This is a genomic window from Ruegeria sp. CE6 (assembly GCF_056537485.1).
Genome location: NZ_JBQFRR010000002.1, coordinates 57,406 through 114,776 on the forward strand (window position 1 = coordinate 57,406; position 57,371 = coordinate 114,776).

General features: G+C 56.1%; 52 protein-coding genes, 2 tRNA genes and 1 pseudogene (2 of these 55 only partly in view). 32 read left to right on the top strand and 23 right to left on the bottom strand.

The genetic code is table 11. The features are described from left to right. The 5 genes and pseudogenes from xylF to ACR0DK_RS08750 form a co-directional block, all read left to right on the top strand. A protein-coding gene (xylF, locus tag ACR0DK_RS08730) for a D-xylose ABC transporter substrate-binding protein (RefSeq protein ID WP_170626596.1) crosses the window boundary here: on the top strand, positions 1-753 show its 3' portion. It extends 267 nt beyond the left edge of the window; only the last 753 of its 1,020 coding nucleotides appear in the window; the start codon falls outside the window, past its left edge; its stop codon occupies positions 751-753. Between the two features lie 60 nt (positions 754-813). Continuing rightward, the gene (locus tag ACR0DK_RS08735; protein ID WP_170396208.1) at positions 814-2,112 is read left to right on the top strand and encodes a sugar ABC transporter permease; all 1,299 of its coding nucleotides are present in this window, start codon (positions 814-816) and stop codon (positions 2,110-2,112) included. Further along, positions 2,112-2,915 carry an ATP-binding cassette domain-containing protein gene (locus ACR0DK_RS08740; protein WP_170403439.1) on the top strand — a complete coding sequence of 268 codons (804 nt, stop codon included), beginning with the start codon at positions 2,112-2,114 and terminating at the stop codon, positions 2,913-2,915. Before ACR0DK_RS08735 ends, ACR0DK_RS08740 begins: the two co-directional genes overlap by 1 nt. A gap of 9 nt (positions 2,916-2,924) precedes the next feature. Next, entirely contained in the window at positions 2,925-4,232 is a 1,308-nt protein-coding gene (xylA, locus tag ACR0DK_RS08745; protein ID WP_480735772.1) for a xylose isomerase, read from the top strand. Positions 4,233-4,333: 101 nt separating this feature from the next. Then, positions 4,334-4,674, top strand: a pseudogene (locus ACR0DK_RS08750) (DDE-type integrase/transposase/recombinase); the annotation flags it as partial. 123 nt (positions 4,675-4,797) lie between these two features. Here the strand turns inward: ACR0DK_RS08750 and ACR0DK_RS08755 are convergent. The 4 genes from ACR0DK_RS08755 to ACR0DK_RS08770 form a co-directional block, all read right to left on the bottom strand. After that, positions 4,798-5,820: an adenylate/guanylate cyclase domain-containing protein gene (locus ACR0DK_RS08755; RefSeq protein ID WP_170396212.1), complete on the bottom strand. Its 1,023-nt coding sequence runs from the start codon at positions 5,818-5,820 to the stop codon at positions 4,798-4,800. 3 nt (positions 5,821-5,823) lie between these two features. Beyond that, a complete protein-coding gene (locus tag ACR0DK_RS08760) occupies positions 5,824-6,183 on the bottom strand; it encodes a group I truncated hemoglobin (protein ID WP_170396214.1) in 360 nt (119 codons plus the stop codon). A 117-nt stretch (positions 6,184-6,300) separates the two neighbouring features. Then, complete coding sequence (locus ACR0DK_RS08765; RefSeq protein ID WP_480735775.1) at positions 6,301-7,131, bottom strand: class I SAM-dependent methyltransferase; 831 nt, start codon at positions 7,129-7,131, stop codon at positions 6,301-6,303. A gap of 64 nt (positions 7,132-7,195) precedes the next feature. After that, on the bottom strand, positions 7,196-8,008 hold the full coding sequence (locus tag ACR0DK_RS08770; protein WP_255612043.1) for an alpha/beta fold hydrolase: 813 nt from the start codon (positions 8,006-8,008) through the stop codon (positions 7,196-7,198). A 287-nt stretch (positions 8,009-8,295) separates the two neighbouring features. Here ACR0DK_RS08770 and ACR0DK_RS08775 point away from each other — a divergent pair, with 287 nt between their 5' ends. From ACR0DK_RS08775 to ACR0DK_RS08795, 5 genes are all read left to right on the top strand, one after another. Further along, a complete protein-coding gene (locus ACR0DK_RS08775) occupies positions 8,296-10,527 on the top strand; it encodes an ATP-binding protein (protein ID WP_255612044.1) in 2,232 nt (743 codons plus the stop codon). After that, entirely contained in the window at positions 10,520-11,233 is a 714-nt protein-coding gene (locus tag ACR0DK_RS08780; protein WP_170396223.1) for a response regulator, read from the top strand. The genes ACR0DK_RS08775 and ACR0DK_RS08780 overlap by 8 nt, the downstream gene beginning before the upstream one ends. A 38-nt stretch (positions 11,234-11,271) precedes the next feature. Further along, positions 11,272-12,162 carry an adenylate/guanylate cyclase domain-containing protein gene (locus tag ACR0DK_RS08785; protein WP_480613126.1) on the top strand — a complete coding sequence of 297 codons (891 nt, stop codon included), beginning with the start codon at positions 11,272-11,274 and terminating at the stop codon, positions 12,160-12,162. Between the two features lie 113 nt (positions 12,163-12,275). After that, positions 12,276-12,740 carry a hypothetical protein gene (locus tag ACR0DK_RS08790; protein ID WP_170396227.1) on the top strand — a complete coding sequence of 155 codons (465 nt, stop codon included), beginning with the start codon at positions 12,276-12,278 and terminating at the stop codon, positions 12,738-12,740. Between the two features lie 15 nt (positions 12,741-12,755). Then, complete coding sequence (locus tag ACR0DK_RS08795; protein WP_480735778.1) at positions 12,756-17,174, top strand: WD40 repeat domain-containing serine/threonine protein kinase; 4,419 nt, start codon at positions 12,756-12,758, stop codon at positions 17,172-17,174. Between the two features lie 71 nt (positions 17,175-17,245). Here ACR0DK_RS08795 and ACR0DK_RS08800 read toward each other — a convergent pair whose 3' ends face one another. The 6 genes from ACR0DK_RS08800 to ACR0DK_RS08825 are packed head-to-tail and all read right to left on the bottom strand — an operon-like array spanning position 17,246 to position 22,470. Then, positions 17,246-18,184 carry an HAD-IIA family hydrolase gene (locus ACR0DK_RS08800; RefSeq protein WP_480735780.1) on the bottom strand — a complete coding sequence of 313 codons (939 nt, stop codon included), beginning with the start codon at positions 18,182-18,184 and terminating at the stop codon, positions 17,246-17,248. Beyond that, on the bottom strand, positions 18,148-18,963 hold the full coding sequence (gene phnE / locus ACR0DK_RS08805; RefSeq protein WP_170396234.1) for a phosphonate ABC transporter, permease protein PhnE: 816 nt from the start codon (positions 18,961-18,963) through the stop codon (positions 18,148-18,150). The genes ACR0DK_RS08800 and phnE (ACR0DK_RS08805) overlap by 37 nt, the downstream gene beginning before the upstream one ends. Continuing rightward, positions 18,963-19,778, bottom strand: coding sequence for a phosphonate ABC transporter, permease protein PhnE (gene phnE / locus ACR0DK_RS08810; RefSeq protein WP_170403405.1), 816 nt, complete (start codon positions 19,776-19,778; stop codon positions 18,963-18,965). Before phnE (ACR0DK_RS08810) ends, phnE (ACR0DK_RS08805) begins: the two co-directional genes overlap by 1 nt. Beyond that, complete coding sequence (gene phnC / locus ACR0DK_RS08815) at positions 19,775-20,569, bottom strand: phosphonate ABC transporter ATP-binding protein (RefSeq protein ID WP_170403402.1); 795 nt, start codon at positions 20,567-20,569, stop codon at positions 19,775-19,777. The genes phnE (ACR0DK_RS08810) and phnC overlap by 4 nt, the downstream gene beginning before the upstream one ends. 58 nt (positions 20,570-20,627) lie before the next feature. Beyond that, a complete protein-coding gene (gene phnD / locus ACR0DK_RS08820; RefSeq protein ID WP_170396240.1) occupies positions 20,628-21,602 on the bottom strand; it encodes a phosphate/phosphite/phosphonate ABC transporter substrate-binding protein in 975 nt (324 codons plus the stop codon). A gap of 13 nt (positions 21,603-21,615) precedes the next feature. Further along, complete coding sequence (locus tag ACR0DK_RS08825) at positions 21,616-22,470, bottom strand: DeoR/GlpR family DNA-binding transcription regulator (RefSeq protein WP_480735783.1); 855 nt, start codon at positions 22,468-22,470, stop codon at positions 21,616-21,618. A 224-nt stretch (positions 22,471-22,694) separates the two neighbouring features. Between ACR0DK_RS08825 and ACR0DK_RS08830 the strand changes: the two genes are divergently transcribed. Genes ACR0DK_RS08830 through ACR0DK_RS08850 form a run of 5 tightly spaced genes read left to right on the top strand, consistent with a single transcriptional unit; the run spans position 22,695 to position 28,098 of the window. Further along, complete coding sequence (locus ACR0DK_RS08830) at positions 22,695-23,159, top strand: NUDIX hydrolase (RefSeq protein ID WP_170396245.1); 465 nt, start codon at positions 22,695-22,697, stop codon at positions 23,157-23,159. 59 nt (positions 23,160-23,218) lie between these two features. Continuing rightward, positions 23,219-24,244 (top strand): ABC transporter substrate-binding protein, encoded by a 1,026-nt coding sequence (locus tag ACR0DK_RS08835; protein ID WP_170565762.1) that lies wholly within the window; start codon positions 23,219-23,221, stop codon positions 24,242-24,244. Beyond that, complete coding sequence (locus ACR0DK_RS08840) at positions 24,245-26,458, top strand: ABC transporter permease (RefSeq protein ID WP_480735786.1); 2,214 nt, start codon at positions 24,245-24,247, stop codon at positions 26,456-26,458. Between the two features lie 11 nt (positions 26,459-26,469). After that, entirely contained in the window at positions 26,470-27,531 is a 1,062-nt protein-coding gene (locus ACR0DK_RS08845; protein ID WP_480735787.1) for an ABC transporter ATP-binding protein, read from the top strand. After that, positions 27,532-28,098: a histidine phosphatase family protein gene (locus ACR0DK_RS08850; protein ID WP_480735789.1), complete on the top strand. Its 567-nt coding sequence runs from the start codon at positions 27,532-27,534 to the stop codon at positions 28,096-28,098. A gap of 4 nt (positions 28,099-28,102) precedes the next feature. On the opposite strand, the gene ACR0DK_RS08855 is transcribed toward ACR0DK_RS08850, so the two are convergent. The 7 genes from ACR0DK_RS08855 to ACR0DK_RS08885 form a co-directional block, all read right to left on the bottom strand. Beyond that, positions 28,103-28,894, bottom strand: a complete 792-nt coding sequence (locus tag ACR0DK_RS08855; protein WP_480735791.1) for an inositol monophosphatase family protein — start codon at positions 28,892-28,894, stop codon at positions 28,103-28,105. Positions 28,895-29,108: 214 nt separating this feature from the next. Then, a tRNA-Glu gene (locus ACR0DK_RS08860) sits at positions 29,109-29,183 on the bottom strand. Between the two features lie 22 nt (positions 29,184-29,205). Further along, positions 29,206-29,280: transfer RNA gene (locus ACR0DK_RS08865), tRNA-Glu, on the bottom strand. 109 nt (positions 29,281-29,389) lie between these two features. Next, positions 29,390-31,132: a single-stranded-DNA-specific exonuclease RecJ gene (recJ, locus tag ACR0DK_RS08870; protein WP_480735793.1), complete on the bottom strand. Its 1,743-nt coding sequence runs from the start codon at positions 31,130-31,132 to the stop codon at positions 29,390-29,392. 90 nt (positions 31,133-31,222) lie between these two features. After that, positions 31,223-32,206 (bottom strand): class II fructose-bisphosphatase, encoded by a 984-nt coding sequence (gene glpX / locus ACR0DK_RS08875; RefSeq protein WP_480570383.1) that lies wholly within the window; start codon positions 32,204-32,206, stop codon positions 31,223-31,225. Between the two features lie 71 nt (positions 32,207-32,277). Continuing rightward, positions 32,278-33,564 (bottom strand): homoserine dehydrogenase, encoded by a 1,287-nt coding sequence (locus ACR0DK_RS08880; RefSeq protein WP_170403375.1) that lies wholly within the window; start codon positions 33,562-33,564, stop codon positions 32,278-32,280. A gap of 128 nt (positions 33,565-33,692) precedes the next feature. Continuing rightward, complete coding sequence (locus ACR0DK_RS08885; RefSeq protein WP_170396262.1) at positions 33,693-33,941, bottom strand: hypothetical protein; 249 nt, start codon at positions 33,939-33,941, stop codon at positions 33,693-33,695. A gap of 100 nt (positions 33,942-34,041) precedes the next feature. On the opposite strand from ACR0DK_RS08885, the gene ACR0DK_RS08890 reads away from it, so the two are divergent. Continuing rightward, positions 34,042-34,629: a TetR/AcrR family transcriptional regulator gene (locus ACR0DK_RS08890; RefSeq protein ID WP_480735795.1), complete on the top strand. Its 588-nt coding sequence runs from the start codon at positions 34,042-34,044 to the stop codon at positions 34,627-34,629. A 7-nt stretch (positions 34,630-34,636) separates the two neighbouring features. Here ACR0DK_RS08890 and ACR0DK_RS08895 read toward each other — a convergent pair whose 3' ends face one another. Then, complete coding sequence (locus ACR0DK_RS08895; RefSeq protein WP_223117849.1) at positions 34,637-35,548, bottom strand: pirin family protein; 912 nt, start codon at positions 35,546-35,548, stop codon at positions 34,637-34,639. A 159-nt stretch (positions 35,549-35,707) separates the two neighbouring features. On the opposite strand from ACR0DK_RS08895, the gene ACR0DK_RS08900 reads away from it, so the two are divergent. Beyond that, entirely contained in the window at positions 35,708-36,178 is a 471-nt protein-coding gene (locus tag ACR0DK_RS08900) for a hypothetical protein (protein ID WP_170565779.1), read from the top strand. Here ACR0DK_RS08900 and ACR0DK_RS08905 read toward each other — a convergent pair. The 3 genes from ACR0DK_RS08905 to ACR0DK_RS08915 are packed head-to-tail and all read right to left on the bottom strand — an operon-like array spanning position 36,175 to position 39,099. Further along, positions 36,175-36,771 (bottom strand): TadE/TadG family type IV pilus assembly protein, encoded by a 597-nt coding sequence (locus tag ACR0DK_RS08905; protein WP_170422339.1) that lies wholly within the window; start codon positions 36,769-36,771, stop codon positions 36,175-36,177. The genes ACR0DK_RS08900 and ACR0DK_RS08905 overlap by 4 nt on opposite strands. Beyond that, positions 36,758-37,375: a TadE/TadG family type IV pilus assembly protein gene (locus ACR0DK_RS08910; RefSeq protein WP_170396272.1), complete on the bottom strand. Its 618-nt coding sequence runs from the start codon at positions 37,373-37,375 to the stop codon at positions 36,758-36,760. The genes ACR0DK_RS08905 and ACR0DK_RS08910 overlap by 14 nt, the downstream gene beginning before the upstream one ends. Then, positions 37,372-39,099, bottom strand: a complete 1,728-nt coding sequence (locus tag ACR0DK_RS08915) for a Tad domain-containing protein (RefSeq protein ID WP_480735799.1) — start codon at positions 39,097-39,099, stop codon at positions 37,372-37,374. Before ACR0DK_RS08915 ends, ACR0DK_RS08910 begins: the two co-directional genes overlap by 4 nt. A gap of 129 nt (positions 39,100-39,228) precedes the next feature. On the opposite strand from ACR0DK_RS08915, the gene ACR0DK_RS08920 reads away from it, so the two are divergent. From ACR0DK_RS08920 to rpoD, 9 genes are all read left to right on the top strand, one after another. Beyond that, on the top strand, positions 39,229-39,537 hold the full coding sequence (locus tag ACR0DK_RS08920) for a hypothetical protein (RefSeq protein WP_170396276.1): 309 nt from the start codon (positions 39,229-39,231) through the stop codon (positions 39,535-39,537). Beyond that, positions 39,524-40,954, top strand: a complete 1,431-nt coding sequence (locus tag ACR0DK_RS08925) for a Glu/Leu/Phe/Val family dehydrogenase (protein WP_170396277.1) — start codon at positions 39,524-39,526, stop codon at positions 40,952-40,954. Before ACR0DK_RS08920 ends, ACR0DK_RS08925 begins: the two co-directional genes overlap by 14 nt. Before the next feature lie 196 nt (positions 40,955-41,150). Then, complete coding sequence (locus tag ACR0DK_RS08930; RefSeq protein WP_223117850.1) at positions 41,151-42,404, top strand: sarcosine oxidase subunit beta family protein; 1,254 nt, start codon at positions 41,151-41,153, stop codon at positions 42,402-42,404. A 55-nt stretch (positions 42,405-42,459) separates the two neighbouring features. Next, positions 42,460-42,723, top strand: coding sequence for a sarcosine oxidase subunit delta (locus ACR0DK_RS08935; protein WP_170565781.1), 264 nt, complete (start codon positions 42,460-42,462; stop codon positions 42,721-42,723). After that, positions 42,720-45,653, top strand: coding sequence for a sarcosine oxidase subunit alpha family protein (locus ACR0DK_RS08940; RefSeq protein WP_480735801.1), 2,934 nt, complete (start codon positions 42,720-42,722; stop codon positions 45,651-45,653). The genes ACR0DK_RS08935 and ACR0DK_RS08940 overlap by 4 nt, the downstream gene beginning before the upstream one ends. Beyond that, entirely contained in the window at positions 45,646-46,191 is a 546-nt protein-coding gene (locus ACR0DK_RS08945; protein ID WP_223117852.1) for a sarcosine oxidase subunit gamma, read from the top strand. Before ACR0DK_RS08940 ends, ACR0DK_RS08945 begins: the two co-directional genes overlap by 8 nt. Before the next feature lie 35 nt (positions 46,192-46,226). Beyond that, positions 46,227-46,523: a hypothetical protein gene (locus tag ACR0DK_RS08950; RefSeq protein ID WP_170396287.1), complete on the top strand. Its 297-nt coding sequence runs from the start codon at positions 46,227-46,229 to the stop codon at positions 46,521-46,523. An 80-nt stretch (positions 46,524-46,603) separates the two neighbouring features. Then, entirely contained in the window at positions 46,604-48,553 is a 1,950-nt protein-coding gene (gene dnaG / locus ACR0DK_RS08955; protein ID WP_480735804.1) for a DNA primase, read from the top strand. A 114-nt stretch (positions 48,554-48,667) separates the two neighbouring features. Next, a complete protein-coding gene (rpoD, locus tag ACR0DK_RS08960) occupies positions 48,668-50,656 on the top strand; it encodes an RNA polymerase sigma factor RpoD (protein ID WP_170396291.1) in 1,989 nt (662 codons plus the stop codon). Between the two features lie 183 nt (positions 50,657-50,839). Here the strand turns inward: rpoD and ACR0DK_RS08965 are convergent, their stop codons facing one another. Further along, a complete protein-coding gene (locus tag ACR0DK_RS08965; RefSeq protein WP_170396293.1) occupies positions 50,840-51,853 on the bottom strand; it encodes a helix-turn-helix domain-containing protein in 1,014 nt (337 codons plus the stop codon). 339 nt (positions 51,854-52,192) lie between these two features. Between ACR0DK_RS08965 and ACR0DK_RS08970 the strand changes: the two genes are divergently transcribed. From ACR0DK_RS08970 to ribD, 6 genes are all read left to right on the top strand, one after another. Then, positions 52,193-52,618, top strand: a complete 426-nt coding sequence (locus tag ACR0DK_RS08970) for a thiol-disulfide oxidoreductase DCC family protein (protein ID WP_480735806.1) — start codon at positions 52,193-52,195, stop codon at positions 52,616-52,618. Beyond that, a complete protein-coding gene (locus tag ACR0DK_RS08975) occupies positions 52,608-53,162 on the top strand; it encodes a DUF4166 domain-containing protein (RefSeq protein ID WP_480735808.1) in 555 nt (184 codons plus the stop codon). Before ACR0DK_RS08970 ends, ACR0DK_RS08975 begins: the two co-directional genes overlap by 11 nt. A gap of 77 nt (positions 53,163-53,239) precedes the next feature. Beyond that, positions 53,240-53,641 carry a hypothetical protein gene (locus ACR0DK_RS08980; protein ID WP_480735810.1) on the top strand — a complete coding sequence of 134 codons (402 nt, stop codon included), beginning with the start codon at positions 53,240-53,242 and terminating at the stop codon, positions 53,639-53,641. A gap of 6 nt (positions 53,642-53,647) precedes the next feature. Beyond that, a complete protein-coding gene (locus ACR0DK_RS08985; RefSeq protein ID WP_480735812.1) occupies positions 53,648-54,058 on the top strand; it encodes a secondary thiamine-phosphate synthase enzyme YjbQ in 411 nt (136 codons plus the stop codon). A gap of 119 nt (positions 54,059-54,177) precedes the next feature. Beyond that, positions 54,178-54,648 carry a transcriptional regulator NrdR gene (nrdR, locus tag ACR0DK_RS08990; RefSeq protein ID WP_039534475.1) on the top strand — a complete coding sequence of 157 codons (471 nt, stop codon included), beginning with the start codon at positions 54,178-54,180 and terminating at the stop codon, positions 54,646-54,648. After that, positions 54,645-55,745, top strand: a complete 1,101-nt coding sequence (ribD, locus tag ACR0DK_RS08995) for a bifunctional diaminohydroxyphosphoribosylaminopyrimidine deaminase/5-amino-6-(5-phosphoribosylamino)uracil reductase RibD (protein ID WP_480735813.1) — start codon at positions 54,645-54,647, stop codon at positions 55,743-55,745. The genes nrdR and ribD overlap by 4 nt, the downstream gene beginning before the upstream one ends. Positions 55,746-55,748: 3 nt before the next feature. On the opposite strand, the gene ACR0DK_RS09000 is transcribed toward ribD, so the two are convergent. Further along, a protein-coding gene (locus ACR0DK_RS09000) for a capsular polysaccharide biosynthesis protein (RefSeq protein ID WP_480735815.1) crosses the window boundary here: on the bottom strand, positions 55,749-57,371 show its 3' portion. 375 nt of this gene lie beyond the right edge of the window; only the last 1,623 of its 1,998 coding nucleotides appear in the window; its start codon lies beyond the right edge, outside the window — the gene reads right to left on this strand; the stop codon is at positions 55,749-55,751.

The following is a 57,371-nucleotide window of genomic DNA, read 5'->3' on the forward strand; positions in this document are numbered from 1 at the left end:
GCCATTGGTCCCGCGGTTCAGGCCGCGGCGGACGAAGGTATTCCTGTGATTGCCTATGACCGTCTGATCGAGGACGACCGAGCATTTTATTTGACCTTCGACAACGTGGAAGTCGGCAGAATGCAGGCTCGGGCTGTCTTTGAGGCCATGCCCAAGGGCAACTACGTGATGATCAAAGGCTCTCCTACTGATCCGAACGCAGATTTCCTGCGGGGTGGTCAGCAAGAGATCATCGGAGCAGCCGTCGACAGCGGTGACATTGTAATTGTTGGTGAAGCCTACACGGATGGTTGGTTGCCCGCGAACGCGCAGCGGAACATGGAACAAATCCTGACCGCGAACGAGAACAACGTGGATGCAGTCGTTGCGTCGAATGACGGTACTGCAGGCGGTGTTGTTGCGGCCCTAACAGCACAGGGTATGGAAGGCATTCCGGTGTCAGGTCAGGATGGCGACCACGCAGCGTTGAACCGCGTTGCGCTGGGCACTCAAACCGTTTCGGTATGGAAGGACGCTCGTGAACTCGGAAAGGCCGCTGGCGAAATCGCAGTCGCACTGAGCGGAGGGACAAGCCCTGCTGATGTCGAAGGTGCAATTAGTTGGACATCACCGGGTGGCACCGAGATGAACTCGGTCTTCCTCGCACCCGTTCCGATCACCAAGGACAACCTATCCGTTGTTGTGGACGCTGGATGGATCCCATTGGAAGATCTGTGTCAGGGCGTTGAAAACGGACCTGCTCCCTGCAACTAAACTTCAAAGTCCCTGGCCCCGTCTGGGCCGGGGACTATTGCTGAATATGAAAGATCGGAAATGACCGAAACTTCGTCTCAGCCGGTACCTGAAAAAGCGAAACCCAGCCTGTTCCAGCAACTGGAACTGGATATGCGGCTTTTGGGAATGATCGGCGCGTTTGTCATCCTGTGCATCGGGTTCAACATCTTCACAGATGGAAGGTTCCTGACGCCGCGCAATCTATTCAACCTGTCCATCCAGACAGTTTCGGTCGCCATTATGGCATGTGGGATGGTGTTCATTATCGTCACGCGACACATCGACTTGTCGGTAGGAGCGCTGCTGGCAACTACCTCGGCTGTGATGGCAATGACGCAAACTGAGCTTTTGCCGCAAGTACTTGGTATGGGTTTGAACAATCCAGCAACCTGGGCGATCACCATTGTCGTCGGGCTGTTTGTCGGCACGCTGATTGGTGCGTTTCATGGCTGGATGGTCGGATACCTGACGATACCAGCCTTCATCGTCACGCTTGGTGGATTTCTGGTTTGGAGAAACGTGGCGTGGTATTTGACCAGCGGTCAGACGATTGGTCCTCTGGATAGTACATTCCTGATGTTTGGCGGGACCAACGGGACATTGGGAACGACGACAAGCTGGCTGTTCGGCTTGTTTGCTACCGCAATCGCGATCTGGGCTTTGTGGAGCAGTCGTCGCGCAAAGGCGGCACATGGATTCCCCGTCAAACCTGTCTGGGCCGAAGCCACTTTGGCCGGGATAATCGCAATCGCCATCCTTGGGTACGTTTACATCGTAAACAGCTACGCCATACCGACGCGCCGACTGCAACGTATGTTCGAAGCGCGCGGAGAGACAATGCCAGAGGGGCTGGTCGTCGGATACGGCATACCGATTTCTGTACTCATCCTAATCATCGTGGCTGTCACGCTGACAATTGTGGCGCGAAAAACCCGGTTTGGTCGGTACATCTTTGCCACTGGCGGCAACCCGGATGCGGCAGAGCTTTCGGGTATCAACACTCGGCTGCTGACCGTGAAAATCTTTGCTTTGATGGGTTTCTTGTGCGCCGTGTCCGCGGTGGTCGCCTCGGCCCGCTTGGCAAACCACTCGAACGACATTGGCACGCTGGACGAACTTCGGGTCATCGCCGCTGCAGTGATCGGAGGAACCGCATTGTCGGGCGGCATCGGTACCATCTATGGCGCGATCCTTGGTGCATTGATCATGCAGGCGCTGCAATCGGGCATGGCAATGGTTGGCGTTGACGCGCCGTTTCAGAACATCGTCGTCGGCAGCGTCCTCGTGTTGGCCGTCTATATCGACATCGTTTACCGCAAGCGACTGGGGGCAAAGTGATGCAAGCTCAGGATACGCAGAAAAAACCTTCTGGCACTGGGCGCGGTTCAGGCGCGCCGCCATTGGTCGAGATGCGCGACATCTCGATTTCCTTCGGTGGGATCAAGGCCGTCGACCATGTGTCGGTCGATCTCTATCCGGGTGAAGTCGTTGGCCTGCTTGGCCACAACGGGGCCGGAAAGTCCACGTTGATCAAGGTATTGTCCGGCGCCTATCAGATGGACCACGGCGAGATTCTGATCGATGGCAAGCCGGTCGAGATTGGCAATCCCCGTGACGCCCGGGCGAACAATATCGAAACGATATATCAGACGCTCGCCTTGGCCGACAATCTGGACGCGACCTCGAACCTTTTTCTTGGGCGCGAGATGACGACGCCGTTTGGGTTGGTCAACGACGCAGCCATGGAGGCCGAGTGCCGAAAGATCATGGCGCAGCTCAACCCAAACTTTCAGAAGTTCAATGATCCCGTTTCCGCATTATCCGGCGGTCAAAGGCAATCGGTGGCCATCGCTCGCGCGGTCTATTTCAACGCCCGTATCCTGATCATGGATGAACCCACAGCAGCGCTTGGGCCGCATGAAACTCAGATGGTGGCGGATCTGATCCACCAGCTAAAGGCGCAAGGCATCGGGATATTTCTGATCGATCACGACGTGCATGCCGTCATGGAACTGTGCGACCGCGCATCGGTCATGAAGAACGGAAAACTGGTTGGGACGGTCGATATCTCAGACGTGACTGACGACGATCTTTTGTCGATGATCATTCTCGGCAAGCAGCCAGCACAAAAAGCAGAGTAGGGGGCAGAAATGCCAAGTGGATTTTTTGAAGGGATCGAGAAGGTCCAGTTTGAAGGCGTGGACAGCAAGAACCCGTTGGCCTTTCGTCACTACGACCCGGATGAAATCATTATGGGCAAGCGTATGGAGGACCATCTGCGGTTTGCTGTGGCCTGGTGGCATTCATTCGCGTGGGAGGGCGGAGACCCCTTTGGTGGACCTACGTTCGAACGCCCATGGTATCCTCAGGACGATATGGGCCGGGCCCGTCAGAAGGCAGATATTGCATTCGAATTGTTTGAGCTTTTGGGGCAGCCATTCTTTTGCTGGCACGACGCTGACATCCGGCCCGAACAGGGAAATTTTGCCGATAACCTGCGCACATTAGAAGATATCACCGATTATATCGGTGAAAAGATGCAGGTGTCTGGCACCAAGCTGCTTTGGGGCACGGCCAATATGTTCAGCCATCGTCGCTGGATGTCTGGTGCCAGTACCAATCCTGATCCCGACGTTTTTGCGTTTGCAGCTGCGACAGTGAAATCCTGCATGGATGCGACCCACAAGCTCGGCGGAGAAAACTACGTTCTATGGGGTGGCCGAGAAGGCTATGAAACCCTGTTGAACACGGATTTGAAAACCGAGTTGGACCACATGGGCCGTTTCTTGAACATGGTCGTTGAATACAAACACAAGATTGGGTTCAAAGGAACTATTCTCGTTGAGCCCAAGCCTCAGGAGCCGTCCAAACACCAATACGACTACGACGCCGCGACTTGTATTGGATTTCTCAGGAAGTACGGGTTGGAGGACGAGGTCAAGTTGAACCTCGAGCAGGGGCATGCGATCCTGGCCGGACACAGTTTCGAGCATGAAATTGCGGTTGCCGCTGCCGAAGGGATGCTTGGCTCGATCGACATGAACCGAAACGATTACCAATCCGGGTGGGATACGGACCAGTTCCCGAATAACACGCCAGAGGTTGCTTTGGCATTTTACTACATCCTGAAGGCTGGTGGCTTTACAACTGGGGGCACAAATTTTGACGCCAAAATACGTCGGCAGTCGCTTGATGCAAAAGATCTTGTTGCAGCCCATGTCGGCGGAATGGACATTTGTGCACGGGGCTTGAAAGCTGCGGCTGCTATGATTGAAGACGGTGGCTTGGAGGACGCGCTGACGGAACGGTATTCCGGTTGGAACACGCCGGAAGCAGTGTCTATGTTGGGTAGCAGTCTGGAAGAGATTTCTGCCCGGGTTCTACAGGAAAATACCAACCCGAAACCACAATCTGGGCGTCAGGAGATTCTGGAGAATTATGTGAACAGGTTTGTGTGACCAAGGAAAACTGCAATCGGGGAACTGTCAAAAGAATCTTGTCAGAAGAACTTTGCTTGGGCGGGGTAGGGGTGCTGCGTAGCTTTTGCCCATGACCGGACCTGCATCTTTCAAATACTATAATAACCGGTTCTGAGATCATCCACTTGACTGTGATGCTGTACATCCGATTCCCGCTCTCGCTTCGGAATGCCGTAGATCTGTTGCACGAGCGAGGCATCGACCTGAGTCACGAAACCGACTGCTACTGTTGGAACAGGTTCGGTCCAGTGTTTGCTTCTGAGATCCGAAGAATGCGGATGCAACAACTGCGCGCACTCTCGATATGGAAGTGGCACGCCGACGAGATTTTGTGAAGGTGAATGGTAAGAGACATTGCCTCTGGCGGGTTGTTGATCACGAAGGCGAGGTGCTGGAAACCGTTGTCACCAAACGCCGAAACGAGTAGCCGCTTATTTCGGGATCAAGATCAGTGGTTTTGGGACTGGGTAAACAGCCTACTGTAGTCACTGCAGTGATCAGTCACCATTTAGTGCGAACAAAGGATTACAGCGGGCATTGACGCTTAGCTATCGTCGGACAAGCGCCAGATGTCTTGCTCTCCAAACCCACGGATTGTTCGCGCGCCGACATTCTCAAGGTCAAACTGATCTTTGAGGACCTGCGCGACTTCGTCCTGGACTGAAATCTGCATCGGGTCAGAGAATTCCTGAAGTCTGGAGGCCAGATTCACAGCCGGACCAAAGATATCGTACACATACTTCTGGATGCCAACGACCGACCCGACTACCGATCCCGTGGCCAGTCCAATTCTGCACCGCCACTGATGCGGATGGCTCAGGTTTCGGCGGGTCAAATAGCGTACGAAACGAATGGCTGTGTTTGCGATTGCCTTGGCGTGATCCGGAGTCGGATCGGGCAGACCAGCAACGGTGATATATGCGTCTCCGATCGTCTTGATCCGTTCGCAACCGAATTGCTCACCAATGCGATCAAACGCGCTGTAAATATCGTTCAGTTCAGTGACGGTGACGCTTGGGTCCTGCGAGGCGACCATATCCGTGAACCCAACGAAATCGAGCATCAGGACGGAGACGGGATCATAGAGTTGTGGCGTAACCACGCCGAAAGTCTTGTACTCTTCGTAGACCGACCGGGGCATCAGATTTAGCAGCAGTTTTTCAACCTGCTCCTTTTCCCGCTTCAACTCGCGCGTGTTCCGTTCCACCATCATCGAATAGGAGTCGATCATGGACTCCAGCTCTTTGATACGGGTGATGTTCTGACATACCAGAACCAGCACATCGTCGTGCGCGACCGTGAAATCGAGTGCGATCACTAGTGTGCGGCGTTTCTTTTTGAAGGTGATTTCTGATGTATGTCGCCCGGTGCCGGACAGGCTTGTTTGCACTGTGTCGATATCCAGATCAGGAAAGAGCTGCTGCAATTGGTCTGAAGGGCCATCGGCACTGAACCACTCGTCAAACGTATCATTGCGGAACCCAAACTTCAGCGATTGACGGTCCAGTAGGGCAACGCCCACACCAATCGCGCGAAGGAGCTGTTCATTGATGGCTTCGATGGTCATGATTTATCCAACAATCAAGGGACGACGTTTACTGAATTCCGCGACAACGATATCGATGTCCTCGGCATCCACGCCGTGTCTTTGCAAAGCGTCACGGAGCACGACCTCCAATTCGTCGAAATGGTCATCGGTAATTTCGAGATGAGAGTGTAACTGGCGCAGTTGATTGTCGGTGTAGGAGGCCGGACCACCAAGGAGCGATGCTATGAACTTGGTCTGATGGTCGACCATGCGGCTCATATCCACGTTGTCGAAGAAGGGGCCAACCTCGTCGTTGTCCAGCAGGATGTCATAGAACGAGAACACGATCTTGCTGATCTGTGAAAACCCACCGTATTTTTCATAAAGTGTGCGCTCGGCCATAACAAAATCCCCCTTAAACAAACTAATACCAAGAAAATGGTGGATCGACTACACCGGGTGATCTTCATCGTTCTTTGACGGTTGGGTCAAAGAACGATGAGCCAGTGATTCACGATCTCAGCCGCGCTGCATGACAATTTCAGCGTACTCGGATGAGATGCAAAGTGTGTCATTGCCTGAGATATCGAACTTCTCGATCAGCGCCATGATATCGCGCTGCAGCGCCTCTTGTCCCGATGCGTCCAGTGCATCGAAGGCCTTTTGCATCGGGCCATAGAACGTCCGAAAATACTCTAGGAAGTGTTCGGCTGAACGGTAGCGGAACATGAAGTTCTTGCGTCGGAATGAAACGATGGTGCTGTACGATCCGAAGGCTTCTTCGATCCAGTCCCGGCTGCCCCACAAAGCCGGAGAGCTTACGCCAGCAGGCGCAGGAACATGTTTACCGATCGTTTTGAACAGAAGGCCGATGAAGCTGTCCGGCGTCCAGTTGGCCAGACCAATCTTGCCGCCGCTTTTGACGACCCGTTGCAGCTCTGCTGCTGATTGTTGTTGGTTCGGTGTGAACATCACGCCGAACGTCGAAACCACAGCGTCGCAGGATTGATCATCGAAAGGCAGGTTTTCAGCGTCGGCAACCTTGTAGGTCACGAACAGACCTTCCGCTTTGGCGCGCTGGCTGCTGGCGTCCAGCAGGGCTTCTACATAGTCGGTCGATGTAACATCACAAAAGCGCCGGGCGAAGGCCAGGGTGGCATTACCATTCCCGGCGGCAACATCCAGTACCTTGGAACCAGGCATCATATCCATGGTTTCAGCCAGTTCTTCACCCGTAATTTGAAGGGTGACACCCACTTTGCTGTAGTCGCCGGAGCCCCAGGCGACGTTTTGCTTTGCTTTGATGGCCGCAAAGTCTGTGGCTGCATTGATCGATGTTTGAATACCCATGATATTGCTCCTTTTTGATGTGGCAGTGGTTTGATGAAGGCCGCATTGCTAAATGCGGCCCCGGTCAGGCAGCTTGACGTTCTGGCCAGCTGACAGTTTCAACGGGCCGCTCCACATTGGCCACGTGTTCGAAAATCCTTGAGTTGATCCATTCGGGCAGGAAGACCGGCGCCATATGGCCCAGCTCGGGCAGCAACGCGATCCGCGCATTGGGCAAAGCCTTCGCGATCTCAACCGAGACGTGCTGCGCAATCTCAGGTGACTCCAAACCAGTCATTACCAACGTCGGTATTTCAAGCTTGGACAGGTCCTTCAGTTGCCAGGTTTCAGCAAAACCATTTGCAAAATCAGACATGACTGATGGGATCATCCCAATGAACCGATCCCGGGCCTGCGCGGGCAGCGAGTTCCAAAACCCCTTCTCGTTCCAGAAATCCAAAAAGTGATGCATACCAGCAGCGGCATCGCCATCCGCTGCTGCGGCGCTCACCACACCCGCGAGAAGCTGGATTTGCCCGAACAGTTTCTTGCTGACCTCATTGCCAGCCTTCAGAAAATGAAAGGCTGCAGGCTCATATACCGTCAGGCTTTTGACAAGATCAGGACGCATCAACGCGATCTTGATGGCAATACCTCCGCCGTTGGAATGTCCAACAAGATGAACGGGGCGTCCCAGCGCTTCGATTTCGCGGATTACCGGTATGGCAGAAAACGCCGCACCGTTTTGAGAGTTATCTCCAGTCAACGGGCTACGACCGTACCCGGGAAGATCAACAGCGTGAACACTAAAGCGACCTTCCAGATCCGCCGCCAGTTGGTTCCATTGCCCACTATTGGACGCCGAAGAATGCAACGCAAAAATAGGTGCGTTAATCATTTCAGTAGTTCTAAAGGAAATAGTCATCGTTCTTACCCAATCGCACTTAAGATGGGCAATAACTGACCTTTCTATGTTTCATTGTGATGTCTGGAAGCGGTGCCAAGTGTTTCAGTTGTTGCTCTGTGAAGCAGGTCACACAACTTGCTATCTGGCTCAAAAACAAACAGGTTTATCGGCCTGTACTTGGCTGAGTTGGCACCTATTGAAACAATTGAAACACGCGATGCTGATTTTGAAATGGCATTGAAACAATGGTATCCTAAAAATTCAGGATGACGATGGGCATGGCGAACGAATTTGAAGAAATCGAGAAGGCGCGGGACCTTCTTCGTGATGCGATCGAATCTCTCAAAGAAGGGTTCGCCCTCTATGATGATGATCGCCGCCTTGTCCTGTTCAATCAACGATATGCCGAGATGAACAAGGGGGTTGCCGACCTGCTGCAACCCGGACTGGATTGGGAAATCCTGATGCGTGAGACGGCGCGCCGGGGAATTTACGCCGAGGCCATCGGCAATGAACAGCAGTGGGTTTCGGACCGGTTGGCTAATGGGGTCGAGTTCATCCAAGACTTTGAGCTGATGGAAACGGATGGGCGTACCTATCTGGTTTCTGTTCATCCCACCAAGTTCGGCGGATTTGTCGTCACGCGTGAGGATATCACCGAACGCAAACAAGCCGAGGTCGAAGAGCGCGACGGCGATCTATTGATCCGAAAGGTGCTGGATGCCAGTTCGGCAATCGTAACTATGGCGCGGATTGGTGATGGTCAGATACTGTATCGCACGCCTGCTGCGCTGCAGATGTTCGGACCTTCCAAATCTGCAAAACAGCATTATCAAAAGCCGGAAGAGCGCGCGGATTTTGTAACCCAGCTTCTGGCCGATGGTCGTGTCGATGACTACAAGCTCGACTTGATTAATGCGGCTGGCAAAACCTTCCCTGCGTCAATTTCGTCTCAATTGATCGATTACAAAGGCGAAGAAGTCATCGTGACCAGCGTGATCGATCTAACCGTCCAGAAAGAGGCTGATGCCTTGATCCGTCAGGTCATGGAGGCTTATCCAGCAGCCATCAACATGACGCATGCCGACACCGGCGAGGTGCTGTTTGCTACGCCCGAGATAAAGGCGCTGTTTGGTGATGCAGAAAGTTCGAAATCCTACTATGCGGATCCGAATGAGCGCCAACGGTACCTGAAAGACCTCCGGCAAGCGGGGGCGCTTAAGGATCGGCGTATGGAGTTCGTCGATGCAAGCGGACGAAAGTTCTGGGGGGCGGATTCTTCACGGCTGATCGAGTTCAATGGTGAAGAAGTAATCGTTTCCAATACCCGCGATCTGACCGATGAATTGGCCATTGAGGCTGAGCTTGAAAAGCAACGAGAGCTGCTGTTCCAGAACGAAAAGATGTCTGCGCTTGGCGAACTACTCGCGGGTGTGGCGCATGAGCTTAACAATCCATTGTCGGTTGTTGTGGGTCATTCGTTGATGCTGAAGGAAGAAATTTCCGACCCCGACCTCGGTGTCAGGATTGAAAAAATCGGCAATGCTGCAGAACGCTGCGCGAAGATTGTAAAGACCTTTCTGGCGATGGCGCGTCAGCAGCCCAGCAAGATCGAGCAGGTTGATGTTCCCAGCATGATCGAAACAGCTGCGGATGTCGCCGGGTACGGTAGCTCATCAGGCGAAATTCGCATTGAGCAAAGTGTGCCAGAAGACCTGCCCGCAGTTGCCGGGGATGCGGACCAGCTTACGCAAGTCGTCTTGAATCTTATCATCAATGCCGAGCAGGCCATGACCGCATCCGGCATCGGCGACCAGATCATGCTGTCTGCCGAGGTCAAGCCTGACACCGGAATGGTTGAGATCACGGTTCAGGACAATGGCCCCGGTATCCCTAAAGCCATACGCGCACGTATCTTCGAGCCGTTCTTCACCACAAAGGAGGTGGGTGACGGCACCGGGATCGGGCTTGCTTTCTGTCACCGGATCATTCTGTCCCATGGCGGTCAGATCAGGCTTGATCAGGCCGCAGTGTCCGGCACCTGCTTCCGGATAACTCTGCCCGTCGCAAAGATGCAAAATGATGTGGCTGAAGAAAAACCCGAACCCGCCGCGAATTTTGCCAAGCACCGTGCATTGGTCGTGGATGATGAGGTCGAAGTGGGTGAGATCAATGCCGAGATACTGCGGAAGGATGGCTTTCACGTTGATTTCGTTACCTCAGGGGAAGAGGCGCTCAGGCAACTGCAGTCCGCCAACTACGATGTATTCCTAAGTGATATGAACATGCCCGGTGTTGACGGACGCAAGATTTATGAGGCGCTGGTGGCGCGTTTTCCGAAAATGCTGACCCGGACAGCATACATCACCGGGGACACCATGGGTGAAAGCTCATTGGGACTGCTGAAGGAATCCGGTCTGCCCTATCTGGAAAAACCCGTCTCGCCTTCGGAACTGAGAATACTTGTCGGAAAGCTGCTCGCCGATCAGAAGGATCAAACGGATGAATGACCAGAAAACCCATATCCTGGTTTGCGATGACGAGATCGACGTGCGCGAGATGCTTCAGGAATATCTGAGCAAACGCGGGTACGAGGTTTCTGCAGCCGCTGGCGGAGAAGAGCTCCGGTCTGTCATCTCCTCTCGTGCTGTTGATGTCATGATCATGGATATCAATATGCCAAAGGAAGACGGTCTTTCGATCCTCAGATCGCTTCGTCCTGAAAACACGACGCCCGTGATCATGTTGACTGCAGCAGGCGATGTAGTGGACCGGATCATCGGGCTTGAGATGGGGGCAGATGACTATCTTGGAAAGCCGGTTGATCTTCGGGAACTGGAAGCGCGGATCAAGGCCCTATTACGCCGAGGGGCCATAAACGAAAGTCTGCCCGCAGATGCCTCCGAAGGCAATTTGGCCCTTTTTGGCGACTACACGCTGGATAAAGAGGCAGCCAAACTTCTTGCGCCGGATGGATCCGAGGTCCCGCTAACGGCGATGGAGTATAGTCTGCTCAAGGTGTTTGCTGAAAACAAAGGGCGTGTTTTGAACCGTGATCAGTTGCTAGAACAAGCGCATGACCGGTCCTGGGATCCGTTCGATCGCAGCATTGATATCAGAATATCCAGACTGCGCCGGAAGCTTGAAACCAACCCGGAAAAGCCGGAAATCATCAGAACCGTGCGGGGTATAGGTTATGTTTATGATCCCAAATAGGGTTTGCCGTTCCGGACAAGCAAATTGCGAGTAGCACCGTGGAAACCAAGCTCGTCACGACCATAATTGCTGACATTTCTGACAGCACTCCGTTCTACGAAGAAATGGGGGACGATCAGGCGCAGCAGTTGATTCAGTTTGAAATCGATCGATTGCGTGAGGTTCTACTTGGGTTTGGCGGAGTTCCTGTGGGGCAAAAAGGCGATGATGTCTTGTCCTATTTCAAAGAACCCGAGGCAGCCATTATCGCCGTGGTCGAGATGATTCAAAAACCGCCCGGAACATTACTGTCGGTCCACGCGGGTGTTCATCAAGGTCCTGTTGTTATTGGCGATAATGGGATATTTGGCGAAACAGTAAATCTGACCGCACGTTTGGCGGCCGCGGCCAATCCGGGTGAAGCTTGTGTCAGCGAAAGCGTCGCCAAGGATCTAAGCCCCGAAAGTCTCCAGATGCTCACCCCAATCGGATCGCTTCGCCTGAAAGGTGTGAGTGACCCGGTCAAAGCCTATTCAATCGTGGCCTCAACGGACGGGTTAAGCACCGTGATGCATCTGCCGACGCAGACGGCCAGCGGATCTGAGGGCATGCAGCAGAATGAAAGCTTTGCGCTCATTCTTTATCACGACGATCATACCTGGCGGTGTCGGGAAGGCGGGGAGCTAACGATCGGCAGATCCAGTCAATGCGATGTCATCCTGCCTGAGCCGTGGGTTTCGCGACTGCATGCGGTACTCAGCATGAAAGGCGGGAAGCTGATGCTGGCGGATCGCAGTTCGTCGGGAACTTACGTACAATTCGAGAATGCGCGTGAAATCCAGCTTAAGCGCGAGAACATAATGCTGGCCGATAGCGGGCTGATATCGCCTGCACTATCAATTTTGCACTCTGATGCGCGCCCATTAGAGTTTGAGGTCGTCCGCCGATAAACGACGTGGCACGCCTGAATTCTGGCTTCTGTGGTGAAGGTCTCAGAAAGAAACTCGCGATTGTGCTAGAATCGGCGCCAATTGCGTATTTCAACCAAGATTGGGAGGGAATGATGTCATTGAATACTTCAGGAAACCAGCTTCGTCAGGGCGCTCTGATCCTGGGTGCAGCTACACTCTTGTTTGGTGCTGATGCAACTGCCCAGTCAGCGATGCCCAATGCCTGCCCTGTGGATGGATGTGAGGTGCAGATTGTATCGGTCGCCAAAGAGGGCGACGAACTGCTTGTAAACTACGATGCGAATTTCACTCCGGACGTATCGAAGAACCATTTCCATACATGGTGGGGCGAAAGCTATTCCGTTGAGCAAGTCGGCAGAAATGCCCAAAGCGAATTCAATGCCGTTCAGGGCAGGTGGCATCGGCACGATGATTACCCAAGCTATGTGACGAAGGAGGCGGCCTCGACATCGGCGCGCGAGGGAGGGACGACACTGTGCGTTACTGCTGCCGATAGGGACCACAACATATTGGATGCGACCAAGTATCATTGCGTGGATGTGCAAGAGCACCTCTGAAGCGCCAAGAATATCATGACTTTTCCCGCGTTCATCGGCCGTTACGCTGTTGACCGTGAAATCGCGAGCGGTGGGTTCGCGGCGGTTGTCCTTGCGCGGGATGACGAGTTGGAGGTTCCGGTAACCCTCAAGATTCTGCACGCCAACCTTGCGACCAATGACAAAGTCATCACCCATTTTCTCGAAGAAGCCCGTCTGTTGCGGCGCATTCGATCTCCGCGCGTTGTCTCCGTGCATGACGTGGGGCGTTTGGAGGACGGGCGGCCCTATTTTGTCATGGACTACGCGGATCGCGGCACATTGGCCGACCGACTAAAGCGTCTAAGCCCCGCTGCTTTGGCCAAACGCGAAGGCGTGGAAATACTGATTGATGCAATGGCAGATGGCTTGTCTGCGGTTCACGACGCGAATGTCGTGCATCGGGACGTCAAACCCGCAAATGTCCTTCTGCAACGAGTGAAGCGGTCCAAAGACGATAACAGCACGACGGTTTCTGATGCTTTGGTCGGCCTAGACGAGAGGGTTTTTCTGGCGGATCTCGGTATTGCGAAGGATTTAGCGATCGGTGTGACCGGCGCGACCATGATGGCTGGGACACCGCTCTATCAAGCGCCAGAACAAGCTGAGCACGGGCAACCCGTGACGCCGATGACCGACATCTATTCGGCCAGCGCGCTGATGTGGCATGTCCTGACGGGAAAGGCGCCGCCGCCATTCCATCGCGTTACCGAGTATCTTTCCAGCCTGCCAGAAATGTGGCGTGATTGTATTGAGCACGGGATGGCAATGGACCCGCAGGCGCGTTTTTTGGATATGGTGTCCTGGCGCAGTGCAATGAATGATGCGTTGGATCGTGACCGGCGAGAGGCCGCATCCGAAGCGGTGACGCAGATATCGGAAAGTAGGGTGGAATGCCCCTACAAAGGGCTCGCCGCGTTCCAGCCAGAGGATTCCGACTATTTTTTTGGACGCGAGGATCTTGTTGAGGAACTTGTGACCCGGCTTCAACAGAGCCGGATATTGGTTCTGGGTGGCTCATCCGGCAGTGGTAAATCATCCGTTCTGCGAGCAGGGCTGCTGCCAGCGATCGCTGCCAACGCGATATCCGGTAGCGAAAACTGGCGCGTTTGTGTTTTTACCCCCGGGCGCGATCCAATGACCGATTTGTACTTTCAACTCATCGGCGACAATTCTCACCTTACGGCTCAGGTCTCGCTCAACGACTTCATCGCCTATCCGAGTGCGGCGCGCCGTTTGGCCACCGCGAATGAAGGAGAGTTGTTGATCTGCATTGATCAGTTCGAAGAATTGTTCACGCTGGTCAAACAGGAACGCAGAAGCAAGTTCATCGAAGCTTTGTCAGCTATGACAGACCCCGCAGATAGCCGTGTTCGTATCGTGCTGACAATCCGTGCGGACTTTTATGCATCCTGTGCAGAGATACCGTGGCTTGCGGATCGAATCTCGGAAAACCAGTTTTTGGTCGGGCCGATGACACGGCCCGAGCTGCGCCGCGCAATCAGCGAACCGGCACATGCAGCTGGTTTGCACATGGACAGGTCCCTTATTGATGCGATCGTTGATGAGGCCGGGCGCGAAGCGGGTTCGCTCCCGCTGGTGGCGCATTCTCTGTATGAAACATGGAGCCGACGTAAAGGTGCGGTCATGTCTCTGGACGGCTACCGTCAGTCCGGTGGTGTCACAGGGGCAATCAGCCAGACGGCAGAGACACTTTTTACAGACGTTTTTGACAAAGTTCAGCAAGAAGCAACCCGGCGGCTATTCTTGCGTCTGGTTACGCCCGGCGAGGGGACACCGGACACACGGCGGTTGTTGCCGATCGATGAGATCGAGCGCGACTCGGACCCGGACACAACGCGGCGGATCGTTGAAGCTTTGACAGATGCGCGGTTGCTGACGCTGGATGACAAAAATGTTCAGATTGCGCATGAGGCGCTGCTGCGTACATGGCCGCGACTTAATTCATGGATCGAAGAAAGCCGCGATGATCTGCGCATGCGTCAGCGTATTCAGCATGACGCTGCAGAGTGGGATGTTGAAAATCGCGAGCCCGATTTACTTTATCGCGGCACAAGGTTGTTGTCGGCTGAAGAATGGTCGGTGAAGAACCAGAATATCCTCGGTGCGTTAGAGCGGGAATTTCTGGGCGCTGCACGAGATGCGCGTGACCAAGCGCAGGCTGCATCCAAAATGCGCCGGCGTCGGCGTCGACGTATCAATCAAGTTGCCGTTGCTGCCCTTGCCTTGCTGGCCATTGGCGCAACGGTTTCGTCTTTCTTGGCTATCCGCGCGTCCAACCTTGCCGAAAGCAACAGACAGATGGCCGTTGCCGCAACAGCTGAAGCCAATGAAAGGTTCGCAAGGGCGCTAGGCGCTGCGGCGAACGGGTTATCGGATACAGATCCCTTGCTAGCCCTGTCACTCAGCGCCGAAGCGATTGTCCGAGCCGAAACTGCTGGTTCGACATCAGAAGCGAGGGCGGCGATGCTGATGGCTCGGCAAAATCTGGGTGAGGGTGGGCTTGTCCCACTGGGCAGCCCGTTTACGGTTGGTGACGCGCAGACGATGGCTATTGATGCATCCGGTACGCGTGTTGCGGTTGGATTGCGTGATGGGCGCATCGTGGTTCATAGGGCTGAATCCGGCGGAGCGGTTATTGCTGAACTGGTGGGGCATTCCGGCGGGATAAGGGATGTTGCATTCTCTCCCGATGGAGAGTTGCTGGTTTCAGCGGCAACGGATGGGGATGTCCGCCTTTGGAATGTTGGTTCGGCCAGATACGGCCCGATCACGACACTGTTCTCTGGCAATGACGTCGCATTTGGCGTGGCCTTTGATTCCACCGGCATGCGTATCGCGTCGGCGACCGGTGACGGGACCGTTCGCCTCTGGAACGTTTCCAATGGAATGCAAATTGGGGAGCCATTGGCGAAAATGCCGCTGGGCTTCAAAAAGGTCGCGTTTTCGCCCGTTTCAGAAGGACTTGTAGCCGGAAATGTCGATGGTGGCATATTCGGCTGGGTCGACGCAAAGGCTACGCCTGCATTTCCGCCGATACCGGGCGGTCCGCTGGGGCCTGACCCCGATCACCTGTCCTTCAGCCGCGACGGGAGAACATTCGCGGTATCCCATACGAACGGGAAGGTCACGACGATTGGTTTTCCGGATGGTTCTCCAATTGTTGATCGTTTTTCAGATAGTACCGATATCGTAGCAGCAGCATTTACCGCGCCGGACAATCTGCTGGTAGGGGCAGGGGCAGACGGAACGCTGCGATTGGAAAATTCAAACATGGAAAGTGTTGGCGACGTGGTGCAAGCGCACAGTCAGAGGGTTGTGGACCTTGAAGTCGCCCAAAATGCCCCGTTGCTGGCGACTTTGGGCCGGGATCAGCAGGTACGTCTCTGGCGGATTGGGATCGACCCCGGCGGCAAAGACACGCTTGTTTTGCAGAACGGGGCAAAGGCGCTGGGCATCGCTTATACGCCGGATGCAAAGTCTATAGCCATCGGTGACAGTGAGGGGAATATCTGGGTCTGGAAGATGGGGGCTTCCATGAAACCCATGCAGCTGAAGGGGCATGAAAGCCAGGTGTGGGCGATCTCTTTCTCGCTGGATGGCAAAACCATGGTGACTGGTGATCGCGAAGGCGGCTTGAAAATCTGGGACATGGCTGCCATGCGGCTGAAAAATCAACTCGATCTGGGGCAGGCTCCCGTCTGGTCGATCATGCCGGGGTCAGGTCTAGAGGTCTTTGTGGCGACAGGAGATGGAGTGCTGCAAATCGATATCTCAGAGGCTGATTTGGTCAAGAGCTTTGCGCCAGCTGACATTCAGGCAAATCGTGTCGCCGTCTCTGAAGATGGCGGCATGCTGGCAGCGGCCTCGGTGGATGGTAAGGTCTATATTTGGTCGATTGGCGACGGTCAGTTGATCAGAGTGATTGAAGCTGATGACAACACGCTTTGGAGTGTTGCTTTCAGTCGTGATGGCACACAGGCTGCAACTGCTTCCAGCGATGAGGTGGTCAAGGTGTGGGATGTTGAAACCGGCGAAGAGCTTGCCGCTTATGGTGGCCATAAGGGTGGGGCGACAGATGTTGCCTTTTTGGCGGATGAGGCAACCTTGGTGGCAATCGACCGATCTGGGGAACTGCATTGGTGGGATACCGCGACGCACCGTCGGCTCATGCCTGTCGAAAAGATTCATGCAGGCCCGACCTGGCGTATCGCGCTTGCACCTGACGGACATTCTTTTGCGACAACCAGCGAAGCCGGTGATGTTCGGGTTTGGGACAGGTTGAGCTTAGAGATCGCATGTGCGTTGGGCAGTCCAACCTTTGATGAAGGGCGCAGGGTTCAGTATTTGGGAAGCGATGAGCCAACAACGACCTGTGATGCCTTCGCGGATTGATCACATGGCGAGTATTGAAAAGCACTGACGGACGCTTGGATTTGAAGCGGAACTAAGCAGGCGTGATCAGATTATGGTCGGTTCACAACGAAATCCGGCATGATTTGCGCCTGTGTGATTGCGTCATCGACGTCATGCCCTGCGAAAAAACCGTACCCCGAAATCAGGGCCGAGGCGATTCCGGCAGCATGGGCCCCCAATATGTCGGTATGCAAGCTGTCACCAACCATAAGCACGCGAGTTTTATCGACCCGGCCAAGTCGCTTGAAAGCCAGGTCAAAAATATTCTCAAATGGTTTGCCGAAGAATTCGGGTACAACGCCGGTTCGGTCGGCAAGACGGTGCGCGAACAGACCGGGTTCGTTTGAAAATCCGTTCTCGCGTGGTGCGACTATGTCCGGATTTCCAACCAATACCGGACGCGGGCGTTTTAGCAGGGCTGCTTCCAAATGGGCCTGACGTGCCTCGGACCAGACGGCTGAGCCGATCATCAGAAACCCCTCAACCGAGTCATAGGGCTCGGGATCGTCATCGAGATAAGTCAGGTTCAAATCTTCCAGGTCGCGAAGGCCGGTGCTGGGTGTTGCCATCAAACCCCAATGCAGCGCGCGTTGACCGCCTAGCTCAGCCAGCAGTGTTGCGCGGCTTGTGATGATATCCTCTGACGCAAAATCATATCCCAGCCGGGCGTATTTCTCGACGAGCGCCGCATGAGGGTGACCAGCTGCATTCGAAACGACCAGAACACGTTTACCCATGGCTTTGAGCTGATCAATCCGCGCGGCTGTACCGGGAATCGCAGTCTCGCCGATATTGAGGACACCGAACGCATCCAGAAGGAATACATCGAAGCCTTCAGCAATATCCATCAAAGTGTTCGCATGCTGATAGGATTGAACAGCCGGTTCAGCAGCCGGAAGTCGATGCCGAACGGCCTCGTAGGCTTCGAAAGCCTCTTGGGTCGTGAAGCGGCTCAAATAATTGCCCCTCGTACTTTGGCGGACACCCATTCGCTGATCATGACGGCAATCAGAATGACGATCAGGATAAGGCTGACCTGCGGCCATGCGAGAACGTTCAGCGACGCCGACAATTGCAGCCCGATGCCGCCTGCGCCCACAAGGCCAAGAACCGTAGACTCGCGAATATTGATGTCCCAGCGGAATACGGCGATCCCGGCAAAGGCGGGCAATATTTGCGGGACGATTCCATAGGCCATGACCTGCCAGCGGGATGCGCCGGTGGCGGTGATGGCTTCGACTTGGGTGTGATCAATTTCCTCGATGGCTTCATAGAGAAGCTTGGCGCAGAAGCCGATCGAACGAATGGCAATGGCGATAACACCTGCGAACACTCCGGGACCAATGATTGCGATTAACAAAAGCGCCCAGATCAACGAGTTGATCGAGCGGGTTGAGACGATGATCAGTAACGCGATGGGGCGGATGAACACGGCCGACGGCGTGGTGTTGCGGGCGGCCAGAAAGGCGACCGGTACGGCAAGGAACAGCGCAATGATCGTACCAAGTGTGGCGATGTTCAGCGTGTCCCAGATCGGGCGGCCTAACTGCGTGATGTAATCCCACTTTGGTGGTGTCGCGCGGGTCCAGATATCGTTCGCGATCCGGGGTGCGTCCCACACAAAGAACCATGTCGTCGAGGCCGAGATGATCTGCCAGCAGTAGACAAAGACCGCCACACCTAACAGCCAGCAAAACCAACGCACAAGGCTTTGACCGGTCGTGCGTCTGCGCCAGATTTGCGTACCTTCATGTTCAAGCACTGGCATTACTGGACCCTCGCGCGGATGATACCCGAGAGGTATTCGAGCGCCATGACGATCCCGATGATCAGGATCAGAATGGCTGCCGCAGTGTCATACTCATAACGGTCAAACGCCGTATTCAGCGTGGCCCCAATGCCGCCGGCCCCCACAAGCCCAAGAATTGCACTTTCGCGAAAGTTGATATCGATCCTGTACATCGACAGCCCGACCAGTCGCGGCATGACCTGTGGCTGCACGCCGTAGTTGATCCATTGCATCCATCGCGCGCCCGAGGCTTTGATCGCCTCGGCCTGTACTTTGTCCATGGCCTCGATGTCTTCGGCCAAGAGCTTGGACAGGAAACCGATAGTGGCGAAGGACAGTGTCAGGAAGCCGGCCAAAGGTCCGAACCCAAAGATGGCAACCAGAAGAATGGCGACGATGATCTCTTGCAGGGCGCGGCTGATCGCAACAATGCCTCGGCAGATCACATAGACCGGGAGAGGCGCAATATTGCGTGCAGCGCCCAGTCCGATCGGGATCGATATCAGGATGCCCACCACCGACGCTGCAACCGTCATCACGATGCTCTCGAGAAGACCGCTCCAGATATCGCTCCAGCGCGATATGAAATCCGGGCTTGTGAAAGCAAGGACAAAAGCCCAACCGCGATCCAAGCCTTCATAAACCCGGCCCCAATCCACCTCGATGGTCATAAATGCCGCAATCAGATAGGCGACGAATCCAACGATCAAGGTCCAGCGCAGTAAGGCGTTTTTGACGAAGGCCGGTTTCCGCCAGCCTTTGCCCAGCAGGTCATCAAGTTCGGGATGGCTCATTCCGCGGCCTCGATCTCTTCGTCGTCTTCAACTTTCTCTATGGTCGCTTCCCAGTCTTCTTCGCCATAGATTTCGGTCAACTTGTCAGGCGTAAGCCCAGAGGGGAGGCCGTCAAATACGATTTCACCAAAGCGTAGGCCAACGACGCGCGGTACGAACATTTGCGCAAGGGCCACGTCATGAATGTTGATTATCGCGGCTAATCCGCGTTCCTGACACAGCTCGGTAATCAAGCGCATGATCTGACGGCTGGTTTTTGGGTCCAGTGAGGCGGTCGGTTCATCGACCAGCAGAAGCTTGGGATTTTGGATTAGCGCCCGGCATATTCCAACCCGCTGACGCTGACCACCTGACAGTTCGTCCGCTCGTTTGTCGGCCATATGCAACAGACCCACGCGATCCAGCAGGCGGAATGCTTCATCCACGTCAGACTGGGGGTAACGTCGCAGGAAGCTCCGCCAAAACCCAACATATCCCAGCCGTCCCGACAGTACATTTTCCATGACGGTCAGGCGTTCAACCAGTGCGTATTCCTGAAAGATCATCCCCATTTCACGACGTGCTTTCCGCAGCGCTCCCGAGCCGAGTTTGACCAGGTCCACGTCGTCCAGCAGAACCTCGCCACTCGTGGGTTCAACCAAACGGTTAATGCAGCGGATCATGGTGGATTTGCCAGCACCAGAAGGCCCGATCAGCGCCAGAACCTGGCCCTTTGGCACATCTAGATCGATCGCCTTCAGGGCCTGATCGCCGGTTTTATAAGTTTTTGTAAGCTTTTGAAGCCGCAGCATTTACGCCCCCGGTTCGGGTGGTAACGGGCCCCGCAGGGCCCGTTGGATGTAGTATCGATTACTGGCAGGCGTAGGAAACGCCGTTGGCCGCGTCGATCTTGCGGATGACGTCCCAGAACTCCTGATAGGTCATCTCAAGGAACTGACCTTCATTCGATTTCGAGAACTCAGCCTCAAGCGTCGTTCCCTCCCAGTCGAAGCTGAAGAAGGCATTGCGGATTTTCTCCTGCAGTTCCGGCGTCAGGTTGTACACGGTTCCAAAGCCTGTCGTCGGGAAGGTCTGCGACTTGTAGATCGTGATGACGTCGTCTTCGTTGATCACATCGCGCGAGATCATCCGCGATTTGACCGAATTAGCGATCGAGGCAGCCAGATAGTCCTTATTGGCGACACCCAAGATCGAGTTGTCGTGTTTGCCCGAATAAACCGGCTCAAAATCGCGTTCGGGCAGCAGATCAAAGTCGCTTTTCAGGATCGCCGAGGGCGCTTTGAAGCCCGAGTTCGAAGTAGGGGAAGTAAAGGCCAATTGCTTGCCCTTGATATCCTCAACCTTTTCGATGCCTGAACCGGGATAGGTGATGATCTCCATCTCGTATCCGAAGTTTCCGTCTTTCGACGCCATGATCGTGAAGGGTCGGAAACCAGCACAGTTCACGGCTAACGGGTTTGAACCGGTATTGAAGCCCGCAATATGCAGACGCCCCGAACGCATGGCCTCAATCTGGGCCGCGTTGTTCTGAACTGGAAAGAAAACAACGTCTTTGCCAGTTTCCGCTTTCAGATGATCAAGAAAGTCCGACCAAGCAGTTTTGTATACGGCAGGGTCTTCAACCGGGGTGTAGGCAAAGATCAGAGTATCAGGATCAATCTGATCGGCAGGATCAGCGGGGATATCCGCGATCAGATCGCCATCGGCATCGCAGAACCGCGCATCCAGATCACCGCGCGGGCAGTCTTGCGCCGAAGCCGTGCCCGACAGTGACAAGAGCGCGATTGCGGAAGCTCCGATCAGTAGTTTGATATCAAATTTCATTTCTTCCTCCCAGTCATGCGTGGCTTTTCTGTCCACGGTTTGTCGTTCTTTGTAAGGACTGCTCAGCGACAAGAATCTTCACCCCGGCGTCGTTGATCGCGCCAAGCAAATCCCCTGTTGGTTTGGTATCAGTCACGATTGAATTCAGCCCGTCAAGGTCGCCCACACGGGTCAAACCTTTGCGGTCGAATTTATCGGACCCGATCAGAAGATGTCGCGTCGCGGCGCGTGCCAGCATCATCCGTTTGACGGTTGCGAAACCGCGCACGGTCTCTGACGGCCCTTCTTCTGACAGGCCGGACGCGCCAATCATGCAGCGATCGACGTTGAAACGAGACAGGAAATCCAGTGTATCTGTCCCGATCGTGGCGGACTCGGCGGTCAGATATTCGCCTGGGCATAGAATGACTTCAACGGGTGCGTGACCAAGGGTCATGGCCACCGGTATCGAATTCGTAATTGCCGTGCAGTGAATGCCCCGATACGCCAACATACGGGCCATCTCGATGGTGGTTGAGCCGGAATCGATCATCACCGTCTCGCCTTCCTGAATCAGGTTAGCTGCGCATTTGCCGATCTTTTCACGCTCATCAAGGCGGGCGTGGGTGCGCTCATCCAGACTTGGATAACGTCCTTGTATCGGGGCAGAGGCACCGCCATGCGCCCGCGAGATCAGCCCATCATCAGCTAGGGCATCAAAATCCCTGCGCACCGTTTCCGCCGAGACATTGAAACGCTGCGCCAATTCGCTGATCCGGACGTGCGGGCGAAGCTTCAACTCCAACAATATCTCACGGCGGCGGTCGGATTTCTTGAACCGACTCTGGCCCTTGTTGGTTTTCTTATCGCGCGTTTCCGCTTTGGGCATCTGGCAATCCGACTCGGTTTCAATCTCACTTTTGTGGCGTTTCAGTCGTTTTGCAACAATTTCTGTTGCAAAGCCCACGATTCATTGTGAGACTTCAAAGAACTGTTTCTATTTCGAGGCGTAGCAATCGAAGTGCACCGGCGTTCTGGATGTAGCCACCTTGTTCAACAGCACGTATGTGTTGCCATTGCCCTTTGCGTAGTGCCAGAGCCAAGAGCGCGCGCATGAGCAAGACCGAATTCACAGATCAGATCGGTGCGCTTCCAGTGCGATGGGACAAGTCCGACAAGCTGCGGGTTCTTATGGTCACTTCGCGTGACCGGGGGCGGTGGGTCATCCCCAAAGGTTGGATGATGGATGGTAAGAAGCCTTGGCATGCCGCTGAAATCGAAGCTTTGGAAGAGGCCGGAGCGGTTGGCTTTATCTCCAAGAAATCGATCGGGTGCTTTCACTATGACAAGCGATACGAGGGTAAAAGCAGCGTGCCTTGCCGCGTAACGCTTTATCCGTTGATTGTGGAACGGCTCAAACGCCGTTGGAAGGAACGCGACGAACGCAAGCGCCACTGGTTCTCACCTGCCAAGGCCGCAAAGCTTGTCGAAGAGAAAGAACTGGCGCGTTTGTTAAAGAGCCTGTCAGATAATCAAGAGACGTTGGCTGTTATCGAAAAATTGCGAAAGGCCGCATGAGGAAGGGCATATAAGAGCCGGGAAATCCGGACGCAGTGAACTTAAAGGGAGAGAAATCAATGAAGAAATTTACATCCACAACGTTGGGATCGCTTATTGCCCTTGCCGCATCGATGTCAGCGGCACAGGCTGACAAGTTGACACTTTATTGTTCTGCGCAAGAGGATTGGTGCCAGCTTATGGCGCGCAGTTTTGAGGACGCGACCGGCATCGACGTCAACATGACCCGGAAGTCTTCGGGTGAAACCTTTGCTCAGATCCGTGCAGAAAGCTCCAACCCCAAGGGTGATGTTTGGTGGGGCGGTACCGGTGATCCACATCTACAGGCCGCAGAAGAGGGGCTGACGATGGAATACATGTCGCCGATGCGTGACCAGCTTCATGATTGGGCGATTTCTCAGGCGGAAAGCGCTGGTAACAAGACCATCGGCATCTATTCAGGTGCGCTTGGTTACGGCTACAATGCCGATCTAGTCGCCGCGAACAACCTTCCCGAACCTGCTTGCTGGAAGGACCTTCTGAAGCCCGAGTACAAGGGGCACGTTCAGATGGCTAACCCGAACTCATCAGGTACGGCCTACACGACTCTGGCCTCGATGGTGCAAATCTTCGGCGAAGACGAAGGATTTGAGTTCATGAAGGGGCTGCATTCGAACATCAACCAATACACCAAGTCGGGCTCGGCACCGATCAAGGCTGCTGGTCGAGGCGAGAATACAATTGGTATCGTTTTCATGCATGACGCAGTAAAGCAGGCGGTATCGGGTTTCCCGATCAAAGTCGTCGCGCCATGTGAAGGTACTGGTTACGAGATCGGTTCGATGTCGATCATCGAAGGCGCGCGCAATGAAGAAGAGGCTAAAAAGTTCTATGACTGGGCATTGTCGCCCGAGGCACAGAACCTTGCCCTTCAGGTCAACGCATTTCAGGTGCCGTCAAACAAAGGTGCTGAAACTTCGGAAAGCGCGCCTGACATGAGCCAGATCAAGTTGATCGACTATGACTTCAAGAAATACGGCTCGTCGGATGAGCGGAAGCGCCTATTGCAGAAATGGGACGAAGAGGTTTCGGTACTGCCGCAGTAAATGACTGACGACACGACAAAAACGACCCATCCGGTTCTGATCTTCTGGGTCAGCGCCGGGTGGGTCGGATTCTGCCTGCTGCCGTGGTACATGGTTGATGGTGGCCTGTGGTCGTTCGAGTGGCTGCTGGACGGCTACCCTTTCGACGAAGATTATGCGCCTGCTGCCTTTCTAATTGGGCAGGGTGAAAAGCTGTGGCTTGCTCCGCTTCTTATTGCACTCTTGCTGCCACTTCTGGTGTTAAGACGCGCCAAATCAGATCCGCTTTATGCCCGAGTTTTGATCCTGTCAGGGGCGCTGGGCTTCGGCTGGCTGATCGCACAAGGGTTCAGCATCGGAATCCGAGGCTACAACTTCGATTGGCTGGAAGCCTTGTTCGGAGAGCTCGGTGATCGGCAATTCGGCATGGGCTATGGCGCGATGATCTGCGCGTCGAGTTTTCTGTTCCTTCTGACCCAGGGTGTCGCCGCGCGTGGGGCGATTAACGGAGACGTCTTCGTGGTCAGCGCCATCGGTGGTGTGATCACCATCGTCACCGCGTTTGTATTCTTTCCTATCGCCAAGATGCTGTTCGCTGCCTTCGTCACAGAAGAAGGCGCGTACTCCATCGCAGTGTTCTTCTCGAAATTCTTTGACGACCGGCTATGGGGGCTGGGATGTTTCTGGGGCGCACGATGCGGGGCGGCATGGAACTCACTGTTTCTGGCCATCCTCGTCGGCTTCATCACCACTGCGCTCGGCTTGTGCTTTGCGCTTGTCGTGACCCGCTCGGGCTTTCGGTACAAGCGCGCGTTGCGCGCACTGACGGTTCTGCCGATTATCACGCCACCGTTCGTGATCGGCCTAGCGCTGATACTGCTGTTTGGATTGTCGGGTTCAGTAACGCAGTTCTTTGCCGAATTATTCGGCACCCAACCCACTCGCTGGCTGTATGGCATGCCGGGTGTTCTGATTGCGCAGACGTTGGCATTTACACCCATCGCCTTCCTTGTGCTGATTGGCGTCGTTGAAGGGGTGTCTCCCTCGATGGAAGAAGCAGCCCAGACATTGCGCGCGAATAGATGGCAGACGTTCAAAACCGTGTCCCTACCGTTAATGCGCCCTGGCCTTGCCAATGCTTTCCTTCTGGGCTTCATCGAAAGCATGGCGGATTTCGGCAACCCACTGGTTCTGGGCGGCAATTTCGACGTGCTGTCAACCGAGATATTCTTTGCCATCGTGGGCGCCCAGTACGATCAAGGCCGCGCTGCGGTTCTGGCCATGGTGCTTCTGTTCTTCACGCTTTCAGCCTTCTACGCGCAACGTGCCTGGCTAGGTAAGAAAAGCTACACCACAGTCACGGGCAAAGGTGACGCTGGCGTACATCCATTGATGCCAACCGGCCTTTCCATCCCGGTGCTAACCGTCGCCCTTGGCTGGGCCGTGTTTACCATCGTCGTCTACGCCATGATCGTCTACGGCAGTGTGGTCGAGCTGTGGGGGGTCAACAATTCCCTGACGTTCAAGCACTACGTCACTGCGTTCTCAGTTCGGTTTGAAGCAGAGGGTATTCGCTGGACAGGAGCCGCATGGGACAGTTTCTGGACGACTATCACCATCGCCGCAATTGCTGCTCCACTGACGGCTGCCGTGGGGCTCGTTACGGCCTATCTTCTGACCCGGCAGAGTTTCGCAGGTAAAGATGCCTTTGAGTTCGGCACCATGCTATCCTTTGCCATCCCCGGCACCGTGATCGGCGTCAGCTACATTCTCGCCTTCAACGTTCCCCCAATCGAGATCACCGGCACCGGGGTCATCCTGGTTGTCAGCTTCATCTTCCGCAACATGCCAGTCGGTGTCCGAGCTGGCATTGCCAGCATGTCGCAACTGGATCGCAGTCTGGATGAGTCCTCGCTGACACTGGGCGCAAATTCCTGGCAGACTTTCCGCCGGATCATCCTGCCTCTGCTACGCCCGGCAATTCTTGCCGCCCTTGTCTACAGTTTCGTGCGGGCCATGACGGCGATTTCGGCGGTGATTTTTCTGGTCAGCGCGGAATATGACATGGCGACCAGCTATATCATCGGGCGGGTCGAGAATAACGACTATGGTCTCGCCATCGCCTATTCCACCACACTGATCTTTGTGATGCTGTCAGTGGTTGCCCTGATGCAGTTGATCGTGGGCCGGACCAAGATCGGGCGACGAATGACGCAGTCGCGGACCAATGTTTAGGAGAGTTTGACATGAGCCTGCAGTCCAAAGCCGCGCCGGTTCGGTTCGAGTCCGTGACAAAGATGTTTGGCAAGGATGTCGTTGCCGTCGACGACATCAACCTGCATGTCGAAGCCGGAAAGCTGGTCACGCTGTTGGGCCCGTCGGGCTGCGGCAAGACGACGACGCTGAGGATGATCGCAGGGCTCGAAATGGCCACCTCGGGAAAGATCACCATCGGGGATCGCGATGTGACCAAACTGCCCGCGACGGACCGCGACGTATCCATGGTGTTCCAGTCCTACGCGCTGTTTCCTCATATGAGCGTGCTTGAGAACGTGATGTATGGCCTCACGTTCTCGGGCTTTGCTAAAGACGAGGCCCGCCGCCGCGCTTTGGACGGTTTAGAGCTGGTTGGCCTGAAAGGTTTTGACGGCCGCCTCCCGTCAGAATTGTCTGGTGGCCAACAGCAGCGCGTCGCTGTAGCGCGGGCTTTGGTGTTGGAGCCACAGGTGCTGTTGTTTGATGAACCGCTTTCGAACCTCGACGCGAAACTACGCCGCCAGGTACGCGAGGACATCCGGGCCATTCAGCAAGACCTTGGTCTGACCGTCGTCTACGTAACACACGATCAGGAAGAGGCTCTGGCAGTATCGGACGAAATCGTCGTGATGCGGAATGCCGCGATTGCCCAGATTGGCACGCCCCGCCAGCTTTACGACGCCCCAAATGATCGCTTTGTTGCTGATTTTATTGGTGAGGCAAATCTGCTTGCCTGCCAGATCATCTCGGTCGACGGCGACATGGCCACCATCGAGATCGAAGGCTACCGCCATACCTTGGCATCCCGTGGCTTGACCGAAGGGGCTGCGACCGTCGCCATCCGGCCTTCTCGACTTGTGATCGGGGCCGCGCAAGGAGTTGCGGCGACCGTCTCCAAAGCCACCTATGTGGGTGTCCGAATGGAGTACACTCTGACCGGTGCGTTCGGCCAGGTCTTTGCAGTCCATGACGATGTTGATGCGCCGCTAGAGCCGGGTACAGAAGTACAGATGGCCTTCGCCGAGAAAGGTCCGGTGCTTTTGCCCGAATAGATGCCCTGTCTTCTAATCATCACGCACCCCGAGGTCATCATTGACCCGAACACCCCCATTCAGGACTGGGGGCTTAGCGCGGAAGGCCGCCGCCGCGCTGCGGCCTTCGCAACCAGAGGAATTTTTGCAGAAGTTACCCACCTATGGGCCAGCACCGAGCAAAAGGCCCGCGAGACGGCCGACATCCTGGCCGCGCCCAGAAGCCTGCGGATAAAACAAGATGCCGCACTTGGCGAGAATGATCGAAGCGCCACCGGTTTTCTGCCGCGTGACCGGTTCGAAGCTGCCGCTGACGCATTCTTTGCCCACCCCAACACCAGTTTTCGCGGCTGGGAAACTGCCGTTGCCGCCCAGCGGCGTATAAACCAAGCAGTAACTTCAATTATCGAAACGCATGATGGCAGTGACCTCGCCATCGTTACCCATGGGGCCGTCGGGACCCTTCTGTGGTGCTCCTTGTCGGGCCGCCCCATTGATCGGAGGTATGATCAGCCCGGGCAAGGCCATTATTGGCAAGCCGATCTAACGGACCTTAAACCGCTGAGCGGATGGCGCTCAATCGACTAGATTGTCAGGCCTGCCACGCGTTCTCCGAGATTTCACGCAAAGTATCAAACACATCCGGAGTACCAGCGATCACCCGACCGCCGTTGCGGGTCATTGCGCCTGCGTCCTGATCTTCGACCACGCCGCCTGCTTCCGCAATCATCAATTGACCAGCCAGACAATCCCAGGCGTTCATATGTTCTTCGACATAGCCTAGCAGCCGGCCCGCTGCGACATAGGCCAGTGACAGCGCGCCACTGGCGTTTCTGTGAAACATGGCCCCGCGCTCAATCAGGTTCGCGACGATTGGAACAATGTTACGGTTATCCACCCGGTTCGAATAACCCACTGCCACCGTTCCTTGATGCAGCGCAACACCCGAAGCGACCCTCATTGGCGCATCATTCAGTGTTGCCCCGCCTCCGCGCGAGGCTACGAAGGTCTCATTGATATTTGGGTCATGGATTACACCGATCTCGGTATTTTCCTCAGCGACGCCCGCCAGAACGATGGTCCAGGCCGGAATGCCATTGACGAAATTCGTGGTGCCATCGATTGGATCGATCACCCAGTCAAATCCGCTTGAACCTTGTGTTTCACCATGCTCTTCGCCAAATATGCCATCGTTGGGCCAAGCCTCGGCGATCCTCTGGCGGATGAAGGTTTCGACATTCCGGTCTGCCTCGCTGACCCAATCCTGTGCGCCTTTTTGATTGACGATCAAACCGCCCCGGTCGGAGAAATACCTGGAGGCGATTGTGCCAGCTTCCTTGCAGATCGCGATCGCGAAGTCTTTGCGTTCTTTGAGGTAATCCATTGGGAATCCAAATCATATCTGTTGTTGGCCAAAACTGTGCAGGCTTGGTGATGGAATGGCAAATACCAAATGCTGGTGAACTCGGTCCGGGGCAGCCATTGACAGGCGTGCCTTCAACCGCATTTCGCGTCTTCAAAACGGGGCGCGCAGGTTTCGTGCTAAACACGATGCTGTAAGAATACGTCGCCGGGAACGATTGTAGCATTGAAGAAAATGGTAGCCCGTAGGGGAATCGAACCCCTCTTTCCAGGTTGAAAACCTGGCGTCCTAACCGATAGACGAACGGGCCATTTAGACCAGACAAGCACAAGTGGTAGCCCGTAGGGGAATCGAACCCCTCTTTCCAGGTTGAAAACCTGGCGTCCTAACCGATAGACGAACGGGCCACGCTGGCTTGTGGAGGGCCTTTTACGGTTTACCTTCCCCCCCCGCAAGACGAAAAACGCAAGGCTGTGAAACTTTTTTGGCCGTTCCCGAGCGGCGTTGAAACGGTTGTCAGACAGCTTCTGCCGCGTCTTCCAGCCGCAGCTGCACGCTCTGTCGTCCGCCCCAGGTATTCACCTCAAGCCGACCCGCGAAATGGAACCGCGCGCCGCCGTGATTAGACAGGCGATCCCCCAACGGGCCGTCGAACGCGCCAAAGGCGATGGCATCCAGTCCGCCAGACATTCCATCCGAAAGTGACAGCTTCAAATGTGTTTCGCCCACGCGTTTAGCAAAGCGCACTTGCAGATCAGGCAGCGCATAGCGCGGGGCAGGGGCACCGGCCCCGAAAGGACCCGCTTTCTCTACCTGTTCGATCAGATCGACTGTCGCGGCCCCGGGCATCAGCGCCCCGTCCAGTTTCAAGTCGGCGGGACCGCCTTGGCCTGCACCCTGCTTGGCCAGAAGCTCGGACAGGCGCGACATTGCAGGCTCCAACTGATCACGCATCACCGTGAGACCGGCCGCCATCTTGTGGCCACCACCCTTGACCAGCAGCCCTTCGGCAGCCAGTCGCTGGATCGACGCGCCCAGATCAACGCCCGAGATCGACCTGCCTGAACCTTTGCCCTCATCCCCGTCGAACCCGATCACGATAGCGGGCCGGTTTGCCGACTCTTTCAGCCGCGATGCAACGATACCTACCACGCCGGGATGCCAACCGTCGCCTGCGGCCCAGACCAGCGGCCCATCCAACCCACGGTCCTCGGCTTGCGCCAAAGCCGCCGCGCGGACCGCGTTTTCGATCTCGCGCCGTTCCGAATTCAGGGCATCCAGCCGCTCGGATAAGGCTTCGGCCTCAGTGATCGAGTCCGTGCTCAGCAGCCGCGCGCCAAGATCAGCCTGACCAATGCGACCGCCTGCATTGACGCGCGGCCCCAGAAGAAACCCCAGATGATAGCTATTGGGCGCGGTATCCATGCGCGCCACGTCTGACAACGCGACCAAACCAGGCCTTTGCCTTTGGGTCATCACTTTCAGGCCCTGTCGAACCAGCGCCCGGTTGGCGTCGATCAACGGCGCAACGTCCGCGACCGTGGCCAGCGCCACCAGATCGAGCATTGCCATCAGATCCGGCCCCTTGGCCCCGGCCTCACGCAACTGACGACCCGCCTCGACCAGCATCAGGAACACCACCGCAGCAGCGCAGAGATAGCCTAGATCGCCGCTTTCGTCCTGTCGGTTCGGGTTCACCACGGCGACGCAATCCGGCAGGGTTTCTGCACCCAAATGGTGATCCAAAACGATCACATCCGCACCCTTCGCCGCCGCGATAGGTTCGTGGCTCAGCGTTCCGCAATCCACGCAGATGATCAGGTCATGGCTAGCCGCAAGCGCCTGCATTGCAGGCACATTTGGCCCATAGCCTTCATCAATCCGGTCAGGCACATAAAGCGTCGCGGCAAGCCCCATCTGGCGCAGCCACACCAACAACAACGCAGCCGAACTGCCCCCGTCCACATCATAGTCAGCAAACACTGCGATCTTTTGGCGCTTGCTCACAGCCTGTAGAAACCGGGCCGCAGCGACTTCCATATCTTTCATCGATTGCGGGTCGGGCAGCAGTTCCTTCAACTTAGGTTCCAGGAAACCGGCGGCCTCCATCACCGGAACACCACGCCGTGCCAAAACCTGACAGACGGCGCGAGGCAGATCTGTCTGCTGCGCCATCATTTCTGCTGACCGCTCGACCTCAATCCCCGGTCCGATCCAGCGTCGCCCCGTCAGAGATTGCTCTACGCCCAGAAATGCCACATCTCACCTCATGCACTAAGGCCGGACCCCTGCGGATCCGGCCTCTTGGTCTTTTATGAATACTCTTGCTGAAGGCGCTGGCGCAAGCCGCTATGCTTCGTTGTGTGGCCACATCGGCGTGCGGTAGGACATCCGCCGCACCGAGCCCGTTTTTGATCGCATGAGCAGCGTCGTTGTTTCAACCCAACCCGGTTCCCGCTTGATGCGCGGCAGCAGTGAACCTCCGGTGACCCCAGTAGCAGCAAAGATTACATCCGCCGTTACCATCTCGTCGCGCGCATAAACACGGTCCAGATCGGTGATGCCCGCCTTGGCCGCCCGGCCACGTTCGTCGTCATTACGGAACAACAGGCGGCCATAGATTTGTCCACCCATGCATTTCAGCGCGGCTGCGGCAAGCACACCCTCGGGCGCACCACCTTGACCCATATACATGTCGATGCCGGTCACTTCGCTTTCAGCGCAGTGCATGACACCCGCGACATCGCCATCGGTGATCAGGCGGATCGAGGCGCCGGTATCGCGCACCTCTGCGATCATCGCTTCGTGGCGAGGACGCTCCAATATGCATACGGTAATATCCGCGGGCTCACAGCCTTTGGCCTTGGCCAGCGCTTCAACTCGCTCGCGCGGGCTCATGTCCAAGCTTACGACACCTTCGGGAAAGCCCGGACCAATGGCCAGTTTGTCCATGTATACGTCCGGAGCGTGTAGCATTGAGCCGCGCGGGCCCATGGCAATGACAGTCAGCGCGTTAGGCATATCCTTGGCGGTCAGGGTTGTGCCTTCAAGCGGGTCCAGCGCAATGTCTACGCCCGGGCCGTTACCAGTGCCAACCTCTTCGCCGATATAGAGCATCGGCGCTTCATCACGCTCGCCCTCACCAATGACAACGACACCCTCAATGTCCAGAAGGTTCAGTTGTTCACGCATAGCGTTGACGGCAGCCTGATCGGCAGCTTTCTCATCACCCCGGCCAACCAGAGAGGCGGACGCCAGCGCGGCCTGTTCTGCCACCCGTGCAAGGCCCAGAGACAGCAGGCGGTCGTTGAAATCGATCTTGGCAGCGTTCATCTTCGCATATCCTTTGGTCAGCTAAGGCGTTTTATCCGGCATAGCCTGCGCGCAGCATAGGCCGCAAGGGGTCAGACTTGTTCGATACGCAGGGCGACGGGTTCTCCGGCCACCACATCGGTGGCGCGCAGGCCATCCAGTGCATGGTCCAGCGTCGCCCGCGTGGTTTTGTGGGTCACGATCAGCACGGGCGCTGTGCTTTCTGTGTGCCCATACTGCCGCATCCGGTCGATCGAGACGCCAGCATCGCCCAGAATCGCCGCGACCTTTGCCAGAGCGCCGGGCTTGTCCAGAAGACCGAGCCGCAGATAGTAGGGTGCAGGTAAGCCAGTAACGGCGGAGGCTGCGTCTTGTAGGGTCGTCGCAGGGCGGCCAAATGTCGGTATATGCAAGCCTCGCGCCAGATCGCAAACGTCGCCCATCACCGCGCTGGCAGTGGGACCTTCACCGGCACCGGGGCCGCGCAGAACGATTTGTTCAACTGCGTCCCCATCCAGCACAACCATGTTTGTTCCGCCTTCCAACTGACCTAGCGGAGAATTGCTCGGCACTAGACAGGGTTGCATCCGCTGTTCCAGTCCGCGCGCCGTTCGCTGTGCTACACCCAACAGCTTGATGCGATACCCCATGTCGTGGGCCTGATGGATGTCATCGAGGCTAATATGCTGAATGCCCTCGATCTCGATCCCATCGAAATTCGGCTTGGTGCCAAAGGCAATCGAAGACAGCAGCGCCAGTTTGTGCGCCGCGTCGATGCCGCCAACATCCAGATTCGGATCGGCTTCAAGATAGCCAAGCTGCGCGCATTCCTCGAACAGGGCGTTATAGCCCAACTCCTGCGATTGCATCCGGGTCAGAATATAGTTGCAGGTACCGTTCATGACGCCCATGACACGCGTGATCTCGTTACCCGCCAGTCCTTCGGTCAGAGATTTGATTACCGGGATACCACCCGCGACAGCCGCTTCGAAGCGAATGACACGACCTGCGGCTTCGGCCAATTCCGCCAGTTCCTGCCCATGAATCGCCAGCAGTGCCTTGTTTGCGGTGACGACATCCTTGCCACTGTTAAGCGCCGCCTCGACCGAAGCTTTCGCGGGGCCGTTCTCGCCGCCCATCAGTTCGACAAAAACATCGATGTCTTCGCGTTTGGCCAATGCAACGGGATCGGTTTCCCATGCATAATCCGAGAGGTTTACGCCACGGTCCTTGCTGGCATCACGGGCCGAAACTGCGGTGATCTCGATGCGACGCCCGGTGCGGGCGTGCAACAAATCGGCATGACGACGTACAATTTTGACCACACCCACGCCAACGGTTCCCAATCCGGCAATTCCAAGCCTCAGCGCCTGTGTCATTCCCTTGGGTCCTTTCTGCTCGCTATACCGCCCGCGATGGCGAAGTGTCCTTTGCGGGCTGCCTTAGCGGGTTCGAGGCAGGGGTGCAATCCGTCTAATCTTTTGGAGCTAGTGACGTGACCGAAATCCTAGTTAATCTCGGCATTCTGCAGCGCTTCGGCCTTTTCCGCCAACGCTTCGCTGCGTGCTGTTAGGTCTTCTTCTACCTCTTCCGCTTCGCTGATTGGATCGGTCGGAGGGCCGAGGGCGGGATCTAAAGCAATAAGCTTGGGGTAGGGTGCCTTGCGCAATGCGGCGGTTTCGCTGCCTTCCAACTCAGGGATATTTGCGCAGCCGGCGGTGGCCAGCACAAAGAGAATGGGCAGCAAAAGCTTCATCGCAGTCCTTCGGGTCGCAGCGTGTATCCCGTGATGCACGTTTTGTCGGAATGGTTCAAGCGGGGTTCTATCTGAACGTCTGTTCAGATACGATCGAAGCATGGCGCGTACACAAGGTTCTCATTCCGATATAACCGGCCCCCGCATTCGTGAGGCCGCACTGGGGCTGTTTGCCCGTTATGGCTATGCTGCGGTTTCAATGCGGCAGATCGCAGGCGAGGTGGGGGTGCAGGCTGGGGCACTCTATAATTACACGCCCGACAAGCAGAGCCTGCTGTTTCGGCTGATGCGCGATCACATGCAGGATCTGATGGCCGCCTATGACGATCTCGACCGGTTTGATGATCCACAAGATGCGTTGCGTCAGTTTGTCGGGTTCCACATCCGTTTTCACCTGCAGCGTCCCGACGAGGTGTTCATCGCTTATATGGAGCTGCGCAATCTGAACCCCGAAAATTTTGCCGAAATCGAGGCTTTGCGCCGCCGTTACGAGGACTCGTTAGAGCATATTCTGCGTAACGGGCAGCAATCGGGTCAATTTTCGGTCTCCGATACCAAGATCGCTACCTTGGCGGTGATCGCCATGCTGAATGGTGTGATCACTTGGTATCGCAGCGGCGGCCGCCTGTCGCTGGATGAGGTCGAGCAGGTGTATTGGGACATGGTCCGCAAAGCGGTTACCGCCTGACCAGCCCTTAGTGGGCCGGGCGGATGAACGTTCCGTTCCGCAACTCCCGAAACGCTTGCTGTAATTCTGCCTGCGTATTCATCACGATCGGGCCATGCCACGCCACGGGTTCATCGATCGGAGCGCCCGAGATCAAAAGAAACCGTACACCCTCGGGCCCGGCCTGAACCGTGATTTCGTCTCCGGTCCCGAACCGAACCAACGTCCTGTCTCCTGACATGTCGCGGATGTTGACCTCTTGCCCGGCGATCTCTTTCTCTAGAAGAATTCCAGTTGGCTGAGACGCATCCGCAAAGGCAGCGCTGCCTTCAAAGATATAGGCGAAGGCCCGGCGGTATGTGTCGATCGGAATGGTTTTTTTCACCCCTGCCGGTATGCTGATATCCAGGTATTGCGGATCGGCAGCGATACCGTCCACTGGGCCCGTACGTCCCCAGAATGTACCGACAATCACACGGACCTTTGTCCCATCATCATCGATGATTTCTGGAATATCAGTGCTTTGAACGTCCTGATAGCGCGGGGTGGCCATTTTCTGATCTGATGGCAGATTGCCCCACAGCTGGAACCCATGCATCTGACCGCTGGCCGACCCCTTGGGCATTTCCTGATGCAGGATACCCGACCCGGCGGTCATCCACTGGACATCTCCGGCACCCAGCGTGCCGCTATTGCCCAGCGAGTCGCTGTGTTCGACTGTACCGGACAGGACATAAGTGATCGTTTCGATGCCCCGATGCGGATGCCACGGAAAACCGGCCATATAGTCCAATGGGTTGTCATTCCGGAAATCATCGAACAGCAGAAACGGGTCCAGTTCCGACGGGTCCTGAAACCCAAACGCCCGGTGCAATTTGACGCCCGCGCCTTCCATTGTCGGGACCGCCTTGCGGAATTCCAAAGTTGGTCTGAGTGACATAAACGCCTCCTGATCCTTTGACCGGAACTTATGCGTCGGCCTGAGGCAGTCAATTTGCGCAGGAACACTGAAGCTGTGCGAAGATGCTCAGACAGGTGACGCGGTGCTGTCCTTTGCGTATCAAAGCGGTTAAAGCGGGCGGACAATCAGGAGAACAATATGCAAGAAGAAGTGCTGGCTACAGTCGCGGCCTCGGCACCGCGGCGCTGGACTGGGGTAGGGATGCTGGTCACGGTCGGGGCGTTGGTCATTTACGTCGCGTTGGCATCGCCGCCTGAGTTAGGCTGGCAGGTCTTCTTACTGGTTTCCGGGGCAGCTGCGTTCTGGTTAGCCCGTCGCATGTGGTACGCGACCGAAGACAGGATCGAGCTGACCCAATCCCAATTGCGCACAGGCTCGGGGCAGGTGATCTGCAATATCGAGGATGTCGAAGGCGTAGACCGGGGCGTGTTCGCATTTAAGCCATCAAATGGCTTCTTGGTAATCACTCATGCACGAAGCTCAAACCAGTGGGCGCCCGGTCTTTGGTGGCGTGTCGGACGAAGGATTGGCATAGGCGGCATGACAGCCGCCGCCGAGACCAAATACATGTCGGAAATGCTGTCGGCGATGCTTGCTGAAAAGAGTTAGACACCCAAGCAAGCAGGGTCGGTATTGACGATCTGGTCGAAAACACGCGGGTGTGTGAAGACCAGATTATCCATTTCAAAGTCAGCAAATTTGAATGCCATCTGGAATGGCGCTTTGTATGTATTGTTGGTTTCGACCAGTATCATTGAGCCGTTATCAGGCATTACCGGAAGCCGTTGTTTGATTTTCACGATCTCTGCGTCGGTCCATTTCTGATATCCAGTGCCCCGCACGCAGGACCATAGAACATCGTGGAGATCGTTATCACCATCATAGGTCAGATAGGTCACACGCATCGAGACCGGTGCTCTGGTATCAACCATGTTTTCCAGAAGGTCGTACATGGTGTTGATATACGCGGCGTTAACATCTTCAGCTTCGCGTGAGAGCACATCCGCAACTGCGTAGGCTCCTTTGATGTTGATCGCGCTTTGGCGATAGCTGTCATAATAGGTGTAAGACGCAAACATTGACCAGAACAGCAGCGGCAATATCAGCATTGCCTCGACCGATAAGGCGCCGTCTTCTCGTTTGAGAAAGCGGTTCAGCAGTGCCTTGGGAAGGTTGCGATTTTCTTTGTTAGTTCGAGGCATCGGCCACATCCACTGTTGTGTCAGATGAATCGTCAGGATCAGCTGATGAACCACCAAATGGTTCATGAACAAATACGGTCGTCGCCTGCAATTCCCATTGGCCGTCGTTGTCCTGCTTCGCAATGCCGCTCAGCATCGAAAGCCCAAAAACAGGTGAAACCTCAAGACAGGCGCGGATAATCATAAGCTCATTTGAAGTCCCTTGTTCAAAAACAACTTCGTCCGGCTTACGAATTGTCTCCGGAGTGTCGACGCAATAGGGGGTTGGATCCAACTGATTACCGACCCGCGGATCAATGGACTTCATCTCGAGCGCGAGGTTTTCCGAGCAATTGGTTATCAGCGCTTCGTCACAGATCATTTTCTTCAGCAGCGCGTGATCCCATTCATCTTCCCCTTCAGGAAGGCGATTAAGCCGAACCTCCCGAATTGTCATATCCAGAGATCGTTCAAGATCGGCATGGTGGAAGGACTGCAATCCCAGATCCATGCCTGAATAAGCGACATACAGGAAGAATGGAAACCAGAAGATAAACTCGATAGACGAGTTTCCATCCTCATTCTTTCGAAATCTCCGAAGCCGATTCCGCAGTGTCTTTGTCATTGGGTCAGCCTCAGGTTTTGAATGGAGGTGCTGATTGAATCGAAGACGCGTTCAATCTGATTGCCGGTGGCTTCATAGTAACGGGCAGGTTTGATCGCGCAGTCTTTCAGCATCTGCTTAACACCGTAGGGTGCCTCAAAAGCGATCGAGAAGATGATGACATTATCTTCTTCAGCTTCTTCGCAGAGATCTACAACATTTGGATTTTTGGTCGAAGGACCAATTTCGGTCGTGGAGTCAGCTGCAAATTCTTCGCCGCGATCCCAGCCATAAGCGTGACGCACCATATTCCGAATTGCGTATTTTTCAGTATGCGCCCAGACATCAGGCCATTCCAGTTCTACCGGATCGGAATCTGTTGAAAGCCCTTCGGAGTCTTCGCGTGTTTGCGATCGATCCATCGAATAGCAGGTGCCGTTGTAGTAATCCGTACAGCGGTAGCGCATATAAGTCCCATTGCCATGGGCATGATCTTGGTATTTGTCGCGGGTCCAGCGCCTGTACGAACTGTCCCGTACAGTTGTGGCGACATTAGGCCAAGCCCAGCGGTCATACTCTTCATCGTAGATAGAATACGTTTCGGCATCTTCATTCCAATAGATGTCCGAGGGGCCGTCATTATAAGGCGGATTCACTTTGTGCTGATAAGTGTTTTCACCATCCGTCATCAGCACCAGAACCTTGAGGGTGTCCGTGGTCTTGTTAGGGGCTGGCCGAATTGCGAACGAGTCCGGAATTTCTGAACTGTCCGCAATCTGAGCGATCAGCGGTTGGATACTATCGTCAAGCAAAGTTAGACCCCACTTGAGGCCCACATCGATCGAAGTCCAGCCGCTTGCCACAAGATTCTGGATCTGACCTTTCAGAATGTCAGGATCATTCTGGATTACCGTCATCTCTCGCCGATCTGTGGTGGTTTCAAGACGGCACGTATTGCTCGTTACCAACGTGTCGTTGAACCTTTTGTCGCTGGAGCCATTATCCTTGAAATGAAGAGTTTGCGGGACATAATCCCCTTTTGTGATGATGTTTCCTTCGTCGTCCACGATGTCGTAATAGTTGAAATCGGTCGTTGTGTAGTCCGAAGCCTGGAAATCGATGCAATTGGCCCTTTCGTTAGCCCCGATCGTGTTCAAAGCATTCATAAGATAGTCAGGCACCGACACCTGTTCCGAGTAGGGCACGATTGAGATCGACAATCTACCATCCTCAGATTTCAGGATCATCTCATCGATAAAGTCCTCAGCGGCACTTTTGAGGTTGGTCAGCTTTGTCCCGCGCATCGAACCCGAGACGTCCAGAACCAATGAAATTTCGACGTTACCAATCGATTCTTCGGCGATGCTGGTGGCGGTTGTATCAATGTAATCGACGCCACTCCATTTCATGAAGTGTGTCTCAATGCTCATGTCGGCGCTGGCTTCGACTTTCCGCTTTCCTTCAAGTTCTGCAACCTGAGTCACGGTTCCGTCGTCGTTTGTCGTGCATGTCTCGGGCTCGACCTTGATATTTTTGATGATATTCGTATCGAAACCTTCTTTGCGAATGTAATCATTCACCACGACCCGTGGGCAAAGCTCTTGGTCCAGGTCAGCTGCGGCAAGGACCGCGCGGTCCAGTGCGTATTGTAGCCTTACCCTTTCGCGATCATACCGCATGACGTCGACCGCGAACCCGGCCACGGTGAAGACTATCACGATCAGGAAAAGGGCAAGGATCGTCATCGTGCCTTCTGTCGAAGAAACAAAGTGCCGCAAGTGCCGCGAACAACTGTTTTCGCGGCAGAGACGGTTGAATTGGGCCTTCAAATCAAACTTGCGCATAATTGGTTCCTCGGTCGATCAGACACACTGATGCCAGCACTTCGCAACTTTAATAATTTACCCACGGATCGTGGCGAGATTTGGGCGCAGTGGACACTATGCTGCTCGTTTTTAACGAGATTCAGCTTTATTCCCGGTGTTATTGGTGGTTTTGTTTCGCGCCTTTGGACAATCGCGCGGCTTTCGTTAACGCCCGACTCACCAATGGAGCTGAAAAGTAAAGTTCACAAACTGATGAAAATACGTGCAGTTACTGATTGCGGTATTTGGCAAGCAGTGCGACAAAAAGTCATGACGTATCTCGTCTACCGGCACGGAGGATTTTATGACCGGCATTAAAGAACCCAGCTTTCGTGAGAGTGTTGATTTGATGTTCAACAGAGCGGCGTCTCTGATGGATTTGCCGCCCGGGCTAGAAGAGAAGATACGGGTTTGTAATGCCACCTACACCGTTCGGTTCGGGGTTCGTCTGCGGGGGCAGATCCACACCTTTACCGGATATCGTTCGGTTCATTCGGAACATATGGAGCCGGTAAAGGGTGGCATTCGCTATGCCTTGGCGGTGAACCAGGATGAGGTCGAAGCGCTCGCTGCGCTCATGACTTACAAGTGTGCACTGGTCGAAGCGCCCTTTGGTGGCTCGAAAGGGGGCCTTTGCATTGATCCTCGCCAGTATGAAGAACATGAGATGGAACAGATCACGCGTCGTTTTGCCTATGAGCTGGCAAAGCGCGATCTGATCAACCCCTCACAGAACGTGCCTGCGCCCGATATGGGAACAGGCGAGCGCGAAATGGCGTGGATGGCTGACCAATATGCGCGGATGAATACGACCGATATCAACGCGCGAGCCTGCGTGACGGGGAAACCTTTGAACGCCGGCGGCATCGCGGGCAGGGTCGAAGCAACCGGGCGCGGCATCCAATACGCTTTGCGCGAATTCTTCCGAAACCCGGAAGACGTCAAGAAGGCGAACTTGTCAGGCACGCTGGACGGAAAGCGCGTCGTCGTGCAGGGATTGGGTAACGTGGGCTATCACGCAGCCAAGTTCCTCAGCGAGGAAGACGGGTCGCGTGTGGTCGGCATCATCGAATGGGATGGCGCACTGTATAATCCCGATGGCATCGACGTAGAAGCCGTGCGGCAGTGGATCGTCAAGCATGGCGGCGTGAAGGACTATCCCGACGCCACGCATTCCGCCGAGGGCGGCGCGGTACTTGAAGCCGAGTGTGACATCCTGATTCCGGCGGCGCTGGAGGGGGTAATAAACCTATCCAACGCCGAACGTATCAAGGCACCACTGATCATCGAGGCCGCCAACGGGCCTGTCACGGCGGGTGCTGATGAGATCATGCGCAAGAAAGGCACGGTGATCATTCCTGACATGTATGCAAACGCCGGTGGTGTGACCGTGTCCTATTTTGAATGGGTCAAAAACCTCAGCCACATCCGTTTTGGCCGGATGCAGCGGCGTCAGGAAGAAGCTCGGCATGAGTTGATCGTCAGCGAACTGGAACGGTTGGATCGGTATCTGGGTGACGCTTGGTCGATGTCTCCGGATTTCAAGGCCAAGTACCTAAAGGGCGCTGGCGAGTTGGAGCTGGTGCGTTCTGGTCTCGATGACACGATGCGCATTGCCTATCAGTCGATGAGCGAAGTCTGGCATGATCGCGCAGATGTCGACGATCTGCGCACGGCGGCCTATATCGTTGCGATCGACCGCGTCTCAAAAAGCTATCGCGCCAAGGGCCTCTGAGCGCCCAGACAACAGAAGATTCTTGAGTGGCCAACCATCGGGTTGGCCATTTTTCATTTAGGTCGAAGTCGTCAGAGTGAATGGATTAGTCGCCCAGCGACAAGTTTTCGTCGAAAACAGGAGTGGAACCGGATTCCAGCGTTGTTACTGCTGGGTGAAGTTGGTTTGATGCCGACACACCTGTAGGGAGTTCTGAATGCGTTTCTCCGGCTTACGTGTCCTGAAAGAGGGCCTGACCGGCAACAAAGGCTGGACGCCGCACTGGCGCGAGCCTGAACCGAAATCCGAATATGACGTCGTCATTATCGGCGGCGGAGGTCATGGGTTGAGCACGGCCTATTATCTGGCCAAGGAACATGGTCTGACCAATATCGCTGTTCTGGAAAAGGGCTATATCGGTGGGGGCAATATCGGGCGCAACACCACCATTGTGCGCGCGAACTATTTTTTGCAGGGCAATTCCGAGTTCTACTCGCACTCATTGAAGCTGTGGGAAGGTCTTGAGCAGGATCTGAACTACAATGTCATGCATTCGCAACGCGGGATCATCAACCTGTTCCATTCGGACGGGCAGCGTGATGCCGCTGCGCGCCGGGGCAACATGATGATCAGTCAGGGTGACGATGCTATCCTGCTCAATCGCGATGAATTGAGGCGGATGGTGCCCTATCTGAATTTCGATGACCTTAGGTTCCCTCTGTATGGCGGTCTCTACCACCCGCGCGGAGGTACAGCGCGACACGATGCCGTGGCCTGGGGCTATGCGCGCGGAGCGGACCAGCGCGGCGTGGATCTGATCCAGAACTGCGAAGTGACCGGTATTGATATCGAGAATGGCGTGGTGCGCGGTGTTCAGACCTCGCGTGGGCCGATCCGGGCCAAGAAGGTGGCGATGGTTGCTGCCGGGCGTTCAGGTCAGGTGGCGGCGATGGCTGGAATGAGGCTGCCGATTGAAAGCCATGTCTTGCAGGCCTTCGTGACCGAAGGTCTGAAGCCCTGCATCGATCATGTGGTGACGTTTGGCATGGGGCATTTCTATATCAGCCAGTCAGATAAGGGCGGTCTGGTCTTTGGCGGTGATCTGGATTTTTACGCCTCCTATGCGGCGCGAGGTAACTTGCCCACCGTCGAAAGCGTGATGGAGGCCGGGATGGCGCTGATGCCGATGATCGGCAAGGCGCGGGTGCTGCGATCCTGGGGCGGGATCATGGATATGTCGCCCGATGGCTCTCCGATCATCGACCGGACGGATATCGACGGGCTCTATCTGAATGCCGGCTGGAACTATGGCGGTTTCAAGGCGGTTCCGGGTTCGGGGAATGTGTTTGCGCATCTGATTGCGACGGATCGGTATCACGAGAATGCCACCGGCTTCCGACTGGATCGTTTCCGCACCGGGCGCGGGATTATCGATGAAGAGGGCAAGGGCTCTCAGCACAATCTGCATTGAGGGGCGCGATGTTGGATTTGGGTATTATTGAAAAGATCAAGAAGGGCGCGCGGCTATGAGGATCACCTGTCCATATTGCGGCGAGCGGGATCGGCGCGAATTCTACTATCGCGGGGCGGCAGTGGATCTGGACCGACCGGCCCCGGATGCCGGTGAGGCGGCTTGGGATGATTTTGTCTACCAACGGGAAAACCCGGCAGGGCCGACACGAGAGCTTTGGTATCACGAAGGCGGGTGCGGTACTTGGATCGTGGTCACACGAAACACGGTCACGCATGAGATGATCGACGCGCAGCCGGCATCGGAGGAGCGGGCATGAGGATCGATGGAAAGGGTCTTATCGATCGTACGCAGTCGATTCCGTTTGTTTTCGATGGTGCCAGCTATAGCGGCTATGCGGGCGACACCCTGACCTCAGCGCTTTTGGCGAATGGCGTACGACTGATGGGGCGTTCGTTCAAGTACCACCGGCCTAGGGGTGTGCTGAGCGCAGGCAGCGAAGAGCCGAATGCGCTGATGACCGTGGGGGCAGGCGCAGGACAAGAACCAAATATTCGCGCCACGATGCAAGAGATCTATCCGGGACTTGAAGCGCGCAGCCAGAATCGCTGGCCCAGCCTGAGTGTCGATTTGATGGGGATCAACGATCTGGCTTCCCCGTTTTTGGGCGCGGGTTTTTACTACAAAACCTTCATGTGGCCGAAAAGCTTCTGGGAAAAGCTATACGAGCCGATCATTCGACGTGCCGCCGGATTGGGAGCACTGTCGGGCGAAGACAATGCCGACAAGTACGAAAGCGCTTATGCCTTTTGCGATCTGCTGATTATCGGGGCAGGGCCTGCGGGGCTGATGGCCGCACTGGTCGCTGGTCGTGCCGGCGCGGACGTCATTCTGGCCGACGAAAACAGTCGCGTGGGTGGGCGTCTGCTGGCCGAGACCTATGAGGTCGACGGAAAACCGGGTCCCGATTGGGTTGACGAAGTGCTGGCCGAGTTGGCCGCGATGGACAATGTCCGCATCATGACCCGGACCACTATCGCAGGTGCCTATGACCAAGGTACCTTTGCGGCGTTGGAACGCGTTTTTCACCATACGGATCACCGCCCCAACGGGGCGCCGTTGGAAACCTATTGGCGGATCGTGGCCAAGCGGTCAGTTCTGGCGGCAGGCGCGCTGGAGCGCCCGGTCGCATTCCGCAACAATGATCGCCCGGGGATCATGACTGCTGGCGCGGTGCGGGCGTATCTAAACCGATGGGGTGTCAGCCCGGGCCGCAATGTGACGATCTTCGGAAATACTGACGATATCCATCGCACTGCTCGTGATTTGTTGGATGCTGGTGTCCATGTGGCGGCTGTGATCGATAGCCGCCATGACGCGCCCTTGTCTGACGACTACGAGGTTCTGCGCGGGGCGCAAGTTTGTAACAGTTCGGGCCGTAAAGGGCTGGAGGCGATTACAGTGCGCCGTGCCAGTGGAGAAGAACGGATACACACGGATTGCCTTGCCATGACAGGGGGCTGGAATCCTTCGGTTCATCTAACGTGTCACATGAATAGCCGCCCGATCTGGAAGCGTGAGATCGAAGCCTTTGTGCCAACGCCAGGGGCCGTGCCGGGCATGGTGACAGCGGGTGCGTGCAACGGATCTTTCTCAACTACAGCCTGCCTTCGTGAAGGGATTGAGGCAGCCAAAGGCGTACTTGGCGATCTTGGCTACAAGGCCACGAAGACTGTGCCACCGCAGGCCGAGGATACGCCATACGAGATCACGCAGCTTTGGGCCGTTCCCGGCAAAGGGCGCGCGTGGCTGGATTTCCAGAACGATGTTACAGTGAAAGACGTCAAACAGGCCGCGACTGAGAACTTCCGGTCAGTCGAGCACATGAAGCGCTATACGACGCAAGGTATGGCGACGGATCAGGGCAAGAATTCGAACGTGGCGGCGTTGGCCATTCTAGCGGACGTCACCGGGCGCGCGATACCCGAAACCGGAACCACGACGTTCCGCCCTCCGTATTCTCCTATCGCCATTGCCGCGCTGGGTGCTGGGGCTGAAGGCAAGGGTTTCAAGCCGCAACGCTTTATCACTTCGCACAAAGCGACCGTAGCGCGGAAAGCTCCGTTGGTTGAGGCCGGGTTGTGGTATCGCCCCAGCTATTTCCCAAAGGGTGGAGAAACCACGTGGCGGCAATCCTGTGACCGTGAGGTCAACATGGTGCGTCAGGCCGTCGGGGTGTGCGATGTCTCGACGCTTGGCAAGATTGACATACAGGGGCCGGATGCGGGGGCGTTTCTGGACTTCGTTTATACGAACATGTTCTCGACCCTCAAAGTTGGCCGAACGCGATATGGCCTGATGTTGCGTGAGGATGGATTCGTCATGGATGATGGCACCACCGCGCGGCTGGGAGAGACGCATTACCTGATGACCACCACCACAGCAGGTGCTGGCGATGTAATGAAGCATCTGGAGTTCGTTCATCAGGGACTGCGCCCTGATCTGGATGTCTCGTGCATCTCGGTCACTGAACAGTGGGCACAGTTTGCCGTGGCCGGACCAAAATCGCGTGAATTGTTGAACGATCTGCTGGACACACCTCTTGATGAAGAAAGCTGGCCCTTCATGGCTTGCGGATCGATCTCGGTGCTGGGTGTGCAGGGGCGTTTGTTCCGGATCTCGTTCTCGGGCGAGCATGCATATGAAATCGCTGTGCCTGCGCGCTATGGCGCGACCCTGTTCGATATTTTGACCGAGCGGGCTGAGACACTGGGCGGTGGTCTTTATGGGATGGAAGCGCTGAACGTTCTTCGCATCGAAAAGGGCTTTATTACGCATTCCGAGATCCACGGACGGACAACTGCCTATGATATCGGCATGGGTCGGATGGTGTCGCAGAAGAAGGATTGCATCGGCAAAACCATGTCGCAACGTTCAGGGCTTGAAGAGCCGGGGCGCGAGCGGTTGGTCGGGCTCAAACCCATTGGCGAAAGCAAGGAATTGCTGGCGGGTGCGCATCTTTACCGGGAAGAGGCCGAGCCGGTGCGCATCAATGATCAGGGCTATCTGACCTCCGTGTGTTATTCCCCGACGCTGGAAACGATGTTGGGCTTGGGCTTCCTGGCGGACGGGCCTGAGAGGTATGGAGAAATCGTGAAAATGGTCGATCATCTGCGCGGCGTGACAACCCTGTGTGAAGTGGTGAACCCGGTTTTCTTTGACCCCGAAGGAGGGCGCGTCCGTGGATAATCTGACCGCCAAAACACCCTGCGACGGGTTGCTGCCTTTGACCTTCGGCTCTGTAACGCTCAGCGAAGAGGATGCGGGCGCGATCCATTCGATCTCACCTTTCAAGGGTAAGCAAAAGGCGCTATCGGAGGCTTTGAAAGCAGCGCATGGGATGGCTTATCCGTCGGCCAACCGCGCAACGGGTAAGGCTGGCGCGCGGGCGATCTGGTTCGGCCCGGCGCATGCGATGCTGATCGGGCCGTCTCCTGATGCGACCCTGACCGAGAATGCGGCCATTGTGGACCAATCAGATGCCTGGGCTGTGGTCCGGTTAGAGGGTGCTGATGTCGAAGACGTACTGGCGCGCGTAGTGCCTGTTGATCTGCGTAAGGCGAACTTCAAGCGCGGCCACTCCGCCCGGACCCTGCTGTTCCACATGACCGCTTCGATCACGCGCGTTGGGGAGAACACGTTTCAGATCATGGTCTTCCGATCCATGGCTGAGACACTGGTTCACGATTTGAAAAGGGCGATGGAAGGCATCGCCGCGCGCGGGTAAGCTGCGCTGATAGAAACGAATCTTCGGAGATCCCCATGTTGCGTATCGCCATCGTTGCGGCCGTGCTGGCCACGCCAGTGGTTGCACAGGAAACCAAGGAACAGAGCTGCAAGTATCAGGCCGACGTTGTTGCCGCGATACAGAAAGCACGACTTGACCGGGTCAAGGAACGCGATGTGGCGCAGGCGGTGGCCGACAGTGGTCCTACCTGGCCCGAGAACTACAATGCCGCTGTTCCGCTGATCACGCCTTGGGTATATGAGCAAAAGATGCGCGACGTGCGTAAGAAGGATCTCGGAGCTGCGTGGCTGGAGTTGTGTTTACAACAATAATCCACAGTCAGATCATTTCTCTGTGGACAACCGCGCGCCATCCCCTTGGCGCGCGTTTTCATTTCTGGCAGGTTTGACCCATGTCTTTGCCCCCCGGATTTCTGGATGAACTGCGCACGCGCCTCAGCCTGTCTCAGGTTGTTGGGCGTAAGGTCATGTGGGACCAGCGCAAATCCAATCAGGGCAAGGGGGATATGTGGGCGCCTTGCCCATTTCATCACGAAAAGACCGCCTCGTTCCACGTCGATGACCAAAAGGGATTCTATTATTGCTTTGGCTGCCACGCCAAAGGGGACGCGATCAGTTTTGTGAAAGAGACCGAGAATGTCTCTTTCATAGAAGCCGTGGAAATTCTGGCGCGCGAGGCCGGGATGCCGATGCCCGCGCGTGATCCCAAGGCGCAGGAAAAGCAGGACCGCCGTTCACAGCTGGCCGAGGTGATGGAACAGGCTGTGCAGTTCTTTCGTTTGCAACTCAAGACTGGGGCAGGGGCGGCGGCACGTGATTATTTGACACTTCGCGGTCTTGACGCGAAGGCGCTGGACCGTTGGGAAATCGGTTTCGCACCCGAGGGCTGGCAGACTCTGTGGGATCATCTAACCGGTAAGAATGTCTCCGAGGACCTGATCCTTGGGGCCGGGCTGGCGAAACCTTCGAACAAGGGCAAAAAGCCCTATGACACATTCCGCAACCGCATCATGTACCCGATCCGCGACCCGCGCGGGCGGTGCATTGCGTTTGGTGGCCGGGCGATGGATCCCAATGACAACGCCAAATACCTGAACTCGCCCGAGACCGAACTGTTCGACAAAGGCCGCAGCCTCTACAACCATGGCCCCGCACGACAGGCGGCAGGCAAGGGGCAGCCTTTGGTTGTGGCCGAGGGCTATATGGACGTGATCGCTTTGGCTGAGGCCGGGTTTGGCGCGTCGGTTGCGCCATTGGGGACTGCGATTACCGAGCATCAGTTGCAACTACTTTGGCGCATCTCTGACGAGCCGATCATCGCTCTGGACGGCGATACGGCAGGGCTGCGCGCGGCGATGCGAGCGGTCGATTTGGCACTGCCGTTGCTGGAAGCGGGCAAATCCTTGCGTTTTGCCCTGATGCCCGAAGGCAAGGATCCCGACGATCTGTTGCGCGCCGAAGGTTCGGGGGCGGTGCAGGATGTGCTGAATGCTGCAATCCCGATGGTCAAACTGCTCTGGCAACGCGAGACGGAAGGCAAGGTCTTTGACAGCCCCGAACGCAAAGCGGCGCTGGATAAATCCCTGCGAGAGAAGATCAAGCTGATCCGCGACCCCTCGATCCGATCGCACTACGGGCAGGAAATTAAGGACCTGCGCTGGCAATTGTTTCGCCCACAGCGACAATCGCAAAATCGTCCGTGGCAACCGCGCGGAAAATGGCAGCCGCAGGCACAGCCTGCCACGCCAGGCGCACGGGCGTCATTTCTGGCCTCGGCTGAGAATGCGGATATTCAACTGCGCGAAGCGGCAATTCTCGCGATTGCCATCCTGAATCCACAAGTTGTCGTGCAATTCGAAACTCAGCTGGAAGAAATGGATTGCCACGACCCTGATCATGCGGCCTTGCGGGGAGCAATCCTGCGCCATGCCATCGACGATCCGGACAATCTGCAGGATCACATCATGCAAACTTTGGGACCGGAACCCCTTGAAAACCTGCTGGCCCTTCGCCATGTCGCAGTGATCCCCTGTGTGTACAAACCGGGCGACGTTGAAAAGGCCGAGATGACGCTGGCCGAGGAACTCGCAAAGATCAAAGCGCTCCGGGGGTTGGATGCTGAGATTGCCGAAGCGGCAGAGGAATTGTCTGATCTGGCCGATGAGGCGCTGACATATCGGCTGGCGCAAGCCGCCGAAGAGCGCAACCGTACAAGCCGCAGCCAGAACGAAGACAGGGCCGTTTTCGACATCGCCGACAATGGTGCGCGAATCAACCGCGATGAGAAAGACGCGTTTGAGGCCATCACGTCTGGCATCAAATTCGAACGGAAACATCGATGAAGTGGTGTTTTCGTAAGGCACTGGAAAAGAAAAACGGGTAAACGGGTGGCCGAATCACTTCTACGCGCTAATGATTCGGTTCAAACGAATCACCCATCCCTGCAGGAGCATTGAATGGCCGCCAAGGATACGAACGAAGACCGCAAATCCGACGAGCAGGAACAGGAAATCTCGCTGGACATGAGCCAGGCCCAGGTCAAGAAGATGATCGCCGAGGCTCGCGAGAAAGGTTACATCACCTACGACCAGCTCAATCAGGTTCTGCCGCCTGATCAGGTCAGCTCGGAACAGATCGAAGATGTTATGTCGATGCTGTCCGAGATGGGCATCAACATCATCGAAGATGAAGAAGCCGAAGAAGAAGAAAACAAAGGCTCGACCGAACTGGTCACGACCGAAGGTCCGCGCGAGGTTGCGCTGGCTGGTGCCGCAACCGAAAAGCTGGATCGCACCGATGACCCCGTACGCATGTATCTGCGCGAGATGGGTTCAGTCGAACTGCTGAGCCGCGAGGGCGAGATTGCTATCGCCAAGCGGATTGAAGCCGGTCGGAACACCATGATCGCTGGTCTGTGCGAAAGCCCGCTGACCTTCCAGGCGATCACCATCTGGCATGACGAACTTTTGTCCGAAGACATTCTGCTGCGGGACGTCATCGATCTGGAAACCACTTTCGGCAACCAGATGGATGAAGACGGCGAGGTTGAAGAGCCGGTTGTCGATACCTCATCGGTGCAGGCGGCCAAGCCTGCCAAGGATGAGGGGCCGGAGCTTGACGCTGACGGCAACCCGATTGCCAATGATGATGACGATGATGACGACGATCAGGCCAACATGTCCCTGGCCGCGATGGAAGCAGCGCTGAAGGATCAGGTGCTGACCACGCTGGAACGCATCTCGACCGACTTCGCAATGCTGTCCGAAATGCAGGACAGCCGGATTTCTGCGACGCTGAACGAGGATGGCACTTTCAGCGCGAAGGACGAAGAAACCTATCAGAAGCTGCGCGCTGAGATTGTTGAACTGGTGAACGGTCTTCACCTGCACAACAACCGGATCGAAGCTCTGATTGACCAGCTCTATGGCATCAACCGGCGCATTATGTCACTGGACAGCTCGATGGTGAAACTGGCTGACCAGGCTCGCATCAACCGTCGCGAGTTCATCGATGCGTATCGTGGGCGCGAGCTTGATCCGAACTGGTTGGCTGAAATGGCTGAGAAGCCGGGCCGGGGCTGGCAGATGTTCATCGAACGCTCGACCGAAAAGGTTGAGGAACTGCGCAACGACATGGCTCAGGTTGGCCAATATGTTGGTCTCGATATCCCTGAATTCCGCCGCATCGTGCAGCAGGTTCAGAAGGGTGAGAAAGAGGCGCGGCAAGCCAAGAAGGAAATGGTCGAGGCCAACCTGCGTCTGGTGATCTCGATTGCCAAAAAGTACACAAACCGCGGCCTGCAATTCCTTGATCTTATTCAGGAAGGTAACATCGGCCTGATGAAGGCGGTGGACAAGTTCGAATACCGCCGGGGCTATAAGTTCTCGACCTATGCGACCTGGTGGATCCGTCAGGCGATCACGCGTTCGATCGCGGATCAGGCGCGCACGATCCGTATCCCGGTGCATATGATCGAAACGATCAACAAGCTGGTCCGGACAGGTCGTCAGATGCTGCACGAAATCGGCCGCGAGCCAACGCCGGAAGAACTGGCCGAAAAGCTGCAAATGCCGCTTGAGAAAGTTCGTAAGGTGATGAAAATCGCCAAAGAGCCGATCAGCCTTGAGACGCCCATCGGCGACGAGGAAGACAGCCAGCTGGGCGATTTCATCGAAGACAAGAATGCCGTGCTGCCGCTGGACAGCGCCATTCAGGAAAACCTCAAGGAGACCACCACACGGGTTCTGGCCTCTCTCACCCCGCGTGAGGAACGGGTTCTGCGGATGCGCTTTGGCATCGGCATGAACACCGACCACACGCTAGAAGAAGTCGGTCAGCAGTTCAGCGTGACGCGCGAACGTATCCGCCAGATAGAGGCGAAGGCGCTGCGTAAGCTGAAACACCCGAGTAGGTCACGCAAATTGCGGTCCTTCCTGGATCAGTAAATCGAAAGGCGCCTCATCCCGAGGCGCTTTTTTCTTTCGCCCGCTCACAATGACTGAACTTCAAATCAAATTGGCGGGAATTCGCAAGGAGTCCGGCGATGCCATCTTTATATCGCCGCTGTCCACTCATGGACAGGCCGGGGCGAGGTGATTGGGCTGATGACCCCCGGCCACGTTGTAGCTTCATGAAAGCGGATGAGAGACACGTTTGCGAAAAGCAGTCGGGGCCTGACCCGTCCAACGTTTGAAGGCGGTGGAAAACGCAGCCTGATCGGAATAACCGAGCGAATACGAGATTTCGGACAGATGCATACCGTTCTTGATGAAGGTCTGCGCCAGGTCACATCGTAAATCTTCAACGATCTCACGATATGAGGTGCCTTCATCAGCTAGGCGGCGAGCCAGTGTTCGAGGGCTTAGGCCGAGCTGGGAGGCGGCGTCGTCCACCTGTACGATTCCCCCCGGCATCGCATCTGTGATCAACCCTTCGATCTGTGCTCGGGTTTTCTGTCTTGGCGACTGTCTTTCGGCCAGCAGGCGTTCGCCAAATTCAACCAAATGCGCGCGCAGGCTAGGGTCGTAAGTTGGGATCGGTGTTTCCAGCGAGGGCAGCGACAGGATGATTTCCAAGCGTTCGGCCCCGAAGGTAACTGGGAAACCTCCGATTTTCTGGTAGGTGGCTTGGTGTTGCCCAACTGTGTGCTGAAACCGTATCTCAATCGGATTCAGATTCAACTGAGTCAACGCCCGCATCCGGGCGATCGCGCCAAACAGCAGGAACTCGGTCCGCCGATGATAGCGGGAAAAGCTCGGGTCTTTCCAATCGGCCTCAAGCGAGGCAGCGTTACCTGAAAGGCGCAGATTGAAGGCCAGGGCCGGGTCGATAATGCCATGAAACCGCGCCGTATTCTCGATCACCTGCTTCAGATCACGAGAGTACTTGCTGATATAGGCCGTAATGCTGGAAGAAGAACTGAATTCCAGACCCGCCCGTGCCCCAAAGGTGATATCGCCAAGTGCATCGCAGGCGTGTCGGACAAACAGCGCTTCTTTGTGGGCGCTGTACCTTTTGGCAGGCGGTTCAATATCGCTGCGGGTCAATGCGCAGTCACTCAGGACCTGTTCCACCACGGTCGCGCTTGCGTGATCCTCAAGGGTCCGTGTCAGCAATTGAATGCGTGAAATGTCGACGTCCATCACCCAGCCCAAAAAACGCGTTACTGTAATACCGTTACCCTAGCGGCAAACCGTGGCAATGCGCCAGCCTCGGTGCTGATACCCAGGAATTGACCGCAACTCACAAAGATATGGCAGAAATGACCATGTCCGTAGCCTTGGCCAATAGCTACATGACCGGTGTTGTCGGGTCAGCGCCTTTTGGGGAAAAGGTCAGAGCCTGAGCGAGCGGTCCACCAAGCCGTTTCAACGGGTTCCCCGGCACGCCCCTCTCATTCTTCTGGTCAGTCATGTCGCATTGCTGCGGCGCATTCGACGTGACAGCTTCACGGGGAACCTTTTGTTATTTCTTGATCTCTCGTGGCTGATGATCTTTCCATCGATACAGATTTGATCGTCTTCGACGGTGAATGCGTGCTGTGTTCAGGGTTTATTCACTTCATGTTGCGCCATGATCGAGATCAGAAATTTCTATTTGCAACTGCGCAGTCACCGCTTGGGCAGCAGCTTTATGCTCTCCTGAACCTGCCGACAGACGAATTTGAAACCAATTTGGTGATCGTCAAAGGAAAGGTGCACCAAAATCTCGACGCATTTGCCGCTGCGGTGCGTGCACTAAATGGTCCGTGGCGGGTATTGTCCTTGTGTCGATACCTGCCGAGGTTTCTGAAGAACCCGCTGTACCGGATGATTGCCCGTAACCGATATGCGCTATTTGGGCGGCGGGATGGGTGCCTGGTTCCTGATCCTTCTCTCAGATCGCGGTTTGCTCAAGATGGATTCTGATCGTGATCCATTCCTGCAGGCGCTGGGTATAGATGAATCTGTGCCTGGATTGGTCAGGGATTTGCACAGCGGGGAAGGTCGCTACTCTGGTCGATGCAGCATTCAGCGTGGCCGAGGCGTTTTGGTCGCTCTGGCACTTCGCATCGGGCGATTTCCACCTGCGGGCGAAGATTTGCCGGTCACCCTTACGATCCGAAAGTCCGGCGCATATTGGCAATGGGAACGGGATTTCGCAGGCCACAAAACGCGTTCACGGATCACTTTTGATTCGCTGTGTGGCATGGTGCGGGAACAGATCGGCGGGCTGACAATATGGTTGCAGCCGGTGAGAACTGATAAGGGGCTGACCATTGAGATCCGCCGCCTCGCTTTGTTTGGCATTCCGTGTCCGGGGTTTCTTTTGCCACGTTCCGGATCGACCGAGGCTGAGGACGTACAATTGAGGTTTCGCTTTGACATTTCGGCGACAGCACCGGGATTGGGGCACTTGATCCGCTATGAGGGATGGTTGGCGCCTGTTCACGAACAAGGCGGGTCAAACTGACATGATCGTTAGTTCGCTGTGCTGACGATGTCCGCGCGCTAGTCTATATTTAACATGGAAACAGGAAGATGGTTACGATGAAACAGACAATACTCTGCGCATTTGCAGCACTGCTTATGACCAGTTCTGCGGGCGTCGTCGATGCCGCGCCGAACGGTTATCGGACGGAACCGATGAGCGGCACGGATTTTGAGGTCATTCCAAGGACGCGTCAGGATATCGATGGATATTGGTGCGCCGCCGCCGATTTTGCCCGCCGGAAATTGGGTGCCGGGTGGCAGCAACAAATCTACGTTCTGCGCGGCTATGGCCCCAGCGTGACAACGGGACGCCGGACGGCGGTACAGTTCACGCTGAAGCAACCTGCCAATGTCCCACAGAAAGGCAGCTTTTCGGTCTCGGTCGGGTTCCAACCGGGTGACAGCATGTCGGTGCAGGGCGCATATGCACGGTGCGGCGTCCGTCCGTTTATCAATTGACCTGCGATGCAGACAGAATTTTCAATCCAGACACAGGGCGCGGGGCTTTATGAGTTCACCGCCCCTGTGCGCAGTTGGCTGAGGCCGGCTTCGGGCGGTTTGTTGACGCTGTTCGTGCGGCACACGTCTTGTTCGCTGCTAATTCAGGAAAACGCCGACCCCGAGGTGCAGACTGATTTGCGCGCCTTCTTTGATCGGCTGGTGCCGCAATCGGATCATCCCTCAATGGCTTATCTGCGTCACACCTATGAGGGGCCGGACGACATGCCAGCCCATATCAAGGCCGCGATGATGCCTGTATCGCTGTCGATACCGGTGTCAGATGGGGTACCTGCGCTGGGCACATGGCAGGGGATATATCTGTTTGAACACCGCAACGCGCCGCATGAAAGAAAGGTCGCTGCGCATTTTGGGTGACGCTTTATATTGGGGTGGAAAATTCCGACTACCCAAACCCTAGAGGCTGTCCTATAGTTGTGGATAAGTAAGCCGCAGCGCTTACAAAAAGTGGCCAGCTAGGGACGAGGAGACGGCGGATGCGCTGCCCGTTTTGCGGAAATATCGATACTCAGGTCAAAGATTCACGCCCGGCAGAGGATCACGTCGCGATCCGTAGACGGCGGTTCTGCCCGGCCTGCGGCGGACGGTTCACCACCTATGAACGCGTGCAACTGCGTGATCTGGTCGTCATCAAAACCAACGGTAAGCGCGAAGACTTCGACCGCGACAAGCTGGAACGCTCGATCCGTATTTCGATGCAGAAGCGGCCCATTGATCCCGATCGGATTGATCAGATGATCTCCGGCATCGTGCGCCGTCTTGAAAGCATGGGGGAAACCGATATCCCTTCGAACAAAATCGGTGAAATTGTAATGGAAGCGCTGGCCCGGATTGATACGGTCGCATATGTTCGCTTTGCGAGTGTGTACAAGAATTTCCAGGCGGCCGATGATTTCGAGGAGTTTGTCCACGAGTTGCGCCCGCCGCAACCTTCGACGGACGAGTGAGCGAAACAGATAAGCGATACATGGCGCTGGCCCTGTCATTAGGGCGGCGCGGCCAAGGCACTTGCTGGCCGAACCCGTCCGTCGGGTGTGTCGTCGTGCGCGATGGACGCATCGTTGGTCGCGGCTGGACGCAGCCCGGGGGTCGTCCGCATGCAGAACCTATGGCTCTGACGCAGGCGGGTGAGGCCGCGCGAGGTGCCACCGCTTATGTCTCGCTTGAACCCTGTTCACACTTCGGAAAGACGCCGCCCTGTGCCGAGGCATTGATTGAGGCCGGTGTTGCCCGTGTGGTTTCGGCGATCGAAGACAGCGATCCTCGGGTCGCTGGGCAAGGGTTTGCCATGTTGCGCGAGGCCGGGATTGAGGTCACCACCGGCGTTCTGGCGGAACAGGCGGCCCGCGATCACGCAGGGTTTTTTCTGAAAACCGAGCAAGGCCGCCCGTTTGTGACTTTGAAAATGGCCAGCAGCTTCGATGGACGGATTGCCACGGAAACCGGGCACAGTCAGTGGATCACAGGTCTAAATGCTCGCCGCGCGGTGCATGCGATGCGTGCGCGCCACGATGCGGTGATGGTTGGGGCAGGGACAGCGCGCGCCGATGACCCGTCGCTGACGGTTCGTGATCTGGGCGTGCAGCATCAGCCGGTGCGCGTGGTGGTCTCGCGCCATCTGGATTTGCCCTTGATGGGGCAACTTGCGCGAACCGCGTCCGATATCCCTGTCTGGCTCTGTCACGGCCCCCACCCAGACCCCGAGCGTACGCGTGCGTGGGAGGGGTTGGGTGCCCGTTTGATCCCTTGTGCGCTGGATGGTCATCACGTGGATGCGGCTGATCTGTTGCAGCAGCTTGGGCAGGCCGGATTGACGCGTGTCTTTTGCGAAGGCGGATCAGCATTGGCTGCATCTTTGCTAAAGGGCGATCTGGTCGATGAGTTGGTCGGTTTTACAGCGGGGCTGACCATCGGGGCCGAAGGTCTGTCCGCGATCGGGGCTCTGAGGCTTGATACTCTGGATACTGCCCCCCGATTTGATCTGATCAAAACACAGGTCGTAGGCGGCGATATCCTACATCGCTGGGCGCGCGTGACGCACTAGCCTTTAGCGCCACCAATGCGCATGCGTTGCCAGCGCGCCCTGAAATTTGGACAAGATGCGATTTACGGGTCCGGTAGGGGATGGCGTACCCTGCGCAAGCCGTTCGACCGCGATTTCGACGGGGCAGGTCTGTCCCGTCACCGGATCGAGATAGCGGGGGTAGTCAATCAGCGTTGCGTGCACCAATCCCATCAACGAAGGCCGCGCGCCACGTCGCGCAGGCACCGCCCCCAGATCACTCGTCAGCCCCCAACCGGCATAGAACGGCGCACCGAGAGTGGTGACCCGGACGCCACGCAGCAAAGCCTCGAACCCCAGCAGAGAGGTCATAGTCCAGACCTCATCCACCTGTCCAAGCAGGGTGGCAGGATCGGTGCCTTCTACATTGACATCGGCCAGATCAGTTTCGATCTTGCCGTCGCGCAGACCAGCTTCGACATCCGGGTGCGGTTTATAGATCAACACAGCGTCGGGATTGGCCTCGCGTGCCGCTCGCAGCAGGTCCAGATTGGTGCGGATATTGCTTGTTCCCATTCGGATCGAGGCGTCATCTTCAACCTGACCTGGCACTAGAACGCGACGCCCCTTCGGTAGGTCCGGGGCGGGGTGGCCGATGTTGTACTTGCTTAGGCCCTCGGTCAGCAGCTGGGCTGTCAGCCGCTCGGCGCGGAGCCTCTGATCAGGGCGCAAGGTTTCGCGCGTGGTGATCCATTCCTCCAGGCGGCTGGGATGCGTTGGATCGTAGTAGATGCCGATATCATCGGTCACCAGCGACAGCGGTGGAACCAGCTCCGCGCCCAACCCGCGGGATCGTAAAAAGCCATCCTCAATCCGGGTTGCATTCAGCGTCTCACCGGCTCGGCTGGCCCAGACCATATGGGGTTGTTTGGTGTTCTCTGGCTGCTCGGCCACGAAACGCACCTTATGGTGCTGGCCGAAAATGCGTTGCAGGTGGCGGCGTTTCCATACCCGCATCCCGGAGGCGGTCCAGCCTTTGTGGTCCTGCCGCCAGGCCCGGGTTTGCGCCTCAAGCGTATCGAGCACGCATTCCAATTCGCACAGGCGATCATGGTAGGGATCATACCAACGCGGATATAAGATCATCGCAGCTGCAAAAAGCTGCGCCCGCGTAAGATTCCGTTGGCGACGGAGCAGGGGGGCATCATCCTGCGTCAGCCCCCACCCAGCGTAGAATGGTTGCCCGAACACGCGAGGTTTGTGCCCGGCCAATATCGCCTCAAATCCCATCTGCGAGGACAGCGTGTAAACCCCGATGGCCCCTTCAAGCAGCGACCATGGACTGATGGGGCTGTTGAGGATCGATATTCTGTCACTCAGATCCTGATCGGAAAAGTATCCCTTGCGGTGGCCTGCCGTGGTTTCAGGATGGCTTTTGATGAGGATGCGCGCACCGGGGTTTTCCTCTTGCGCGATGACCAGCATCTCGCGGAACCGTGCATAGTCGCCGTTGCTTGCGGTGACGGCAGCATCTCCCTGCGTCTGGTCGATCACTAGAACGTAGCCAGGATCGGGAGGCGTCAGATCAAGGTCAAAGGCCGAGTATTTGCTCAGATGCAGCTCTCGGATGCGCGCGATTGCGCCTCGCGCGCGATCCAGCAGGGCGGT

What these genes read in the sequence shown, in the direction of transcription:
- ACR0DK_RS08735 (WP_170396208.1), top strand. Translation starts at nt 814, where the DNA reads ATGACCGAAACTTCGTCTCAGCCGGTACCTGAAAAAGCGAAACCCAGC.
- ACR0DK_RS08740 (WP_170403439.1), top strand. Translation starts at nt 2,112, where the DNA reads ATGCAAGCTCAGGATACGCAGAAAAAACCTTCTGGCACTGGGCGCGGT.
- xylA (WP_480735772.1), top strand. Translation starts at nt 2,925, where the DNA reads ATGCCAAGTGGATTTTTTGAAGGGATCGAGAAGGTCCAGTTTGAAGGC.
- ACR0DK_RS08755 (WP_170396212.1), bottom strand. Translation starts at nt 5,820, where the DNA reads ATGACCATCGAAGCCATCAATGAACAGCTCCTTCGCGCGATTGGTGTG.
- ACR0DK_RS08760 (WP_170396214.1), bottom strand. Translation starts at nt 6,183, where the DNA reads ATGGCCGAGCGCACACTTTATGAAAAATACGGTGGGTTTTCACAGATC.
- ACR0DK_RS08765 (WP_480735775.1), bottom strand. Translation starts at nt 7,131, where the DNA reads ATGGGTATTCAAACATCGATCAATGCAGCCACAGACTTTGCGGCCATC.
- ACR0DK_RS08770 (WP_255612043.1), bottom strand. Translation starts at nt 8,008, where the DNA reads ATGATTAACGCACCTATTTTTGCGTTGCATTCTTCGGCGTCCAATAGT.
- ACR0DK_RS08775 (WP_255612044.1), top strand. Translation starts at nt 8,296, where the DNA reads ATGGCGAACGAATTTGAAGAAATCGAGAAGGCGCGGGACCTTCTTCGT.
- ACR0DK_RS08780 (WP_170396223.1), top strand. Translation starts at nt 10,520, where the DNA reads ATGAATGACCAGAAAACCCATATCCTGGTTTGCGATGACGAGATCGAC.
- ACR0DK_RS08790 (WP_170396227.1), top strand. Translation starts at nt 12,276, where the DNA reads ATGTCATTGAATACTTCAGGAAACCAGCTTCGTCAGGGCGCTCTGATC.
- ACR0DK_RS08795 (WP_480735778.1), top strand. Translation starts at nt 12,756, where the DNA reads ATGACTTTTCCCGCGTTCATCGGCCGTTACGCTGTTGACCGTGAAATC.
- ACR0DK_RS08800 (WP_480735780.1), bottom strand. Translation starts at nt 18,184, where the DNA reads ATGGGTGTCCGCCAAAGTACGAGGGGCAATTATTTGAGCCGCTTCACG.
- phnE (WP_170396234.1), bottom strand. Translation starts at nt 18,963, where the DNA reads ATGCCAGTGCTTGAACATGAAGGTACGCAAATCTGGCGCAGACGCACG.
- phnE (WP_170403405.1), bottom strand. Translation starts at nt 19,778, where the DNA reads ATGAGCCATCCCGAACTTGATGACCTGCTGGGCAAAGGCTGGCGGAAA.
- phnC (WP_170403402.1), bottom strand. Translation starts at nt 20,569, where the DNA reads ATGCTGCGGCTTCAAAAGCTTACAAAAACTTATAAAACCGGCGATCAG.
- phnD (WP_170396240.1), bottom strand. Translation starts at nt 21,602, where the DNA reads ATGAAATTTGATATCAAACTACTGATCGGAGCTTCCGCAATCGCGCTC.
- ACR0DK_RS08825 (WP_480735783.1), bottom strand. Translation starts at nt 22,470, where the DNA reads ATGCCCAAAGCGGAAACGCGCGATAAGAAAACCAACAAGGGCCAGAGT.
- ACR0DK_RS08830 (WP_170396245.1), top strand. Translation starts at nt 22,695, where the DNA reads ATGAGCAAGACCGAATTCACAGATCAGATCGGTGCGCTTCCAGTGCGA.
- ACR0DK_RS08835 (WP_170565762.1), top strand. Translation starts at nt 23,219, where the DNA reads ATGAAGAAATTTACATCCACAACGTTGGGATCGCTTATTGCCCTTGCC.
- ACR0DK_RS08840 (WP_480735786.1), top strand. Translation starts at nt 24,245, where the DNA reads ATGACTGACGACACGACAAAAACGACCCATCCGGTTCTGATCTTCTGG.
- ACR0DK_RS08845 (WP_480735787.1), top strand. Translation starts at nt 26,470, where the DNA reads ATGAGCCTGCAGTCCAAAGCCGCGCCGGTTCGGTTCGAGTCCGTGACA.
- ACR0DK_RS08850 (WP_480735789.1), top strand. Translation starts at nt 27,532, where the DNA reads ATGCCCTGTCTTCTAATCATCACGCACCCCGAGGTCATCATTGACCCG.
- ACR0DK_RS08855 (WP_480735791.1), bottom strand. Translation starts at nt 28,894, where the DNA reads ATGGATTACCTCAAAGAACGCAAAGACTTCGCGATCGCGATCTGCAAG.
- glpX (WP_480570383.1), bottom strand. Translation starts at nt 32,206, where the DNA reads ATGAACGCTGCCAAGATCGATTTCAACGACCGCCTGCTGTCTCTGGGC.
- ACR0DK_RS08880 (WP_170403375.1), bottom strand. Translation starts at nt 33,564, where the DNA reads ATGACACAGGCGCTGAGGCTTGGAATTGCCGGATTGGGAACCGTTGGC.
- ACR0DK_RS08885 (WP_170396262.1), bottom strand. Translation starts at nt 33,941, where the DNA reads ATGAAGCTTTTGCTGCCCATTCTCTTTGTGCTGGCCACCGCCGGCTGC.
- ACR0DK_RS08890 (WP_480735795.1), top strand. Translation starts at nt 34,042, where the DNA reads ATGGCGCGTACACAAGGTTCTCATTCCGATATAACCGGCCCCCGCATT.
- ACR0DK_RS08895 (WP_223117849.1), bottom strand. Translation starts at nt 35,548, where the DNA reads ATGTCACTCAGACCAACTTTGGAATTCCGCAAGGCGGTCCCGACAATG.
- ACR0DK_RS08900 (WP_170565779.1), top strand. Translation starts at nt 35,708, where the DNA reads ATGCAAGAAGAAGTGCTGGCTACAGTCGCGGCCTCGGCACCGCGGCGC.
- ACR0DK_RS08905 (WP_170422339.1), bottom strand. Translation starts at nt 36,771, where the DNA reads ATGCCTCGAACTAACAAAGAAAATCGCAACCTTCCCAAGGCACTGCTG.
- ACR0DK_RS08910 (WP_170396272.1), bottom strand. Translation starts at nt 37,375, where the DNA reads ATGACAAAGACACTGCGGAATCGGCTTCGGAGATTTCGAAAGAATGAG.
- ACR0DK_RS08915 (WP_480735799.1), bottom strand. Translation starts at nt 39,099, where the DNA reads ATGACGATCCTTGCCCTTTTCCTGATCGTGATAGTCTTCACCGTGGCC.
- ACR0DK_RS08920 (WP_170396276.1), top strand. Translation starts at nt 39,229, where the DNA reads ATGCCAGCACTTCGCAACTTTAATAATTTACCCACGGATCGTGGCGAG.
- ACR0DK_RS08925 (WP_170396277.1), top strand. Translation starts at nt 39,524, where the DNA reads ATGACCGGCATTAAAGAACCCAGCTTTCGTGAGAGTGTTGATTTGATG.
- ACR0DK_RS08930 (WP_223117850.1), top strand. Translation starts at nt 41,151, where the DNA reads ATGCGTTTCTCCGGCTTACGTGTCCTGAAAGAGGGCCTGACCGGCAAC.
- ACR0DK_RS08935 (WP_170565781.1), top strand. Translation starts at nt 42,460, where the DNA reads ATGAGGATCACCTGTCCATATTGCGGCGAGCGGGATCGGCGCGAATTC.
- ACR0DK_RS08940 (WP_480735801.1), top strand. Translation starts at nt 42,720, where the DNA reads ATGAGGATCGATGGAAAGGGTCTTATCGATCGTACGCAGTCGATTCCG.
- ACR0DK_RS08950 (WP_170396287.1), top strand. Translation starts at nt 46,227, where the DNA reads ATGTTGCGTATCGCCATCGTTGCGGCCGTGCTGGCCACGCCAGTGGTT.
- dnaG (WP_480735804.1), top strand. Translation starts at nt 46,604, where the DNA reads ATGTCTTTGCCCCCCGGATTTCTGGATGAACTGCGCACGCGCCTCAGC.
- rpoD (WP_170396291.1), top strand. Translation starts at nt 48,668, where the DNA reads ATGGCCGCCAAGGATACGAACGAAGACCGCAAATCCGACGAGCAGGAA.
- ACR0DK_RS08965 (WP_170396293.1), bottom strand. Translation starts at nt 51,853, where the DNA reads ATGGACGTCGACATTTCACGCATTCAATTGCTGACACGGACCCTTGAG.
- ACR0DK_RS08975 (WP_480735808.1), top strand. Translation starts at nt 52,608, where the DNA reads ATGGATTCTGATCGTGATCCATTCCTGCAGGCGCTGGGTATAGATGAA.
- ACR0DK_RS08980 (WP_480735810.1), top strand. Translation starts at nt 53,240, where the DNA reads ATGAAACAGACAATACTCTGCGCATTTGCAGCACTGCTTATGACCAGT.
- ACR0DK_RS08985 (WP_480735812.1), top strand. Translation starts at nt 53,648, where the DNA reads ATGCAGACAGAATTTTCAATCCAGACACAGGGCGCGGGGCTTTATGAG.
- nrdR (WP_039534475.1), top strand. Translation starts at nt 54,178, where the DNA reads ATGCGCTGCCCGTTTTGCGGAAATATCGATACTCAGGTCAAAGATTCA.